17 protein-coding genes (1 of these 17 running past the window's edge) are annotated in these 57,671 nt (G+C 40.4%); 6 read left to right on the top strand and 11 right to left on the bottom strand.

Annotated features, from left to right (window positions below):
• Positions 1-111 precede the first annotated feature (111 nt).
• The gene (locus IM456_RS13130; protein WP_287692341.1) at positions 112-609 is read right to left on the bottom strand and encodes a DUF3122 domain-containing protein; all 498 of its coding nucleotides are present in this window, start codon (positions 607-609) and stop codon (positions 112-114) included.
• 164 nt (positions 610-773) lie between these two features.
• Here IM456_RS13130 and IM456_RS13135 point away from each other — a divergent pair, with 164 nt between their 5' ends.
• Both IM456_RS13135 and IM456_RS13140 read left to right on the top strand, forming a co-directional pair.
• On the top strand, positions 774-1,886 hold the full coding sequence (locus IM456_RS13135; RefSeq protein WP_287692343.1) for a DUF262 domain-containing protein: 1,113 nt from the start codon (positions 774-776) through the stop codon (positions 1,884-1,886).
• 2 nt (positions 1,887-1,888) lie between these two features.
• Positions 1,889-2,584, top strand: a complete 696-nt coding sequence (locus IM456_RS13140; RefSeq protein WP_149985549.1) for an MAE_28990/MAE_18760 family HEPN-like nuclease — start codon at positions 1,889-1,891, stop codon at positions 2,582-2,584.
• Here the strand turns inward: IM456_RS13140 and IM456_RS13145 are convergent.
• Positions 2,571-3,623, bottom strand: a complete 1,053-nt coding sequence (locus tag IM456_RS13145; RefSeq protein WP_216645578.1) for a DNA cytosine methyltransferase — start codon at positions 3,621-3,623, stop codon at positions 2,571-2,573. The two genes, IM456_RS13140 and IM456_RS13145, sit on opposite strands and share 14 nt — an antisense overlap.
• Positions 3,624-3,815: 192 nt before the next feature.
• On the opposite strand from IM456_RS13145, the gene IM456_RS13150 reads away from it, so the two are divergent.
• Complete coding sequence (locus IM456_RS13150; RefSeq protein ID WP_287692347.1) at positions 3,816-6,443, top strand: chloride channel protein; 2,628 nt, start codon at positions 3,816-3,818, stop codon at positions 6,441-6,443.
• Between the two features lie 8 nt (positions 6,444-6,451).
• Here the strand turns inward: IM456_RS13150 and IM456_RS13155 are convergent, their stop codons facing one another.
• Both IM456_RS13155 and hemL read right to left on the bottom strand, forming a co-directional pair.
• A complete protein-coding gene (locus IM456_RS13155; RefSeq protein WP_149985547.1) occupies positions 6,452-6,832 on the bottom strand; it encodes a DUF1830 domain-containing protein in 381 nt (126 codons plus the stop codon).
• 744 nt (positions 6,833-7,576) lie between these two features.
• A complete protein-coding gene (gene hemL, locus IM456_RS13160) occupies positions 7,577-8,878 on the bottom strand; it encodes a glutamate-1-semialdehyde 2,1-aminomutase (protein ID WP_149985546.1) in 1,302 nt (433 codons plus the stop codon).
• 522 nt (positions 8,879-9,400) lie between these two features.
• On the opposite strand from hemL, the gene dnaN reads away from it, so the two are divergent.
• On the top strand, positions 9,401-10,549 hold the full coding sequence (gene dnaN, locus IM456_RS13165; protein WP_002739977.1) for a DNA polymerase III subunit beta: 1,149 nt from the start codon (positions 9,401-9,403) through the stop codon (positions 10,547-10,549).
• A 598-nt stretch (positions 10,550-11,147) separates the two neighbouring features.
• Here dnaN and IM456_RS13170 read toward each other — a convergent pair.
• From IM456_RS13170 to IM456_RS13200, 7 genes are all read right to left on the bottom strand, one after another.
• Complete coding sequence (locus tag IM456_RS13170; RefSeq protein WP_287692350.1) at positions 11,148-12,083, bottom strand: class I SAM-dependent methyltransferase; 936 nt, start codon at positions 12,081-12,083, stop codon at positions 11,148-11,150.
• A gap of 76 nt (positions 12,084-12,159) precedes the next feature.
• On the bottom strand, positions 12,160-13,173 hold the full coding sequence (locus IM456_RS13175) for a hydroxyacid dehydrogenase (RefSeq protein ID WP_287692351.1): 1,014 nt from the start codon (positions 13,171-13,173) through the stop codon (positions 12,160-12,162).
• A 38-nt stretch (positions 13,174-13,211) separates the two neighbouring features.
• A complete protein-coding gene (locus IM456_RS13180) occupies positions 13,212-14,969 on the bottom strand; it encodes an ABC transporter ATP-binding protein/permease (protein ID WP_287692352.1) in 1,758 nt (585 codons plus the stop codon).
• Between the two features lie 82 nt (positions 14,970-15,051).
• Positions 15,052-22,947, bottom strand: coding sequence for a type I polyketide synthase (locus IM456_RS13185; RefSeq protein WP_287692353.1), 7,896 nt, complete (start codon positions 22,945-22,947; stop codon positions 15,052-15,054).
• A gap of 131 nt (positions 22,948-23,078) precedes the next feature.
• Entirely contained in the window at positions 23,079-23,834 is a 756-nt protein-coding gene (locus IM456_RS13190; protein ID WP_287692355.1) for an aspartate/glutamate racemase family protein, read from the bottom strand.
• Between the two features lie 31 nt (positions 23,835-23,865).
• Positions 23,866-34,299: a non-ribosomal peptide synthetase/type I polyketide synthase gene (locus IM456_RS13195; protein ID WP_287705195.1), complete on the bottom strand. Its 10,434-nt coding sequence runs from the start codon at positions 34,297-34,299 to the stop codon at positions 23,866-23,868.
• 194 nt (positions 34,300-34,493) lie between these two features.
• Positions 34,494-46,199, bottom strand: a complete 11,706-nt coding sequence (locus tag IM456_RS13200; protein ID WP_287692360.1) for a type I polyketide synthase — start codon at positions 46,197-46,199, stop codon at positions 34,494-34,496.
• Between the two features lie 918 nt (positions 46,200-47,117).
• On the opposite strand from IM456_RS13200, the gene IM456_RS13205 reads away from it, so the two are divergent.
• Both IM456_RS13205 and IM456_RS13210 read left to right on the top strand, forming a co-directional pair.
• Positions 47,118-55,481, top strand: a complete 8,364-nt coding sequence (locus IM456_RS13205) for a non-ribosomal peptide synthetase (RefSeq protein WP_287692361.1) — start codon at positions 47,118-47,120, stop codon at positions 55,479-55,481.
• 15 nt (positions 55,482-55,496) lie between these two features.
• Positions 55,497-57,671 carry the 5' portion of a non-ribosomal peptide synthetase gene (locus IM456_RS13210; protein WP_287692363.1) on the top strand. Its footprint extends 4,230 nt past the window's final position, so 2,175 of the gene's 6,405 nt are visible here — the first part of the coding sequence; it begins with the start codon at positions 55,497-55,499; the stop codon falls past the right edge of the window.

A 57,671-nucleotide genomic window follows, 5' to 3' on the forward strand; every position in this document is an offset into this window, starting at 1 on the left:
AAACTCTTATAGAGAAAGACATTTGGCGATTTTTGTTAATTGTTTTCTATCTAGAGCGAACTAATCAATTAAATCTCTTGCCAGATAAGGATTTAGTCGATTTATGCCACCCTATCGAACCATACTAAGTAACGAAGAACCTAAAAGTACAGGAATCGGGATACTGAGAGAGCGGGGATTGTCTAGGGGTAGGGAAAGCTCGATCGCTTCGGTAACGGGTAGCTGTGCTAAGATATACCGCATCTTGTATTGACCAACGTTAGCTGCGGGTGATTCTTGGGCAAAAGCATCCTCAGCCGCTAAAATTTGGCCTTTAGCAGTGGTTATCGTTAATCTTTCTGGGTGAAGAAACTCAATCCCCTCTGGAAATCCCACCAAGCGCAAACTAATTTCTACCGTTTCCCCATCTTTAACTCGTTTGAATAACACCACCTGCCAAGGACTGCCGGTATCATCGCGCAAACTATGACGGGATTGATATAACAGCTGCCCCGGACCTTCTAGCTGTTGTCGAGTTAGAGCTAGTGCGGACAAGGAAAAATCGATTTGAAGGCTGATAAATAGCAAAAAACTCACGAGAACACAAAATAATAATAGAAATCGTTTCATAATTTTATTGACATTAGCTAAAAAATGTGATAAGAGCTTCGGCACTTGAGCTAAATTAACATAACTATATCACTATACAGTTAATTATTCAAAAAAAGCTGCTGTCAAGGGAAGTGGAGCGGCTTTTTTCCGCAAAGACATTGTATGATTGATTAGATAAATTGATGGTTGCAAGTAACTTCGAGATGGCTAACAAACCCGATGAATTTGCCAGAACAGAAATCAGCGATAGTCTGAAAGAGGAAGCAGAGCAAGAAATCCGCGAAAAACAGAAAATAGTTGATTACGACACAAAGGAATATCCTGTGGAAGTTTTAGTTCAAAAATATAAAGATGGTTTAGAGGACGACATCAATGAACTTTATATACCAGATTACCAAAGAGAGATGATCTGGCCAGAAGCTCACCAGTCGAAGTTCATTGAATCAATTTTTTTAGGCCTACCCATACCCTATATTTTTGTAGCAGATTTACGCAAGGACGAGGAAGAAGATTTAGGGAGGTTGGAAGTTATTGACGGAACTCAACGCATTCGGACTTTAAGTAGATTTCTCAATGATGAGCTAGAATTATGTGAATTAAAAAAGTTAAAAACATTAAATGGGTTTAGGTTTAGTGATTTACCATTGGGGAGACAAAGGCGCTTCAATCGTTCTACTATTCGCATGATAGTGCTTACAGAAAAAGCCGACGAAGAAGTACGCAGAGACCTGTTTGAACGTATCAATACAGGTAGTATCCCCTTAAATGATATGGAAAAACGGAGAGGTATATCTCCTGGTCCCCTAGTTAATTTATTAGCAGAACTTGCTCAAGAAGAAAAATTTATCAAACTTTGTCCCTTATCGGAAGCGTCTCGTCGCCAAAGAGAACCAGAAGAATTTGTCTTACGTTTCTTTGCCTATTTAGATAATTATAAAAATTTTGCTAAAAGGGTCAATGAATTTTTAGATGAATATCTGGAGAAACAGAATACAAATAATCTTGATCAAGAGAAGTTTCGTGAGCAATTTCTAATCATGTTAGATTTTGTGGAGAAATATTTTCCCAATGGATTTTCTAAAGCAAAAGGCCATGTTAGGACTCCCAGAATTCGCTTTGAAGCCATTTCCGTGGGGGTTGCCTTAGCCTTAAAAGAAAATCCCCAATTGGTTCCCAAGTCGATCGATTGGTTAGACTCAGAAGAATTTAAGGAATATACTACTTCTGATGCCAGTAATTCTCGACCTAAAGTAATTCGTCGTATAGAATACGTTCGTGATCATCTTTTGAATTAACTATGCAAACAGTTTTGATCGATTTTCAGGAACGGGTAGAAGAAATTAATAGATATTTCGCATTTTTAGAAAAATTAGAACAGGAAACCCTACAATTATCGGTATTAAAAGATGATGGACAAAGGGAAAATATACCCCTAGACTCCCAATTAATTAAAACCCTTAAAGCCAATAGTTTTTTACTACTCTATAATCTGGTTGAATCAAGTATGAGAAATGCAGTTACCGCAATTTTTGATGAACTCAAAAATAAAAAAGTTTCCTATAATTCGGTAAGGATTGAAATTAAAAAAATTGTTATTCAAAATTTTAAAAAACGCTCCCCAGACAAGATTCACTCTAAAATCAAAGATATTTCTACTGATATTATTGCAGCTGGATTTAAAAGTCAGGAATTATTCTCTGGTAATATCGATCGAGATGAAATTAGCAAAACTGCGAAAAATTTTGGATTCTCTTTTGATACTGAATATAACAAGACCAAACATGGGGAAAGCTTGTATATGATCATGAATAAACGTAATGATTTAGCTCATGGAAATAAATCGTTTGCTGAAATTGGTAAAGATATTACTGTGGAGGAGTTGCTAAAAATTAAGGAGGAAGTAACTGCTTATCTGGAACAAATATTAAACAACATTAACCAATATATTACTGGACAAGATTATTTAGATAAATCTCAGATTAATGATCGATAAATATCTGGATATGATTTAAGATACTCAAAGCAATAACTTCAGCTAACTTAACGGGGACAGCATTACCAATCAAGCGACCAATCCGGTCAAAAACTACCGGTTCATCAGGAGATAAAAATTGATAATTTTGAGGAAAAGTTTGTAATAAGGCCGCTTCCCGTAAAGAAATAGCTCGATCTTGCTCTGGATGTCCAAATCGACCATTACCATAGCCGAAAAATTGCGTTGTAATTGTTGGACTTGGTTGATCCCATTCCATACGACCATAGACACTAGGATAGGTTTTACCGCTATTTTTTAAATGACAACTGGCAATTAATTCTTCTGGCCAATCACTCCAAGTACCCCCCGGTTTGGAAACTCGAATACGACGTAAATTTAGTGCAGATAAATTACTGCATTGGTGCAGAGGATCAAAATCAGATTTTTGTCCTGCTTGCAATGGTTGAAGATGAGCGATAGTTGTGCGGACTGTTGCATACATTTCTGGGCTATGAGTGGCAGGAAGTAGATTAATCCTACCAAAGCGTGAAGCCAATAAAATCAAGCGTTTTCTGGTTTGAGGTATGCCATAATCCAGACAATTGACCCTAGAGGATTCAATAGTATAATTTAAGCTAATTAATTTCTGAATAAACTCCTCAAAAACTGAAGTATTCTGTAATTGTGGAACATTTTCCATAGAAACAATATCCGGTTGACAATCTTGCACCAAACGAGCAAAATCTTGGAGAAGTTTCCATTTCATATCACGCTGCAGGTAACGTCTTGAATAAGTAGAAAAAGGTTGACAAGGAGCGCAACCGGCTAAAATCTTCACTTTGCTGCCGTAAAAATGACTTGCTAAATCATCGCCGCTAACATCCTCGATATTTTTTAAAATAAACTGGGCTTTGTTATTATGTTCGTAGGGAAATTGACAAGCTGGGTCGATATCATAACCCGCTTTAACGATTAGTCCAGCTTTCTCAAAACCATGGGTTAGCCCCCCAGCCCCACAAAATAGATCCACTGTAGAGATATGGTCAATCAATGACAAGTTTTATATCCTCCGATCAAAGATAGGGACAACCTTTGATCCTAGCCCATCGATCGAAAAACTACTATTGGGTCCACTGGTAGAAACAAGGTGAACGGTTACAGAACTTAACGGCCTATGATTAAAGAGACGAGGAATCAGAACCCGAAATAAATCCTCGCTCCGCCATTGCCTTGATTCTCCCTGATAATTATGGGACTTTTTGCCCGTCACCAAAACCTCCGTCAGTGGTTCAAATCCCAACACTTCGGACGTAGCGCCACCGATAGTCGTTATGCTTTACTGGTCGCCTGTTTAATCGGAATTCTCTCCGCCCTTGCCGCTATTATCCTGAAATTGGGCATCGGTTGGTTAGGTGGTTGGCGGGTGCATCTAGTAGCCAATTCCTCTCCTTTCCTAGTTTTGCCCCTCGGCGGTTTTCTGCTTGGTTACAGTGCCGGTTGGATTGTCGAACACTTCTCCCCCGCGGCCGCCGGGGGTGGTATTCCCCAAGTAAAAGCGGCCCTAGCTAAATATCCTTTGCCCCTGTCTTGGCGGGTCGCCCTAGTAAAAATGATCGGGGCGATCCTGATCCTTGGCGGTGGTTTAACCCTTGGTCGTCGGGCCCCCACGGTACACATCGGGGCAGCCCTAGCAGCCCAGTTAAGCGTCTGGCTGCCCACCAGTCCCGATCACCGTCGTCAGATGATCGCGGCTGGGGCGGCCGCGGGGTTAGCGGCCGGTTTTACTACTCCCATCGCCGGCGTCCTCTTTGTGATCGAGGAATTAATGCGCGATGTCTCCAGTATGACCCTAGAAACGGCGATTGTGGCTTCCTTTACCGGGGCCGTGGTTTCGATGATGCTGCAGAATACCCCCTCAATGATCACTGAATATGCCAATATTAGCTTCTCTGCCCAAGAAATACCCATTTATTGCCTTTTGGGGGTTTTAGCGGGCTTATTGGGGGCTTTATTCAATCAAGGCATCCTTTTTTGTAGCCAGATGCAGCGGCGTTGGCGGTTATCTCTGGCTTGGCGCATCGGTCTGGTCAGCTGGTTATCGGGAACGGTAGTGGCCTTTTTACCCGACTTTTTTCGAGATAATACGGGTTTACGGGAATTTTTGCTGGCAGGGGAATTAAGTTGGCAGAATACCGCCCTCGCTTTCGTCGTCTATTTTTTCCTGACGATGATCTCCTATAGTTCTGGCGCTCCGGGAGGACTCCTCGCCCCCGCTTTGGTGTTGGGATCCTGCTTGGGGTTTCTGGTGGGGGGAATCGAGACGAAAATTATGGGTTTCGGCAACGAAGCTAGTTATACTTTAGCGGGTATGGGGGCTTTTTTTACGGGAGTAGTCAGGGTTCCGGTAACGGCGATCGTGATTGTCTTTGAACTGCATCGCAATTTTAATGTTGTGCTGCCCCTGATGTTGACCTGTGCCGTTTCTTATATCACTGCCGAAAGCATTCACCCCGGTTCCCTCTATCAGCATTTACTTTCCGCTAGTGGTATTATTCTCAACGAAGAAACCCCTTCTAATGATGTGTTGGCCCATCTGTCGGCTATGGATGTGATGCAATCGCAGGTGGAAATTCTGCCGGCAGATTTACCCCTGGGGGAAGTGGTGAAAATTATGTCCCGTTCCCATCATCGCGGTTTTCCCGTGGTGGAACAGGGGCGACTATTGGGGATTTTTACCCAAAGTGATCTGGATAAATGGCGATCGAAAAACAGTCAAACCGTCCTACGGGAGATCATGACTCCCAATCCGATTACGGTGGCTCCCCAGGCAGCTTTAAGCGATGTTTTATTTCTCTTAAATCGCTATCAGCTTTCCCGTTTACCCGTTACCGATGGTCAAAAACTGGTGGGGATCATCACCCGCACCGATATTATCCGGGTGGAAGCTGATCAATTGGGGGGGGTTTGTCAACTGCCCCAACGCAGTACCCCTTCCTATGTGGTTTATCAAACTCGTTCCCCGGCTGTGGGAATAGGTCGGATTTTGTTACCTATTGCCAATCCCGACACCGCTACCGCTTTGTTTAAAATTGCTGCTGCCATCGCCCGTGAACGCAATTATGAAATAGATTGTCTCTATGTGATTACTGTGCCTCGTCTTAGTTCTCCGGCGGAAGTCAGGGTAGATACGCGGGAAGGACGCAAATTACTTCATCGTCTGGAAAGATTAGCCCGACAGCAGAATATATCTGTTCATACACAAATTTCCGTGGCTCAGGATATCGCCGACGGGATTTTGGCCACGATTCGCGAACGACACAGCAATTTATTAATTATGGGTTGGACGGGGGAAAAATCCACCACCGGGGCGATTTTCGGGTTTTTAGTCGATACTTTGATTGCTCAAGCTCCCTGTGAAACCATCTTGGTAAAATTGGGGACAAAGGATTGTTTTCCCAATGATCTTAATCGGGAAAGGATTTGGCTGATTCCCACCGCCGGCGGTCCTAATGCCCAACGCGCTTTAGCATTATTGCCTAGTTTGCTGTCTTTGTCCGAGTCTTCCGATCATCCCGAACTTTGGTTGTGTAAAATCTATTCCCCGACGGATTTACTGCCAGATCTGTCCACTTTGGAGGTTTTACAAGCATCTTTACAGAAAGCGATCGCACGGCCGATTGTACCTTTACCGATTCGTTCGGCCTCTCCGGCCGAGGCGGTCATTGATCTGGTAGAATCGGAGGATTGTTCCTTGGTGCTTTTGGGTGCATCTAGGGAAAGTTTGCTCAATCAGTTCTTAAATGGCAATATCCCCTCGACGATTGCCCGTGCCGTTAATTGCACTGTGATTCTCGTGCGAGAGGAATTATCAGATTAGGTTATTAGCTAGGCGGAAGCTAAAGTTAAACTGAAGGGTACGGTATTGTCAATTTTCGCCCCTTGACTTTCCTCTAGGGAATGGGGGTAGAATATTTCCCCCTCTAGTTGACCATCGGAGTCATCGTCATCCCCATCGCTGATATAAAGGCGTTCACAGGGGATGTTATCGGAAAGGATGGCACTGGCCATCATCCCCGTATGAATCTCTAAGAAAGCATCCGCTAGGGTCTCAAATACTAAACGCTGCCCGGGGAAAACCACCCTTTCAAAATACCAGTTAGCAATATTGGTGATGCGAACAATTTGAATATGACTGGTCGCATTGACATAGCAACAAAGAATACTATTTTTCTTGCCGTTGGGGAGGGGATCGAGAATCTGTGCCATAGCAATTGGGGTGATCTTAAAGTGTGTTTCTCATCGCTCCTTCACCCTAACATCCTTTGATCCCCGATAGTTGTAAAGATGATTACATTACTCTGATAAAAATCTACTGATCGCTTTTTCTGGTGATAGAAGGCGGTTTTTATTAAAAAATCATTAAATTTAACTAATGCCTAGTTTTGGCTATTTGTCAAGGGGGGAACTACGTTTTTTTGCTGTTTTTCTTGATTTTTTGCCCAGCTATTTAGGGTCTGCTGAATAAATCTAAAAACCTTGTTGGGTAAGACTTTTAGACTTTTTGGTTTCCAAAAAGTGCCAGATCCCGGAGTGATCGGGTGGAAAATTCCTGGACTTTTTCCCTGAAAATTAGGTAATTGACCCCCTCAAAATCGCTAAAACCCTACACCCTACACCCTACACCCCACACCCTGCCCCCAGGAAAAACTTTTTGCCGCAAACCCTATTTATCACTCACTTTTGTTAACGGTTTCAGGATTATCGAAACCGAGGTAATTTTTGTCAAGTTAGATACCTCTTGCTCTTGATCTTATCGATCTGGTTGACTAAAAAGGGGCGGCCTGTGCTGGGACTGATAAGTTTTACAGTGCTGGGGATAATAATCCCTCGATTGTTCGGGGTTTCTAGCCAAATTTCCCCTGAGAATCCCCGTCTTTTGCAAGCGGGGAAATGTCAACTCATCAATCTTGGGACTCTATCAATCAATTTTCCTGGCCGAAGCAGCATTAACTATAAACTTTCTAAAACCTCTTGAGCGGCGGCCAAAGTCCGTTCGATATCGGCCTCTGTGTGAGCTAAAGAAGTAAAACCTGCTTCAAACTGGGAAGGAGCTAGATAAACGCCTCTTTCCAACATTCCCCGGTGAAAACGACCGAATTTAGCCACATCGGCCTTTTTGGCATCTTCATAGTTATGCACGGGGGTGCCAGTGAAAAACATTCCGAACATGGCACTGATATGACCCCCAGAAACGCTATGACCAGCATCTCTGGCCACTTTCAGCAGCCCTTCAGTTAAGGATTTGGTCACTTTATCGAGATATTCGTAGGTGCCGGGGCGCTGGAGTAACTCGAGGGTTTTAATTCCTGCTGTCATGGCCAAAGGGTTGCCGGATAAGGTTCCCGCTTGGTACATCGGGCCGGCCGGAGCCACCATCGCCATAATATCAGCCCGACCGCCGTAGGCCCCCACCGGCAGCCCACCGCCGATAACTTTGCCGAGGGTGGTTAAATCGGGGGTGATGCCGAATTTTTCCTGAGCGCCACCGTAGGCGATGCGGAATCCGGTCATTACCTCATCAAACATTAATAGGGACCCGTATTCCTTGGTTAATTCCCGCAATCCTTCTAAAAAGCCAGCATCCGGCACGATAAAGCCGGCATTACCCACCACTGGCTCTAAAATCACCCCGGCGATCGAGTCGGGATTTTCGACAAAGAGGGCTTTTACCGCTTCCAAGTCATTGTAGGGGGCGGTTAAAGTGTTGTTAGTGGTGGTTTTGGGAACCCCCGGCGAGTCGGGCAAGCCCAGGGTCGCTACACCAGAGCCGGCTTTAACGAGGAACATATCGGCGTGACCGTGGTAACAGCCCTCGAATTTGATGATTTTATCCCGGCCGGTAAAAGCCCGCATTAAGCGCAGGACGGACATACAGGCTTCGGTGCCAGAATTGACAAAACGCACCATTTCAATGCTGGGAACGGCATCAATCACCATTTCAGCGAGAATATTTTCTTGAACACAGGGAGCGCCGAAACTGGTCCCTTTGTCTAGGGACTCGTGCAGGGCGGCAATCACTTCGGGATGGGCATGACCACAGATAGCCGGTCCCCAAGTTCCCACATAGTCGATGTATTCGTTACCGTCCACGTCGCGAATATAGGCCCCTTTGACGCTTTCAAAAACGATGGGTTGACCACCGACGGATTTAAAGGCCCGCACGGGGGAACTTACACCCCCCGGCATTAATTTTTGAGCGGCTGTAAAGATTTCTTTCGATTTTGTTGTTTGATACGAAGATGTGCTAACCAATCCTGTCTCCTTGTCTACTTGAGTCTATCGGTTTCGGGGAATGCCCGGAGCTTTGTTTTGTTAACTTCCTGCTGCTTGTTCCATTTTAAAGATCACTGGCCTACATTTGACGCAATTTTTCCCTAGGAAGAGCGCTGGTCGGATCAAGTCTCGCTCTTCTTGACTTATAGCTTGATCCTTAACAACTTATGTAGCTGGTTATAATTAAATTAAAAATGGATTTTAGGTTTGATCCCCCCTGCCCCCCTTGATAAGGGGGGTGCCGATAGGCGGGGGGATCTGACAACTTTTAACGCCTACCTACTTATGTAATTGGCTGAGAAAGGGCGAAAATTTCACTTTTGACCATTTTTCCACAATCTTTTCAGAATTGCTCCAAACACCCTCGCAATGGGCGAAGTTATTGCTATTGATAGATTTTAGCCCGGAAAGAGCGATCGAAAAAAGCTCCGGTTTTCCACAGATTTTCCACAGGGGAATTCTTGCTATTATTTCTTAGCGTACAAAAAAACTATTCCTGCTATGAAATTTACCAGTAGTCAAAGCGAACTCAACAGCAATTTATCCCTAGTTAGTCGGGCCGTTGCCAGTCGTCCTACCCATCCGGTGTTGGGAAATGTTCTCTTTTGTGCCGATGAGGAAAAGGGCGAAATTAGCCTGACTGCTTTTGATTTGAGTTTAGGGATTCGCACCAGTTTTCGGGCCGAGGTGGTGGAAGGGGGCAAAATTACCCTGCCGGCAAAATTGCTTAACGATATTGTCTCTCGTTTGGGAGAGGGGGAAATCACTATCTCTGTGGAAGAAAACGAGAATGATGAGGAGCATAGTCTCGCTTTCCTGAAAACCGCCTCGGCACAGTTCCAAATTCGCGGCATGAAAGCCGATGAGTTCCCAGAATTGCCCACGGTGGCCGATGGAGAAATTGTTAATTTACCTATAGTTGCCTTGACAGAGGGACTAAAAGGTGCATTGTTTGCCGCTAGTGGCGATGAAACTAAACAGGTGTTGACGGGGGTACATTTAACTAAAACCGTCGATTGTCTAGAATTTGCCGCTACAGACGGTCATCGTTTAGCGGTGGTACAAACTCCCCTAGAGGAGGTGGAAAGTGCCTCTGGTGGCTTTAATGTCACCATTCCGGCCCGGGCCCTGCGAGAATTGGAAAGAATGATGGCAACAAAACAAAATATCGAGACTATTACTCTGCATGTGGATGATTCTCAAGTCATCTTTGAAATGGGGGAACAGAGGTTAACCAGTCGTAAGTTAGAAGGGGCCTATCCCACTTATAATCAGTTAATTCCTAAATCCTTCGAGCGTTCTTTGGTTTTAGACCGCAAACAATTAATCCGTTGTTTGGAATTAGTGGCGGTTTTATCGGACCAAAAGAATAATTTAGTCAAGTTTAGCCTCGATAGCGAAAATGACCGTTTATCCCTAGCGGTGGAATCTCCCGATTTAGGTAGTGCCAAAGAGTCCATGGCGGCGGAAATTCAGGGAGAAAGTGGCGATATTGCCTTTAATGTTAAATACTTGATGGACGGTTTGAAGGCTTTACCCAATAATGATATCCAAATGCAGTTAAATGCTAGTACCCAACCGGTTATTTTTACCCCCTTGGGAGGTTTAAAGATGACCTATTTGGTGATGCCGGTACAAATTCGTCAGTAATTCTGACTTAATCGGAACCGTGGGATCTGTTTTTAACCTATCCCATTTTTGATTGTAAGTAGCTGGTTATAATTAAATTGAATATAGATTTTGGGTTCGATCCCCCCTTAATCCCCCCTTGATAAGGGGGGTGTCGATCCCCCCTTAATCCTAGGGCTAATTCATTCTCCGAATCTAATTCTTTTTTTTGCTACCTTTAATCGCTTACGAGGTAAGCTAGGAAGCAGGGGAGTACAGGTTTTTGCTCTCATAGTAGGTTGATTCATGAATCAAATCTCATAGTAGGTTGATTCATGAATCAACCTACAAAGCACGACGTTTTGACAAATTTTCAGCTATGTATTTCCGAGAAATCGACTAAAAACGTTACCAGATAAGGAGTTGAGAGAATGACATAAGAGAGAATGAATCAGCCCTACATCTGGGGGGTGACTAGCGATTTCTAGCTTAACCTGCGTTCGGGATAACGCTATAGAAGGGACTGTTAGAAAACCTTGGCCAATTCTAGATTCTCAACTCCTTGATTAATAGCCAATCGCTAACAAGAAGTCCCCCCTATCTATGGACTGGGTTTTACATCAATCTGCTTAAACCGAACTCAGTTTAATTTAGGCTTTTCTGCCGAAAACAAAAGATAATCATCAAACGCCATAAACCAACCCCGATTGCTTGACCAAGCTTCAAGTCCAGGGTTATCTTTCTGGAGATCGATAACTAAATCATGCTTACTAATCCCTTGGCTAATCTGGGCAAAATAATGAACCATTGCCGGCCAAACATATTCACTAATAGATAAAGCTTGGATATTAACAAATCCATGCTTTTTGAGTTTTTCTACATAAGTATGTCGGTCGTATTGATTAGGAAAGGGAATACACATTTTCTTACTATTAACCCGCAGCCAGAAGTTAATTTCTCGACCCACTCTAGGCAAACAATCCGCTATAGCCAACCTTCCACCGGGCTGCAAAACTCGAAAAGCTTCTGCGAAAAAATCCTCACGAGTGTCAAAATGAAAAGCACATTCTAAAGCGGTCAACTTATCAAAAGAATTCTCAGGAAAAGGGATTTGAGTAGCCGAGCCGACTTGAAGTTTTATCCTGTCCGATAACCCTGCTTTAGCTACTCTTTCTTGAGCAATTTCTACTTGTAACTCGGTTGTATTTAGACCGATAATTGAGCCAACATTGTTTTCTCTTACCCAGAGTAAATCCTGTTCAGCAAAACCGAAACCCACATCCAAAAGGTGATCTCCGGCTTTAAGTTCGGCTACTTCGGCTAATTTACGCGCTAAAGCGGCACAAGCTCCGTTATAAGTTGTTTCTTCTTGCCAATAACCAAAATTAAGCCATTGGGGAAAATTAGGATCATGAAGATGAGGATCGCGTTTCGCTATATTAGTATACAGTTCAGAAACTTGAAACTGATCTTGCAAAAACGCCATTTCTCGAACCGGATTAAGGATAAATTGTTTGATGGTTGCCCAGCGATTACGCCATTCATCTTTGAGGGGAATTTTGCCGATGTTTTCCAAATTATTATCCTCCTAAGGATTTTGCAGAAATATTGCCATTTTTAATTAACCGAATCCCTGAGATTCTCTAGATGCTTTAAAAAAGATTCCACACCTCCGGATTAATCATATAAGGAGGCTTCTCTCCCTGAAGCACTTGTAATATTTGATTTGCCGCCGAAACAGCAGCCGCTAGACTCGCTTCAGGGGTTACTCCGGCTAAATGAGGTGAGAGAATGACATTCTCAAAATTATATAAAGGATTATCTAAAGCCGGCGGTTCTGGTTCAAAGACATCGAGGGCGCATCCAGCTATCAATTTTTGATTAAGGGCGATCCCTAAATCCTTTTCACAAACGACTTTTCCCCGGGAGGTATTAATTAAAAAAGCTGTTGGTTTCATCTTTTTAAAAACTGAGATATTAAACATTTCCCGCGTTTCACTTGTTAGTTCAGTATGCAAAGAAACAAAGTCCGATTCAGCCAGAAGAACATCTAAATCTTTGACCAAAGTTGCTCCTACTGTCTCCGCTTTGCTGGCTGGAACATAGGGATCATAAGCTAATACTCTCATCCCCAGTGCTAGGTTACATTTGTGAGCCACCAGAGTACCAATTCTTCCTAAACCTACAATACCAAGGGTCTTGTTTTCGAGTTGAATCGGTTGCATCTGATTGCGAATTAAATAGTTACCCTTTTTCACACAATGATCTAAAAAAGGGAGCTTTTTAGCAAGGGCTAAAATCATAGATAAGGTGTGTTCTGCTACAGCTGTAGTTGACATTCCGGGATTATTAACAACGATAACCCCCTGTTCTGTTGCTGCCATAATATCAATAGAATCTGTGCCAAATCCAGAGGTACTAATTACTTTTAAGTGTTTTGCTAATCGGATTGATGAAGCCTCTAACTTATTAGGATAACGCACAAATACGCCAGATACTTCTTGAATTGCCTCATTAATTTCCTCCGGTGTAGGGTTGGACAAAATCTCTATATTAGTAGATTCTTCAAGAAGTTTTTGCCCCGCTTCATCATACATTTTTCCGATTAAAAGAACCCTGTGTTTTTGAATATCCATAGTCAGAGTTTTTGGTGAAGTAGTAGTCATCGTAATTTTTCCTAAATTGAGTTTTAGCAATGAAACAGTTACAGAGATTTTGAGGCTCGATAATCATCTATGGAAACAAGTCGCCAACTAGAATCCTCTAAAAGTTCTAAGACCCATTGATGATACTTAAATAAACTTTCTCGATGACCTACGCTAATAAAAGTTGTCTGTGCTTTTTGTAACTGGTGATATAAGGTTTGTTCGTTGTTCAAGTCTAAAGCACTTGTGGCTTCATCTAAGATTACATAGCGGGGATGGGTTACTAACAATCGTGCAAAAGCAAGGCGTTGTTGTTCTCCTAAAGATAATATATTTTCCCAGGGAACTTCCGCATCAAAGCCATGAACTTTTGTGGCTATATTTTGAAGATTAACTTGTTGTAAAACGGATTCAAGTTCTCCATCGGTCATTTCACGGGTTGTTTTAGGATAAAGTAACTGTTCTCTTAGAGTTCCTAAAATAATATAAGGACGTTGAGGTAAAAAGAGAAATTCTTCTAAGGGAGGTCGTTTTAAACAACCAGTTCCTGCATTCCATAAGCCAGCAATAGCTCTTAATAGAGAACTTTTACCTCGTCCACTCGGTCCGACAATTAATAAACCTTCGCCTGGTTCGATAGATAGGGATAAATGTTGAACAATTACCTTTTCATAATCCGGTGTTTGTAAAGTAACATCCTCAAACTCGATCTCATTTTGTTCAAGGGTTTTAATGGTACTAGCATCCTTGGGTTGTCGGTCCATTTCTTCTAAGGCAGACGAAAATTCAGATAGACGCTCAACATAACTGGAAAATCTGCCCAAAGAACCAAATTCAAGGATTAACTCAGAAAAACCATTAGCAAACATACTGCAAGCAATGATAGCCTGATTAACTTGTCCGAAATCAATTTCCCCCCGAATATAGGCTGGAGCAAAGACGACAAAGGGAAATATTTGAATAACTGAGCGATAACTTCGACTAAAAATGTCTTGATTTCTCTCCCAATCAATCTTACTGAGAGAATTTCTGACGAGATTATTAAATCGACGTTGAATGATTTTCAACTCTTGATTTTCGCCTTGAAAAAAGGCAATAGATTCAGCATGATTCCGAACATGAGTTAAAGTGTAGGTGTAATTAGCTTTGGATTCCAATTCTTCTTGACTAATCTTATCTAATTCTCGACTTAAAGAAACAGCAATTAGGTTGCCGATAATTGTATAAGCCACTAGAATCAAGGCGGCTAGTCGGGAAATTGAGAAAAGAATTACTAAAAAAGTAGTCATTTCTAAGACTTTTTCTAATAAAATAGCTCCAAAATTAACAGCATTTCTAGCAATGGGTTCTATTTCTTGGGCTATCCTTTGATCCGGATTATCCACATCGGATCTAAAATTAATTTTGTAATAAGCGCGATGGCTCAAATATTGGGTAACAACCTGCTGATTTAGCCATTCATACCAATCCAGAATAATTCTTTTTTTAACAAATTTAGAAAATGCAGTAAACAGGGTAATTAAAAGTAATCCTAAGCCATAAAGTAATAAACTTGTCATAAACTTAGAGGCATTTTTATCTTGAATAATGACATCAACCAAATAGCGATTAACGAAGCTATTAACTGCATTAGAGGCCACCAGTCCAACAATTACTAAAACAAGGAGAAACAGCATTCCCCATGAACTTATTACCTCTGAAAATGTCCTTCCTTTAGGATCAGTTGGATACCAGTAAGGAGCGGCAATCAATTTCAGATTGTCAAAAAATTGATGAGAGCTTTTTACGGTTTCTTGTTGAAAAAATGGAGTTTGCATAGTTTGAATATAGGGTAACTTTTAGGAAATGCCTTGAATTTTTTTTAACTTCAAGCTTTCTAACTTCAAGGCTTAGGATTATTTAATCTCCTAAAAAAGCCTCCAAATCAGTAAGTTCTTGTAAGATTAAATCCTCACTAATCTCCTGCTGAACTTCAGTGAAGTTAATCATCTTCTCGGCTGTTTTTTGAACTTTTTCACCGAAAATACGGTCAAACAGATAATCAACTAAGCGTCTAATATTAGGAAAGTCAAAGACTAAAGAAGTGGGTAAGAGAACTTCTAATCCTTTCTCTAAACGATTTTTCAATTCAATAGAGGATAAGGAATCAATCCCCATTTCTATCAATCCTTGTTCTGAATCTGGCATAGATTTAATCCCTAAAATAATTCTGACTTGTTTGCTAACATATTCTAACAAATATTCCCGACGTTCTCCTAAAGGAATATCCTCTAAAAGATGCAGTACAGAGTCTGATTCTTGAACAGAATTAATGGGAATTTCTGAGAGTCCTAAATTTTTTAGGAGTGGTTTCTCGCCTTTAAATTGATAGATATTTTTGAAACGAACCCAATCCACATCAGCGATTAAAACTTGTGTTTGATTAGAAGCCATAATAGCATCCATCACCCTCAAGGCCATATCTGGAGCAATTTCCCTGATGCCAATCTGTTTGAGCCAGTCCTCATAGTCTTGAGACACTATACCATGACCCGCCAATAATGCCCAATTTAAAGTCGTTGCAGGAAGTTGTTGAAGATGACGGAAATGAGCCAAAGCATCCAGCCAATGACTAACAGTATCATATAAGCCTTGTTCCTTTGCCCCCCAAATTGCACCCGCCGAAGAAAACAGCACAAAATAGTCTAATTGAGTACCCAAAGATAGTTGATGTAAATTCCAAGAACCCTTAACTTTTGCCTGAAAAACTGCTTCTAGATCCTGCAAAGTACAGTCTTTTAATTGAGCTTGTCGGCCTGAGATTCCGGCAAGATGGAAAATGCCACGCAAGGGATAGGCGGTTTTTTCAATCTGGGTAAATATGGCCTGCATAGCCTCAAAATTGCCAACGTCTGCCGAAATAACTTCGATTGATGCTCCTTTTTCCTCTAATTTTCTGATTTTTTCTGATATTTGGGCTAATTCGGTTGCTGAATCCCACAGGAAGCGAGCCGGTAATGAGCGGCGTGTCGTTAAAATGAGATGTTTTGCTCCTAAATTGACTAAATGTTCCGCCAATTCTAAGCCTAGATGTCCTATTCCTCCCGTAATTAGGTAGGTAGCCTCAGGTTGAATCTTAACGGTTGTTGTCTCTAGAGACTTGAGAGGAAGCAGACGAGCAATATAGCCTTGACCTTTGCGGAAGACCAAATGATCCTCATCGTGAGCATGAGTTAATCCTAATAGTAATGCGGTAATATTTTGATTAATATCAACGTCGGGATCAAGATCCAGCATACCTCCCCATAATTGCGGATTTTCTAGGGCAATAACACGCCCCATTGCCCAAAGAGGAGACTGAAACCCTAAAGAAGGCTGTTCTAATTCAAAGGGTTGGGCTCCCTGAGTGACAAGGAATAATTGAGGTGGATTAGGGATTTTTTGAATAGCTTTGAGAAGATTTAAAAGATAGTTACAGCGATTCAATAAAATGGATTCTGGTTGCTCTTTGGGAGTACTATTCAAAAGATAAATAATTCGATCTGGAGATGGATTGGACGCAAACCATTCCTCTAATTGTTGTAGTTGATTAGCATTCAAACAAGACTCAGAAGATGATATTTGTGTATTTTTCTCCCCTTGATAAATTATCCGACAGGAATCACACTTTTTAAGTAGTTGCTCTTGAATCCCTAAGGCAAAAGTATTTTGTTGGGGTTCAATATCAGTAAAAATTAGCCAGTTTTTAGCGGTGTTAGGGGAGATTTCTGAACTTTGAGCCAGAATAATACTTTGCTGAAATAAAACACTACCTATTTTTTGATCAGGAGAAACAAATTCTACCTGAGAAAACCCCGATTTAAGCAGAATAGATTCCCAAGTCGATGCTGTAATTATAGGATGATTTGGGCGCAAATGATAATCGCTAAAACGCCACCAACCTTGAGTCACACCAAAGATTAAATCAATCCAGGGAGATTGCTGAGTTAATTCTAACAGTAATAAATGACCGCCTGGACGTAGTAAACTTTGAATATGAGGCAAGGTTTCCTCTTGTAAATTGGCGGTAGAGTGTAAGACATTAGCCGCGATAATCAAGTCATAAGAATGGCAGCAAAACCCTTGTAATTTCGGAGCTTTTTCAATATCGAGTACTTTGTATTCTAGTCCAGAAAATTCAGCCAAATTATCTCTAGCTTTCTCTAGAAAGAAGGGGGAAACATCAGTGAATGTGTAGGTAATTTGACGAGACTTACAAGCTTTAAGAACCTGTTGGGTTGTAGCTCCAGTTCCCGCGCCAATTTCGAGAATGCGGAGGGAGGCTGAGGGAGCATAACTTGAGAGGAGAAGTTCAACGGTTTTAGAGATACCCAGATTGAGAATTTTTGCCGAAGATGTATTTTTATAAAACTCGCTGGCTCCTCCTTGTCCATCTTGAGAAAATAGGATAGATAAAGGAGATATTTTTCCCGTAATAATGGCTGCTAAATTTGTGGCAACTTGTCGAAATAGATTGAGTTCTATTTGAGCATTAGGATAATGATTGATTAAATCCTCTACCGCTAAATCAGGATTAGAGTGTTCGGGTTCTTTAACAATTTTCCATAGGGTATTTTGCTTTTCTAAAATGCCGACTTTCGCTAATATTTCTAGAAGATGATTCCAGAAAGATTTATATTCTTGTTTGAGTTCAGCTTGAATAAAACTTTGATCGGGATCAAGAAAGGTATTCATTTGAAAGAGTTCTAAATCTTTCAGAGCTTTAACTACAAAGTCAGCTGCCAGTTTTTCCATTTCGGAAAAAGCGCAAGAAACTCCCATCAATTCTGAGGAGTGTAATTGGGGTTCTAAGTAACCCTCTAAATCACTTTTAAGGGGGGTCAAATTTTGTAGCTTACCGTCGGCTAAATCCCAGGGAAGCCAAGCTACTTGATAAAGTAATTTGGCAAAATTAAAGTCCTCTTTTTCTTGATAATAGAGTTTAATCAACTGTTGAACAATAGCGGATATTGTTGGTTTTTCATCTTCAGAATAATGACCTGTTTCTAAGAGGGTTTGCATCAAAGTATTTTTGTCCTTTTCAGATAACATTTTGACTAGATTAGATTCCTGTGGAACAGTTGCAGATGGGGTTTTTAAAGGAATCCAGTGTTGACGTTTTTGAAAGGGATAAGTAGGTAAAGCACATCGTCTAGGATGATAGTCTTGATCAAAACTAAACCAGTCTATCTTTGCACCGCGAACATAAAGTTTGCCCAGACTTTCTAATAAAACTTGCCAATCAGAAAATCCTGAGCGTAAACTGGGTAGAGTTAGAGGTTCAGATGAAGATAGGGATGATTGAACAATTCCTGAGAGAATAGGTTGAGGTCCAATTTCAATAAAGGTATCACATCCGAGAGATTGTAGGAATAAAGCCCCTTGATGAAATTGTACCGTATTTAGTAAATGTTGAAGCCAATACTGAGGAGTCATAATGCTGTCATCAGCAATTTCTCCTGTTAGGTTAGAGACCAGAGAAATTTGAGGTTGACTGAAAGAAATCTCTTGAAGAATCGTTTTAAATTCTGCAACCATTGGCTCTACTAAAGGGGAGTGAAAAGCATGGGAAACTTTGAGTTGACGAACTTTCACCCCGGCATTAGTGAAATGGTTACAGAGTTTTTGAATTACGCTTTTTTCTCCAGAAATAACGGTATGTTGTTCCGCGTTAATGGCAGCAATAGCGATTTTTATGCCTTGGCTTTGGCACTGCTCAATAACTGAGTTCTTATCGAGAAAAATAGCGGCCATTTCCCCTTGATTTTGGGGTAACTGCCCCATCAAATTGCCTCGATGGGTGACCAGTTTTAAGCCACTTTCAAGATCAAAAACGCCAGCAAAACAAGCAGCAGAATATTCTCCTAAACTATGCCCTAAAATGGCGGCTGGTTGAATTCCCCAAGAATGCCATAATTGAGCGAGAGCAACTTCAATCAGAAATAGTGCCGGTTGGGTATAAGCGGTTTGGTTTAAGGGGTCATCTGTATCAGCAAATACGACGTTTAGCAGGGATTTACTCGTTAGTTTTTGATAGTAGTTTTCCCCTGCGTCTAAAGTTTTTCTAAAGGTGGGTTGAGTCTGATAGAGTTGATGAGCCATCCCTGCATATTGAGACCCTTGTCCTGTAAATAAAAAGGCAATTTTAGGCGGTCTTTTTTCATCAGCTATACCATGAATAGTTGACTGATAATCTAGTTGCTTGAACTGACGTAATTGTTCAATAAAATCACTGTTTTTATAGCCAGTTAAGGCTAAACGATTTGAGAAATGAACTCGGCCTGTATTTGCCGTAAATACTACATCAGACATATCCTTTTCAGGTTGACTTTCTAAAAAGTCTATGTAGCGACTTACTAACTCTTTCAAAGCCGGTTCGGTTCGAGCGGAAAGGGTGAGCAAATGATAGGGACGTTTGCTCTGATTGTCTTGAGGAATAATGGGAGGAGCTTCTTCTAGAATAACATGAGCATTAACCCCGCCAATACCTAAAGAGTTTACCCCTGCCCGTCGGGGTAATTTTTCGTCCTTGTCTTGCTTAGTAGTCCAAGAAATAGCTTCATTATTAATATAAAAAGGAGTCTGAGAAAAATTAATTTGAGGGTTAGGATTTTGGAAATGTAATGTAGGCGGAATAACTCTATATTTGAGGGCTAAAGTCGCTTTAATTAAACCGGCAATACCGGAAGCAATCTGCATATGTCCGATATTGGTTTTTACTGAACCTAAAGCACATTCTCCCTCATTTGCACCCTGATAAACTTTAGCTAAAGCATCAACTTCAATGGGATCTCCAAGGGGGGTTCCTGTGCCATGAGCTTCCACAAAACTAATTGTATTAGCATCAACACTGGCAAAGGCTAGGGCTTCCGTAGCGGCAGCAATTTGACCCTCTCCACCAGGCGCAGTAAATCCTAATTTTTGGCCACCATCATTATTAATAGCAGAGCCTCTAATAACTGCATAAATATGGTCATGATCGGCTAAAGCATCTGACAATCTTTTGAGCAGAATTACTCCTACTCCACTGCCAAAAATAGTCCCTTTTGCTTCCGCATCAAAGGCGCGACAATGACCATCAGGAGACATGATCAGTCCTTCTTGATATAAGTAACCAATTTTTTGAGGAGAATTAATTGAAGCAGCTCCAGCTAGAGCCATGTCACTTTCTCCACTAATTAGACTCTGACAGGCGAGATGAACTACAACTAATCCAGTAGAGCAAGCAGTTTGAACATTAACGCTTGGGCCGTGTAAGTTTAGTTTATAAGAAATTCGCGTTGTTAAATAGTCTTTGTCATTAGCTACCATTGTTTGAAACCCTCCCGTTGAATCTAGTGTGAAGGGTTGTAACTCGTCATTACTATCTAATTGACCCCGATTAGGATAACAATTATTGATCAAATAGGTGTTCATACTTGCGCCAGCAAATATACCAATTGATCCTTGATAATTACTGGGATTATAACCGGCGTTTTCTAAACATTCCCAACTACATTCAAGAAGTAAACGTTGCTGAGGGTCTAGTAATTCTGCCTCTCTATCTGTATAGCCAAAAAATTCGCTGTCAAAGTATTCAACTTGCTCGAGAATTGGTCTAGCTCTAACATAATTAGGCTGATTAAATAGTTCCGAAGACACTCCCGATTCTTGTAATTCTTCTTCCGAAAAGAAAGAGATAGTTTCGATTCCATTTTTTAAATTTTCCCAGAAGGTTGTTAAATTTTTAGCCCCTGGGAATTGCCCCGCCATACCAATAATTGCAATGTCATGGGTTTCATTATGGCGACGGGTCCGGTTTTCGGCACGTTGACGGCTTTTTTGTGCTATAACTTGAGTGGTATTTGATTCTTCGCTTAAGAAACGGGCTAGGGTGGCAACGGTAGGATTTTTAAACATTTCAGCAAGGGATAGCTGACGGTTAAAAAGTTTTTCAAGTTCATTTTGAACTCGGATTAAGTGTATAGAATGTCCCCCTAGTTCAAAGAAGTTATCCTCTAAACCAACTGAGGTTAACTGTAAAACTTCACTCCAAACTGCTGCTATTTGACGTTCATTTTCTGATTGAGGTAAGGTTTGATTTTTCTGACGCTCTTTTGCTAAATATTGATCTATTTCTTGGATACGGCTGCTAAATAATCCCTGTTCAAAATCCTTTTTTAATTTAGATTTTTGAACTTTGCCAATAGAGGTTTTAGGAACTAAATTTCTTTCTAAGGGAATGACATAAGCTGGAGCAATTCCGAATTTTTGGGTCAAATGACTGCGAATTTTTCTAACAACTTTTATCCAGTGTTCAAATTGATCAGATTCTGGGCTAAAAGTAATAATTAATAAGTCAGTTTCTCGACTTTGATCAAAGACGGCAAAGGCGGCTGTATAAGATACTTTAACCCCTTCTAACTCTTCGATTGTTGTTTCAAGTTCATGGGCAAAGTAATTAACACCATTAATGATAATTTCTTGTTTTTCTCGCCCAGTAATAAAGAGTTCCCCCTTAAATAAATACCCCAAATCTCCCGTAGTAAACCACCCTTCTTGAAAAACTTCCCGGTTGAGTTCAGTATTATTGTAATATCCTTTAGTAACAGAATTACCTTGAATTTGAAGCTTTCCAATTTCTCTTTCAGGTAAAGGATTATTTTCCTGATCGACTATCCGGATAGTTGCTCCAGGAATCGGCTTTCCTAGAGAGACAAAACTATTTTCTTCGGTGAGTTCATTTTTACTTAAACCGGCTGACCAAGTAATCCCAGAACAGGATTCAGTCATGCCAAAAGCTGGTTTAATCGCTCTCTCCCGTAGTTGATGTTTTTCAAGAATTTCTAAGAATAGGCGAATCGTTTTTACTGAAACTTGCTCGCCAGCATTCACTAAAAATTTCATTGAGGAGAGGTTATAAGAGGCGTGCTTAAGTTCTTCAGCCTGTTGATTAATTAAGGAAAATGCAAAGTTAGGGGACCAAGAAATGCTTACTTGATGCTTTTGAATGAGTTCTAACCATTGGAGGGGTTGGCGTAGGACTAATTCCATCGGAACGTGAATTTGATGACAAGCCAAATCTACCGCCATAATTCCTAAAAATACGATAGCTCCTACATGATCTAAGGGCATCCAATTAAGGGTAACTTCTTGTTGGGTAAAGTGGTTCATTGCCACTGTACCAGCAGTCATGGACAGAATATTATGATGAGTTAATATTACTCCCTTGGGCATACCTGTACTACCCGAAGTAAAGAGTAATAAGGCTGGATCTTGTGGATCAAGAATCGGCAATTGATGGACTTTAGAGGGGGCTTTTCTGAGTTCATTAACTGAGATAACTTGCCACCCTTCTAGATGAGAGGAAGTTCCTAATTTTTCAATTTCAGTAATTAGTTCACTATCGGATAATATCAAAGGATTGTCTAAAATTTTCCAAACATTCTCTAGTTTTTTGACGGCAGAATTTTCCAGATCATAGCTAGGAGCAACGGTCAAAGGAACTGGAATAATTCCCCCTAAAAAACAAGCCCAGAGTGCGGGAATAAAGTCTTGATTTTTGGCAATTTGTAGGATAACTTTATGCCCTAATTTTATCCCCTTTTGTTCCAGTCCATTTAAAATAACTAGAGCATCTTGATATAAGTCTTGATAACTCTGAAAATATTCAGCTGCGTCATTTTTAATATAAGTAATTCCATGATTATTATGTTTAGTGGCAGTTTCTAAGACTTCTGACAGAGTCCGCCAATTATCTTCCAATTGTCCTCCAAAACTGATTGAATGCTTAGACACTTTTTTTACACCTCTTGATCAAAAATAGAACCAATCTCGAAAACCCTATGAATCAGTATATCGCTACGCGCAAGTTAAAAGTCAGAAGTGGCCAATTCAAGTTTGAATTGTACCTCCTAGGGGTGCGATGGTCAAGGGCTTTTTGGGGTTGAAGGTTGATGGCAGTCGGTCACGCGGTCTACCTGAGCTTGTTTGATGATTAACTGAGAAAAGTTTTGAGCGATGGTACTTAAAGGATCGATCGCTTTAATGGAGTCAATTCCTTTGAGTTTGAGAGATTTTGTTAAGAGATGAAATTCGGTACACCCAGAAATATAGGAGCGAGTGTTATATTTCTCTAATAATGCTTCTATATCCCTAAGAATACTTAACGGATCCTGTCCTCTTTTTAGCACTTTATAGATCATTTCATGAATCAACTTTTGATCGCTTTCTGAGAGAGAAATAATCAGATCTGCGGTGGTGCAGCCTTCCTGAAATAATTTTTTCTGGTAAGTCCCTGTACTAGCAAGTAAAAGGGTAGGTTCATTATATTCTTGGAGTTCTTGATCCGCTATTTTAATTAAGGAAATAAGTTTATCCGTCAGATTTTCGGGGATCTGAGGTAGAGCATAATGAGCCGTACAACAGCCAATGACTATGCAATCAGCCAGTTTATTGAGATGTTCCAGATTGACTTCAATAAAATCAATAAATTCTCTTTCTTTTCCACTATCAATAGAACCTGTGCGATCAGGTGCAGAGGGAAGAGAAAAAACGATGACATTAGGGGCTTCTTGTTCTTTATCAATAAAAGGATTATACTCATAAATTGACTTAAGAAATTCGGCGGTAACCACTGGTCCCATACCCCCTAAAACGCCAAGAATCGGTAGTTTTGTCTTCATTAAAATCTCCTGCTCGTATAATTGCTGTTGACTAAAAATTAAAATCTTCTGTGAACAGATCTTGCCCCTCTTGAATAAGATTTTCTGAGGAAGCTAAGGATAAGTTTATCAAAGGTTCATGGGCAAATTTTAAAACTTGCTCTAGCCAGTTTTTGAACAAATCTATGAGCAATAAAATTCGCTCATGGATAAATATATCTGTGTTGTAGATTAGCTTGAGATAAAGTTCTTCTTCCTCAACAAAGATAAATTCTAAATCAAATTTAGCGGTAATCATTTTTGGGTCAATGGAGTTAACTGTAATTCCGTCCAAGGCCAGATCTACATTTTGATTATTTTGCAGGACAATTGCCACATCAAAGAGAGCATTCCGGCTAGGATCTCGTTGTAAATTCAAATCAGATACGATCTGATCAAAGGGATAGTCTTGATTATCATAAGCCTCTAAAGTGGTTGTTTTTACTTTGCTAAGGACATCCGTAAAACTGTCGTGATCTGCTATCTGATCCCGCAGGACGAGAGTGTTAACATAAAATCCGATTTGATCTTCTAAATCAGGATGATTTCTGCCGGCGATAGCAGAGCCGATTGTAATTTCATTTTGCTCAGTATAACGGAATAGAAAACTCTTAACCAAACTAACTAAACCCATAAATAAACTGGCTTCTTGTGCTTTAATTAACTTCTCAAAAGTATCGATCAATTCGGGTTCAGGTTGCCATGTAATTGTATTTCCTTGAAAACTTTTAACAGGTGGGCGCGGATAATCAACAGGTAAGTTAAGACGCACAGGGACAGGAGTTAATTTAGCTAACCAGTAATCCCGTTGATCTTGAAGTTTCGAGGTTTCTAATTGACTTTCTTGCCAAGAAGTATAGTCTTTATAATGAATTCTGAGAGGGGGCATTAATTGGGAATTTTCTTGTCCATAGGCGTGATAATGGCTGAGGAAATCTTTAATTAAAACCCCTGCTGACCAACCATCAGAAATGATATGGTGCATATTAAACAAGACGATGTAATTCTCTTGGCTTAGTTTAAGTAAGTTAACTTTAAGTAACGGTCCGACTTCTAAATCAAAAGTCGTTTTGGCATTATGGCTGATCGCTTCTTCGATCAAGTTTTCTTGTTCTGTGCTAACATAAGCTGTCAGGTCTATTTGTTTAATGACAAAGTTCATTTGATTATGGACAACTTGACGGGGTTGATTATTGATTAAAGTAAAGGTTGTCCGCAAAATTTCATGGCGTTGAATTAACTGTTGAAAGGCATTTTCAAAAGCATCAATATTGAGATTGCCCTTGAATTGATAAGCACTGGGCATTCCGTAAGCATTATGATTTTGATCTAGAAATTCTAAAGCCCAAAGACGACGCTGACCATGAGACATCGGATAGGATTTTTGGGGGGGAATTGCCGAAATGGGTTCTTGATAATTGTATTGAGTCTGGGAGATTAAAGTCGCCAATCCAGCAATGGTTGGAACTTTAAAGAAGTCAGCCAATTTTACGGATACATTTAGTTCTTTATGAACCCGGGTTACAACCCTTGATAAGAGTAGAGAATGACCGCCAATTTCAAAGAAGTTATCAAAAATACCGATAGGATGTTTAGAGAGAATTTTTTCCCAGATACTAACGAGATTGGATTCTAAATAATTCCGGGGTGCAACATAATTAGAATTCACCAGAGATTTACCAGTTTCTCTGAGTTCTCTCAGGGAGTGCAGGTCAAGTTTCCCATGTCGAGTTAAGGGGAATTGCTTTAAAAAAATAAAGTAACTCGGAATTATATAAACTGGTAAAAATTTGGCAAGAAATTCTCGAATCTCAGCAATTTCTAGAGTTTTGTCTGTTTGACAGTAAGCAGATAATTGAGTTTGATTATTAACTTGAACGGGTAAAACAATCGCTCTTTCAATGGGAGCATAACGAGTCAATTGATATTCAATTTCTCCGGGGTCAATTCGATAACCATTGACCTTAACTTGATTATCTTTTCGTCCCATAAACTCAATGATACCGGGAGCAGTTTGCTTGCCTAAATCGCCGGTTCTAAAGAGAGTTTTTGTCTCATCAAGAAAGCTAGGTTTAAATTTTTCTTGAGTCATTTCGGGTTGGTTATGATAACCCGATGCTAGGGCGGCACCTTCTACACAAATTTCGCCGATTACATGGAGGGGAACGGGATTATTAAATTCATCAAGAACCCCTAAGCGATTGTTATGGAAAACTTGACCGAGGGGGATTTCGCTGTCTAAGTTTTCCTTGATTTCATACTGGGATACTCCCACACAAGTTTCTGTAGATCCGTAGACATTGCTAATAATTTCTGCTGGAAAACGTTTCCGCAAAGCTAAGGCAGTTTCCCGATCTAATTTTTCCCCTCCTACCGAGATATATTTTAAGCTGGAAATGGTTTCTCCTGGTTCAAGTAGCCCCAAGATTTCTCGATAGATAGATGGGGTGGTGTGTAGGGCATTAATTTGATTTTCCTGTAGGAAAGAAACCAAATGTCCTATATATTTTATTTCGTACATATATAGGGATGCACCTATGGTTAAGGGGAGAAAAATATTACGAATAGATGGATCATGAGTAACAGCAGCTGTGAAAATATAGCGCCATTCAGGATGTTTATCTAAATCAAAGGTAAGTCGTAAGCTTTGAATAACATTCAAAATTGAGATGTGACGGCCCATGACTCCTTTAGGATTACCAGTTGATCCTGAAGTGTAAAAAATATAAGCAGTTTGGCTAGAATTGCGAAATATTTTAGGCTCATCTTTGTCATATTTTTCAACAATAGGATCAATTTTATCTAAGCAAATTTTCTCCATTTTTTCAGGTAACTTAGAGATAAAATTACTCTCCGTTAGGCAAACATGACAGCCACTATCTTTTAAAATAAACTCAATGCGACTGTGAGGATATTGAGAGTCTATAGGAACGTAAGTCGCTCCAGTTTTAAAGGTAGCCAGAATCCCGATGATTAAGTGGTGATTACGCTGGAGCATGACCCCAATCACTTTTCCTACACCTAGCTGATATTCCTGCTGTAAATAATGAGTAAGACGATTGACTTTTTCATTTAATTCTTGATAGCTAAGGCTAATTTTTCCCGCAATTAAGGCGGGAGCATTAGGGGTTAATTTAACTTGAGCTACAAAGTCATCAATGATGGTGGCTTTTTCTGGGAGTTTGCGAGTTTTTCCCGTTAATTGTCTGAGTAACTTCTCTTGTTGGACTGGGGTTAATAAAGGTAACTGATAAAGGAGATGATTAGCATCGTCAATGATTCCCCTCAGCAAAATTTCAAAGCTTTCAATAAATTGTTTAATTGTCTCTTGTTTAAATAGTTCTGTATTGTAATTGCAGTAAATAATGAGGTTATCATTAAGTTCAATTAAGTTAAATCCTAGATCAAAAGGGGTGTAACTAATTGGTGACGGTGGCAAGGATACTTTTAAGTCTTTAAACTCAGGCAGAGTTAAACTAGGATCCATGTTAAAAGATACAGAAATGAGAGGAGAACGAGAAAAATCTCTAGGTAATTGTAAAGCTGCTAATAAATCCTCTAAAGTATAACTCTGATGGCGAAAAGCGTCGATCAGGGTTTGTTTAGTATGTTGTAAATGTTCAATAAAAGAGGTGGTAGCATCGACTTGTATCCGCAGGGGTAAAAATTGAGAACAAAAGCCTACTAAGTTGTCACTGCCTTCTATTTGTCGCCCAGAAATAGGAATACCAATGACTAAATCCTTATGGCCAGAAATTCGACGCAAAAAAGCAGTATAAGCGGCGAACATCGTCATAAATAATGTAGCTTTATTTTTGCGTCCTACTTTCTGCAAATTTTGCCCAACTTCAGAGGGAATGACTTGAATTTCTTGTCCGCCAGTGTAGGTTTTAACGGCGGGACGGGGAAAGTCGGTGGGAAGCTCAAAGGTTGGGATATCTTCCTGATAGGTTTTCAACCAAAAATCCCGATGCTCTAACATTTGTGGACTTTGCGTCTCTTGCGCTCGCAAAGTTAAATATTGCCGAAACTGCATCGGTGGTGTGAGAACCTCTTTAGTTGTGTTATTTTGGGATGAATAAAGTTGACCAATTTCCTGCAAAATTAATCCTAGTGACCAACCATCTGCCACAATATGATGAGTTTTTAAAGATAGCAGATAATGGTCAGGTTTTAAGCGCATTAAAATCACAGCAAATAAGGGAGCAATCGACAAGTCAAAGGGTTTTTGGGAAAACTGAGATCGTAACGCTAAGGCCGTCGCTTCGGGATTATCTTCATCCTTCAAATTAATTAGTTTTAATTTAATGTTAACTTCATTGACAACTTCCTGTAATTCTCCTTGTTCTATAATTTGGGTTCGCAAAGCTTCATGGCGATTAATAACTTGATTAATCGTTTTTTCTAAAATGTAAACATCTAAAGAACCTCGTAATTCTAGAGATGTTGTGACGTTATAGGATGCTGAAGCATTACGGTCTAATTCAGCTAATAACCAAAGCTGACGTTGAGCTTCACTGGTGGGAAAGGATTGATTTAAAGATGGTAAATGTTCCCTACCATCTTCATCTTCAGAAAGCGGCTTTTTTTCTTCTTTCTTGACTTGGGGGCGTTTAGCATTAGCAAAAAAACCGGCTTGCTGCAATTCCGTAATCGCTTCTTTGACGGCTACTATAACTTTGTCTATATCTTCATTAGTATGGCAGGTGGAGAGAAAACAAACTCGTTTTTCCCATGTGTAGATTCCTTTAAGATTTAATAGGTAATAAAAGAGGGGTAATTCGATGGGTTGTAAGAAAATACTATAAGCTCCAAAGGGTTCAAAGCGGAATAAAGACCCAAAATTAACAACCCGAATCGGAATGCCTATTTCTTGAAAGAATTGATTGACTTCGGTGGCTAATCGATGAGTTAATTGATTCACTTTTTCTTGAATCGTTGGGCTGTTTTCCCGAAGATGTAACAGCACAGCACGACAAGCAGCAAGGGCTAAAGGATGACGACAAAAAGTTCCCCCAAAAGCGGTTAACTCGGTTTGCGGATGAGAGTCATCTCCGTATTGCCAGAAACCGCCGTCAACGGTATCCAAGAAATCTGCTTTACCGCAGATCATACTAATTGGTAAACCTCCTCCAATGGCCTTACCATAAATGACTATATCAGCTTCAACATTAAACCATTCTTGCGCTCCTCCCGGAGCAATCCGAAAGCCGGTAATAATTTCATCAAAAATGAGTGTGATTCCTTTTTTATGGGTTATTTGTCGTAGTTTTTGCAGAAATTCTTGAGGCTGTAAATCGGGTTTGCGACTTTGAACTGGTTCGACTAATACGGCGGCTAAATCATCAGCATGAGTAGCAATAATATCGAGGCTTTCTTCAACTCCATAACTCAAGACTATTACGTCTTCAACCATTCCTAAAGGGGTGCCTAGACTTAAGGGTTGAGCCATGGTTTGATCTTTTCCTACTCGTGCTAAGATGCCGTCAAAAGTTCCATGATAGGAGCCGGCAAACATAACGATTTTTTGACGTTTTGTCCGGGAGCGAGCAATGCGAACAGCCGCCATAATCGCCTCGGTTCCCGTATTACTAAAAGCGACTCTTTCGACTCGGCCCATTTCACTAATTAAAGCGGCGGTTTCGGCGGCCAGATTTGACTGCATTCCTAAGCCTATTCCTCGATTCATTTGTTCTTGAACTGCTTCAATGACAAAATCAGGACTATGCCCAAAAAAGTTAACCCCAAACCCCATAGCTAAGTCAATGTAATTATTGCCATCAATGTCCTTAAAATAAGCCCCTTGAGCGGATTCTGAAACAATGGGATATTGAAATTCTTTTAAGGCCATGCGGAAGTCAATGGTCGGTTTAACATCTACCATTGTCTTACGGCTATTTTGTGAATAGGCTTTTGATTTGGCGGTTTTCTGGTTATAAATACTCTGTAAATTTTGAATAAAGGCTTGTTGTTGTTCGGTTAAGGATTTGTTCTCAGTGAGCTTTAAGGCTAAGGGGTTTAAATTGGGAGAACTAGGTTTCTCAGGAGATTTGGGCTTCTCTTGAGAAACCGGCGGGTAAGTTTCTATTTTAGAGCTTTGGGCAGGAATGATTTGAGTCTGATTCGTTAATATTTCGGGGACTATACCTGGAAAAACGGGGGCAGCTTGAAGAACTTCTAATTGCTTGATAATGGTTTTCTCATGGAGTTCTTTTAGGTCTTTTAAAGATTGTAATTGAGCCATCATTAAGGCTTCTTTACCGGAGCTTTCACCGGAGACAGTAAGCTTAGTCCTTGCAGGAATTGAGAGGGGTTCATCTGGCACACAAGCAAGAATTAATTCTTGTCCATTGTTAATGGGAATATTGTTTTGTTTAGAGAAACTATTCGCCGTAGCAAACCCACAACTTTTTAAAACGGAACACCAATTTTCACCCCTTAATAAGGGTGTATCTGAGCGTAATTGTTGATCCTGAAAGCGCCACCATCCGGGGGTTAATCCAAAGGTTAAATTCAGCCATGAGTTATTTTCTACGGTTTCGAGGAGAACTAAGTAACCGCCGGGGCGCAGAAGTTCCCGAATATGGGTTAGAGTTTCTGTAATATTTCGGGTCGCATGAAGGACGTTAGCGGCGACAACAATATGATAATTATGGGCAGGTATCCCCTGAGAAATGGGGGACTTTTCAATGTCTATTTGATGAAAGTTTAGGTTATATTTTTTCTGAAATTTTTGCCTAGCTTGATGCAGTAAGAAGGGAGAAACTTCGCTAAAAGAATAAGTGACATGATCGAGGTTTAAGTGGTTAAGAATTGCTTCTGAAGTGGCACCAGTTCCTCCTCCTATTTCGAGAATTTGATAGGGGCGATCACTATTAGAAAAGTTCGTTAAAATCTGGTTAATAGCTTGGGCAACTCGTTGATTCATCAATCGAGATACGGGAGAGTTGCCATAGATACTTTCTGCATGAGCAACGGAACCTTCTGGGAAAATTAATGTCAAGGGGTCTATATTTCCCTTGAGAACTTCTGCTAAATTTTCGCCGCAGCGTTGCAACATTTCTAATTCAGGTTTTGCAGATGGACAAGTTTTTTCTAGCTTTTGTAGGGCTTGGGCTAAGGAAAAATACTCAGGCAAGTTTTTGACAGTCCAAACATTCCCTTGATTTTGAAGAATATTAGCTTGCTCTAAATCCTGCAAATAACGATTGAGCAAAATGTGATATTTGGGGGCAACAGGTAAGGTTTGTCTTAGGGTTTCTATTGTCCATTGTTCCCCTTGATTAAGTTTTTTCCCTAAGGACTCTAAAGCCTTGATGATATAGGCTGTAGCGATGGGTTGCAATTGATCAATGACTTGCAGATAATTGCTTAATTCTGTCTCGTCATCGATAACTTTAGCTGTTATTTCTGAAGCATTTTCTAAGGGTTTTTCTTTGACAAATTGGCAGAGGTATTCGGCGATATCAACAAGAGTTTGTAAATCGGTAAAGAGTTGATCTATTTTCACTTTGACTTGAAATTTTTCTTCAATTTTGCGAGAAAAGTCAGTCAAGATAATTGAGTCTGCTCCTAAGTTTAGTAATGTCTCATCCTCCGGCAGATCGTTCTCATCTTCTTTCAGAAGTAAAGCCAAAATTGATTTTAATTGATTACGGATTTCCTGTTGATGTTTTTGCATATTGAAAACTGTGGTTTCGGTATCGGTAAGGTTAGAGGTTTGTGAGTCTAGGAATATTTTGTCAATGCTCTGATTTTCTGTTCGAGGATTAGGCTGAAATTGGAAAGGTTTCCTTTGAAAGGGATAGTTCGGCAATCTGACTTTTTTATAGCCATAATTCTGATTGAATTGTTCTGGGTTGAAAGGCAGGCCATTGAGGTAGAGTTGTGCCAAGGCTGAAAGAATTGTCTGCCAGTTATCTAAGCCACGATTGAGAGAACTTAACCAGATGACCTCATCTTTATAACGACGACCTTGTTCTGCCAGTATTGGTCTTGGTCCCACTTCTAAAAATAGGTTATATCCCTTGTTGAAAGCGGTTATTAAACTCGACAAAAATCTTACTGGTTCTCGGCATTGTTTGCTCCAGTAAGTGGCATCTGGTGCATTTTCTAAAACCTCTCCATCAAGTCCTGAAAGTAAGAGAATTTGGGGGCGTTGATAAGAAATTTGACGAGCCTCTTTTTCAAATTCTTTTAAAATTGGCTCCATTAAAGGGGAATGAAAAGCCTGAGTAACGGGGAGATATTGAGCGGGAATTTTTTGCTTTTTGCAGGTGCTAATAACTTCCTCAAGGCTGGCACTTTCTCCAGCAATAACAATCTGTTGAGGGTGATTAATGGCAGCTATTGAAACCGTTTCATGATAATTTTTAATTAGGGAACTTACTGTCTCTTCATCAGCAAAAATTGAAGCCATTTTCCCGGAGGTTGTGGTTTGCATTAATTGCCCCCGTTTGACAATTAAGGCGAGTCCAGCTTCTAAGCTAAATACTCCTGCGATACAAGCTGCTACATATTCTCCCACACTATGGCCAATCAGTAAACTGGGGGTAATTCCCCAAGATTTCCATAGCATTGTTAGGGAATATTCTAGGGCGAATATAGCCGGTTGAGCGTAAGCGGTTTGATTGAGTAAATCGGTCTGTTCACCAAATAATATTTCAGTTAAAGGATGGTCTAAATACTTCGCTAATATTTCGGCACATTGATCAATATATTGACGAAATGTCGGCTGAGTTTGATAAAGTTGATGCCCCATGCCAGGATAACAAGCGCCTTGCCCTGTAAAAAGAAAAACAATTTTAGGGGATTTTTCCGATGTAAAACGTTGATAAAAAGTCAAATCATCAAGTGGGTTTTCTTCAGCAAAAGCGGCTAATCTTTGTTGTAATTCTGGACAAGTATCGCCAACAATGGCTAAACGTTCAGGTAAACCTATCCTTCCGACAGCTGCACTATAACAAATATCTCCAATTTCAGGATGAGATTCTAGGAGGGTATGAAAACGTTTAGCTAATTCTTTTAAAGCGGTTTTGTTGTGGGCTGAAAGGGTTAAGAGATGACTAGGAATTTGTTGTTGAATTTCTGAGATTTTGCTGACGGGTGCCTGTTGAACAATGACATGGGCATTTGTGCCGGAAAACCCGAAAGAACTTACCCCAGCTATGGGGACTTTATTGTTATTCGGCCAAGGTATATTTTGAGTAGGAATTTTAATAGGATGGTCTTCCCAATTAATCAGAGGATTAGGGCTTTGGAAATGAAGATGGGGCGGGATTTCACCCTGTTGAAGAATCAGAATCGTTTTGATTATTCCAGCCATGCCAGCGGCGGCTTCAAGATGACCGATATTGGTTTTCACTGAGGCGACATAAAGAGGGTCGGAGCGCTTTCCATAAACTGAGGCAATGGCATTCAATTCGATGGGATCTCCTAAAGAAGTACCTGTGCCATGAGCTTCTATGTAGCTGACATCTTCAGGGAGTATTCTGGCATCAGCTAGAGCTTGACGGAGCAATTCTTGCTGGGCGGGTCCACTGGGTACGGTTAAACCGGCAGCAGCACCATTATGATTCACCGCCGAACCTCGCAACAGGGCAAGAATTTGATCCCCGTTTTTCTGGGCTTCTGATAAAGTTTTTAAAATCAAAACCCCACAGCCTTCCCCTCGCACATATCCATTGGCAGAGGCATCGAAGGTTTTACAACGCCCATCGGGGGACATCATTCCCGACTGAGAAAGACTAATCGTAATTGCGGGTTCTAAAATGAGGTTTACCCCACCCACTAAAGCGAGTTCACATTCACGATTTCTCAGGCTACGAATCCCCTGATGGACGGCTACTAATGAGGATGCACAGGCTGCATCAATGGAGAGACAAGGACCGTGAAGATTGAGAAAATAAGATAGCCTTCCGGCGGCTGCGCTTAGAGCATTGCCGGTGCCAAAAAAAGAGTCAATTTGATCATAGTTTGTGCCGTAAACCTTCAGAGCATGATCAATGCTAGTAATCCCCACAAATACCCCTACCTTATTATCGGCTAAATTTTTCAGAGGTAAATTGGCATTTTCTAACGCTTCCCAAGCAACTTCTAAGAGTAACCTTTGTTGAGGATCCATGGAGGATGCTTCTCTTGCTGAGATCGAAAAGAAACGGGCATCAAATTCTGTGATATTCTCTTGAAGAAATCCACCATAAGCGGTGTTCATTTTTCCTAAAGTTGGTTCTTGAGAATACAGTTTTGAGATATCCCAACGGCTTTTAGGAACTTCTACTATAGCATCAAGTCCGGCTTGACAAAAACTCCAATACTTTTCTGGGGAATTAATACCTCCAGGAAAACGACAAGCCATTCCGACCACCGCAATGGATTCACTTTGTCTCGTCTCTAATTCATGGATACGAGCTTGCATTACCTCCATTTTGCTTAAGGTCGTTGCCATTAATTTTTTGTAATCTATACTCTCAACCATGCCCCATTCTCGATAATTTCTAAGTTTATACGCCGTTAAACATAAATTAGGATGCTACTATCAGTGAATATAAACAAAAGTTTAACCCCACAGAGTTAAGCTTACTCATGTTCACCTACTTAGCCTACCACATCTTATGGCTTTTGAAACATTATTTTTAAAATTTAACCTCCATATTGATCAAGCTCCGTTAATTTTTGATTAAGTAATCTTGCCAGTTCGTCTTCACTGAGGCTGTCATAGGGATTATGATTGTCAGTAATTGGATTTATTTTAATCTCAAAATCGAGATGATTGGCTAGAATTTGTTCCCTTAAGTAGGTACTTAAGCTGAGAAGATTAGGATAATCGAAAATGATCGAAGATGGCAATTTACACCCTAAATCTCTTTCTAAGCGATTTTTAAATTCTATGACCATTAGAGAGTTTAACCCTAGGTCTAAGAATGATGTTTGTTGAGGAATAACTTTGTTCCCATTTAACCCTGTCACTTCTCTTAATATTTTCTCCAGTCCTTCTACTAAAGCGTTTATTCGTTCGTCTATAGAGACAGATTTTAATCGTTCTAATAGTTTTGCTGGACTTGTTTGTTTTTGATTTTTTAGGGTTAATACCTCGCTAAAGAAGGGTTGATTAATATTGAAAGTTTGATTAAAAATCGACCAATTAATATCGAGAACTATCCCTTGCGTAATATCATCTAAAATTATCTGGTTGAGATATTGAAACGCTTGCTCAGAAGGCATCATCTGCAAACCCCAATTAGCGAAACGTTGTTGATCAATTTGGTTGCTCGTCTCCCAAGCTCCCCAATTAATACTAATACCAGGTAATCCTAAACTTTGCCGTTGCTGCATTAGAGCATCCATGAAAGCATTAGCCGCCGCATAATTACTTTGACCCGGTGAACCAAGGATGACAGCCGCAGAAGAAAAGCTTACGAAAAAGTCTAAAGATAGAGAGCGAGTATAACGATCTAATAATAAAGTTCCTGCTACTTTTGGACTCATTACCTTTTGATATTTTTGCCAACTTTGATTACTGATAAGCCCATCTTCTAAGACCGCTGCTGCATGAATTATTCCTCGTAAGACGGGTAAGTCTTCCCCAAAACGAGAGAATAAATTTTTCATATCTGTGGGGGAAGTAATATCAGCTTCAATCAAGGTTACTTTTGTTCCTTTCTCTACTAATGGGGCTATCAATTCTGTTGAAGATTTAACATGGCGACTACACAAAACTAGGTGACTTGCTCCCATTTCTGATAACCATTGAGCCACTAATCCGCCGAGTTTTCCTCCCCCTCCCGTAATTAAATAAGCCCCTGACTGATTAATAAACTGTCGTTTTTCTGAGGTAGGAAGAGATGCAGAAACTAACCTGGCTGCGTAGCGGTTTCCTTGACGTAAAGCCAAACGGAATTCATGGGGGAAACACTTTAATTCATTGAATAAAAGTGCAGCTTCATTAGCTTCTTTATGGATTGGTAAATCTAAACAAACACAACCCATTTTAGGATACTCTTGATTAATGACTGCTCCTAATCCCCATAAATGGGACTGTTGAGGAGATAAAGCCGTATCATTGATAATCTTATTAGCCCCGCGAGTAATCAGCCATAAATGGGGTAATTTCTCCCAGTTATTAGTGAGGGTTTGCACTAAATTTAAGACGGCATGAGAACTCTGATATACTGTATCTAGCACGTCTTCAGCTTCTGAAGATTCCCAACAAAAAACAACGCCAGTCGGAAATTCTCCAGATGGATAAGCTTCTTGATAGAGACGCTGAAAATCAGATTTCTGAGCCGGATTGATCACAAAATAATCTTGAGAATAACATTGATAATTTTGCCCCATTTCTACAGTAATTACTTTTTCTCCTGCCTTTTTGTATAAATTAATTAGGGAATTTAAGTCTGTTTCTGGACGAACCAAGACTAACCAAGAATTTTGAGGATCGACGGCAACAGTTGGCATTGAAGAAAGTTTTTTCCATTCCACTTTATAAAAGCAATTATTTGACTTTTCTTGCCATAAACTCTGTAAAATAGCTGGATTTATGCGCCGTGCTGTTAAGTCAGTAAAGCGAGCGCAAAGCTGTCCTTGTTCATCATAAATATTAACATTTACTCTCATTTCACCATTAGTATCTGAGATGACCTGAACTTCCGTCCAAACTTGCGAAGTTGGATTTAGGAATATTTCCAAGGAAGAGAATCCATAAGGTAGATGCAATTCTTGACCATGAATTTCGGGGAAAGCTGCCCCAATACTCTGTAAGCAAGCATCCAAAAGAACTGGATGAAAATAATAACGCCGATCCGCTAAACTAGGGTTAATACTAATTTTAGCTTGAGAGCCTTTTTTGAAAGAATATAACTCTTGAATCGCTTGGAACTGCTCCCCATACCTGATACCCATCTGCTGATAAAGCTCATAGAATTCACGAATAGAAATCGATGCATTAGGGTTTTCTCTTTCTAATTTAGTTGGGTTTAATTCTGAGGCAGCCAAGCTTTGTATATCCTTAGGTTTGACTTCACCTGTAACATGAAGAAGCCATTGTTCTTGTGCAGAATCACTGCTAAATATCTCAAAAGTATAAATCAGTTGAGATGATTTTTTAGGTTTAAAAATTATTTGGATTATTGAGGGAGTTGGAGATAAGAGTAATCCCTGATGGATAGAGACATTTTCAAGGGTGACAAAATGCCCATTAAATATTTTCTGACTTGCGGCTAAAATAGCTTCAATAAAACCGGTAGCTGGAAATACAATGTTCTCAAATACCTTGTGTTCTTCTAAATAACTAGGGTTAAGAGAACTCACCTCACCTTCAAAGATCATGTCTCCCGTTGCTAACTTTTTAAAATCTCTAATGAAAGGATGTAACTGAGTCTTGATTGACCCTAGAGAAAATTCCGAATTAGATAACCAATACCGTTCTCTTTGAAAGGGATAAGTCGGTAAAATAATCCGCTTACCTTGTTTAAATACTTTAGTCCAGTCTAGGGAATAACCATTAACAAAAAGTGTCGCTAAACTTCTATACATTTGTGCCTGTTCATCCTGCCCAGGTACAATACTAGGCAACCATAATAGGTCTTGGTTGGCAGAAATAAGGCGAGCCATACTCAGTAATACAGGCTTAGAACCGACTTCTAGAAAACAACGATAACCCTGATCAATTAAAGACTGAAATCCTTGACTAAACTGTACAGTATTACGCAGATGATCTACCCAATAATCAGGAGTTGTAATTTCTGAACCTACAGGTTTCCCTGTCAGATTACTAATAATCGTTAAGCTAGGTTCATGAAAAGAAATTGTTTTTAAGACCTGGGAAAAATCATCAAGAATGGGCTGCATTAAAGGAGAATGAAAAGCATGAGATACCGCTAAACGTTTAGTTTTATGCCCTTGATCAATAAATTCTTTTTCGAGTTGCTCAACAATCTCTTTAAATCCAGAAATGACGGTAATTGAGCCATTGGCTGAAGCAATATTAACTTGATTTTCATAAGAAGTTAGAGCGTTTGCTACCGTCTCATAATCAGCATAAATAGCGGACATACTGCCATTGTGGGGCAATTTTCCCATTAATTTACCCCGTTGAGTCACTAATTTTAAGGCATCTTCTAATGAAAAGACTCCTGCCCAACAAGCCGCCACATATTCCCCGATACTATGTCCTAAAAGGGCTGAAGGTTGTATTCCCCAAGATTGCCATAATTTGGCGAGGGCATATTCAAGGGAAAAAATCACCGGCTGAGTGATTTGGGTTTCCTCTAATAACTCACTATTTTGCTCTTGAAAGATTAAATCTAAGAGAGATTTTTCTAAAAGGGGTTCTAGAATTTGATCACAAAGATCTAATGTTTCCTTGAAAACAACTTCTCGGTTATAAAGGGTTTCTCCCATGCCGGAATATTGAGAGCCTTGTCCAGAAAAGAGGAAAGCTATCTTTTGTGGAGTCTCTGATAAAATCGGTCGGATTAATGAGTCAGAATTTTCACCATCTTGGTAATCAATTAATGCTCGTTGTGCCGTTGTTATTGAGTCTGCTAAAATACAGATTCGTTGCGGAAAAATCCCCCGCCCTGTACTGGCGGTAAAACAAACATCAGCTAAATTGATAGACTCAGTCAAAATATCTTGATAATTTCTCGCTAACTCTTGCAGCGATTTTTCAGAACGAGCCGAAAGGGGTAATAGATAAAAATTATTCTCCGAAGGTTGAGGTAAATCAGCGTCAATTTCCCCAACAATGATATGAGCATTCGTTCCACTAAATCCAAAGGAACTTACTCCAGCAATCCTTGAACGTTCGCTGATATCCCAAGGTTTTCCTTGTACAGGAACTTCAAAAATATGAGAACTCCAATCAAAGCGGGGATTAGGATTTTTAAAGTGAAGATGAGGAGGTATTTTATGGTGTTGTAACGCTAGAACGGTTTTAATTAATCCGGCAATTCCAGCAGCACCTTCTAAATGGCCTAAATTCGTTTTTACTGAACCAATAATTAAAGGCCGATTAGGGGAGCGTTGACCAAAAACGGCGGACATACTTTCTAATTCAATGGGATCACCAAGGGCTGTTCCAGTGCCGTGAGCTTCAATATAATCGATTTGTTCAGGCTTGAGATTAGCACGTTTAAGGGCTTGATGTAATAATTGTTCTTGAGCTTGACCATTAGGAACAGTTAGCCCACTACTTGGACCATCATGATTGACGGCTGTGCCATAAATTTTCGCTAAAATTTGGTCTCCATTCTTAACCGCTTGGCTCAATCTTTTCAGAACAACTATTCCACAGCCTTCTCCTCGCACCATGCCATTCGCGCTCTCATCAAAGGTTTTGCAATGTCCATCAGGGGCAAGCATATGGGCGCGACTTTCGATTAAAGAAATAATGGGAGTTAAAATAATATTAACCCCTCCGGCTAAAGCCAGATCGCACTCACCATTAAGTAAGGCATTATAAGCTAAATGAATCGCTACTAATGAGGAGGAACAAGCGGTGTCAATAGTCATTGATGGACCCTGTAAACCAAGGACATAAGAAAGACGACCCGCCGCCATACTAACAGAAGTTCCTGAACCAGTATAAGCATTAATGGCTTGAGGAGAATAACTTAATTGGGCATAATCTTGAGTCATGCAACCGATAAAAACTCCCGTCTGACTGTTGCGTAATTTTTGGGGATTTTGTCCAGCAGATTCTAAAGCTTGCCAAGTAGTTTCCAAGAGTAAACGCTGCTGAGGATCCATGGCGACAGATTCTCTAGGAATAATGCCAAAAAATTCTCCATCAAATTCCTCAATTTGTTCTAGAAATGCACCGTAAGGAGCGTATATTTTGCCGGGGACATCGGGATTAGGATCATACCATGTTTCCTGATCCCAGCGCTCTTGAGGAATTTCTGTTATAGCATCTTTTCCCTGTTCTAAAAGTTCCCAGAAAGATTGTAAATTCTTAGCACCGCCGGGGAATCGACAAGCCATGCCGACAATAACAATAGGATCATCATCGAGTTGTGATTTTTCTGGCTGTTTTTGAGAAATTTCTGATTTTATTTGAGGGGTAAATACCGGTTGACAATTATCTAGAACTTCTCGCTGTAAATAATTAGCTAAGACTTCAACATTCGGAAAACGAAAAGTAATTGTCGAAGGGAGAGAACAATTAAAGTCAGTTTGTAACAGATTTCGTAACTCTGTAGAAGTGAGAGAGTCCATCCCCAAATCAAAAAAGCCTTGTTGAGGGGAAAAAGTTTCATCATTTGAGCGTCCTAAGACAGTAGAAACACGCATAATGATATGATTAGTTAGCCAATTAGTACGCTCTTTTAAGGTTAAATTTTGCCATTGTTTTAAAAACTCAGATGAGGGGGCAGCTTGGGGTTTTCCTTGAGGCAGAAAGTTTTTATAAAAGCTTTGATGAATATAAGGAAATTGTTGCCAGTCAATCTTAATTACACCAGCGCGAATAATCTGATTTAGGAGAATTTTTTCGAGAGCATTAAGGGCTAAATCGGGTTTCATAGCCCCATATCCTTTAGCGGCTAATCTCTCCAAAACATTGCGATCTACTGCTGCACCTATTTCGCTCCAAGGACCCCAATTTATGACCGTTCCGGGTAAATGATGCGCCTGACGATAATAGATAAAAGCATCTTCAAAGGCATTAGCTGCCGCGGCATTGGCTTGTCCAGCTGAGCCAATTAAAGATACAGCAGAAGTATAACAGACAAAGAATTCTAATGGGTCATTTAGGGTGAGTTGATGAAGCAACCAAGTTCCTTTAACTTTGGGAGCTAAAACATAATTAAAGCGCTCTGGTGTTAGTCTTAATAAGGTTGTATCGTCTAAGGTTCCGGCAATGTGAAAAACGCCTCGTACAGGATATTTAGAACGGCATTCTTCTAAGACAGTGTGCAGTTTTTCAGCATCGGTAATATCAAGTTTTTTGAGGGTAATTTCTGCCCCACTAGAGGAGAGATTGGCTAATATTTCAGGGCTAATTCCTTCTGCCCCTCGACGACTACACAAAACTAGATTCCGCGCCCCTTTTTCAATCATCCATCGGGTTGTTGCTAATCCTAACCCCCCTGTGCCTCCTGTGATTAAATAATAGCCATCAGGACTAAAATTGATATTTCCATCTTCAAGTTTTCTCTGCACTAAACGGGGATAAAAACGCTGTTCCCCCCGCAAAGCAACCCGGTTTTCTTGGGGATTACTGTAGATTTCTTGCAGCAGTTTGTCGGCTGAGTTTACTTCATCTGGATCTAGGTCAATCGCCTTAAAATTAAGTTCAGGATGTTCTAAGACTAGGCTGAAGGCTATTCCTAATAAGGATGCTTGAGAGGGAGAGGTCAGGGTTTTAATGGCTTTTGCTGGTACTGCTCCTTGAGTCACTAAAATCAGAGCCGGCGGATTTTCTTGCTGCAATAAGGCTTGTAAGAAAAAGAGAAATCTTTGACAATGAATCTCGACTTGTTGATCAATTTCTCCAGGGATTTTTTCTAAGCCCCAGAAGTACAGTATTTGACGAGTTTCTGAAGTTATCGAGTTTCTCAATATTGATAGGTAATCTTCAGCCATCTCTGGGTTAATATCTTGGGAAAAGACGCAAGAACAACTTATTCCTCTCTGTTGGAATAGAGGGATTAAACCGTTAGCAATTCCTTGACTATCTGCCCAGATTATTTGATGATAGTAAGATTTTGCCGGAAGAGAAGGTAATTGCTCACTGCTTCGACTAATGATGACACTTTGTTTTAATAAATTTCGGGTTTTTGCTTGGCTTGGTTCGATAATATTAATGTCTTCAAATTGATTCTCAATCAGTAAATTTTGCCAATCTTTTGTGCTGATTAACGGATAACCATTCCGCCGCAGATCTTGACTACATAACCACCATCCTTCTGTCAAGCCAAAGGTTAAATCTACCCAACGTCTTGCCCCTGTACTTTCTAAGAGGATTAGTAGTCCCTTAGGAGCGATGAGAGAGCGCACATTTTCCAGGGTTTTTTGAAGGTTGGCTGTGGCATGAAGAACATTAGCGGCGATGATTATGTCAAAACTGCCGGGGAGAAAATCTTGAGTAAAGGGATTTTTTTCAATGTCTAAAGTTTGATATTTAATAAAGGGGTAGTTTCTAAAATTTTCCTTAGCTCTTGTTAAGAAACTAGAGGAAATATCGGTGAATACATATTCGATATGTTCTGTGGGTAAGTGAGGTAAAATGCCAGCAGTAACGGCTCCTGTTCCTCCTCCAATTTCGAGAATTCTTAGGGGATAATGGGGGGGGAAATTCTCAATAGCACGGCTGATTGTGGTGGCGACTAACTGATTCATCAATTTAGCTCCGGCAGCTTCCGAATAAATTGATGCGATCGCTTCTAAATCCCCTTGAGGAAAGAGTAATTCTAATGGCTCAACTTGACGACTCATGACTGCTGCCAAAGCAGAGCCACAACGCTCCATGAGACTAATTTCTGCTGGATAATCGGCAAATTCTTGGCGGAGAATTTTAATTTGCGATGGCGATGAAGGTGCTTCTAATTCTTTGACGAATAACCAGCCATCTTTTGTCTGATTAACGATTTTTTCTTCAGCTAAAATGCTTAAACATCGAGATAATAAAGGTCGGTAAAAATCGACAATTTGACCTTGATTTGCTATCTGTGCTTCGGAATAAGTTTGACCTGATTTTGGCTGTCCATTAAGTTTTGTTAAGGCTTCCCAAATATAGGTTACGCTTAACTTTTCTAAGGCCTCCATTAAGCGCTCATATTGCGCCAATTTTTCCCCTAGTTGTTGTTCTAACTGTGCGGGGTGAATTTGATTTTTAATCACCTGGGGAGCTACTAAAGTGTCTCTGCCATTCCCTAATAATTCCTCGCAAGGCATCCATTCTTCTAGATAGATTTGAGGGGGGATTTCTTGGGGGATAATCTCTTGAGATTGAACGGCTTTTAGTTCTAAGTTGGTGAGGGATGCTAAGGGTTGACCTTGGGGGGAATAGATATCAATATCAGCGATGATAATGTTAGGGTTAGGGGAGGAGTTTTTCAGTCGAACCGCGCTGATTACCTGCTCATCAGGAGGGTGGAAAAATGCCAATTGCCCAAGGCGAACAGGAACATAAGTTACTGAGGATTCTTCTTGAAATAAAATGGCAGCAATCCCTTGAAAACAAGCGTCTAACATAGCCGGATGAAAATGATATTTTTCCTGCTCTAACCTATCGGTTAATTTGATTTGAGCAAAAGCTGTATTTTCCCCCCGCTTCAGTTGATGAATGAGCCGAAAGTTATTCCCGTAATTTATCCCTGATTTTTGATAAGTTTCATAAAAGGAGTTGATATCGACTTCTTCGGAACAATTTTTGGCGATTTCTTCTAGATGACAATGGGTTAAATTAGTTGATTTCAATTCCTCAATTTTTCCAGTAACTAATATTTCCCAATTTGGCTCAAGTTCATGGTAAATTTTAAAGCTTTTTTGCTCAATGATTAACTGTAATGTGTCTTCCGTATCTTTTAAAATTAATGCCTTCTTAAATTCAACATTTTCTAAAATAACTTTTTGATTCTCCCCGGCAGCTAAAGCCATTTCTATCAAGGCAGATGCTGGCAATATGGCCTGATCAAAAACCTGATGTTCTCCTAAAAATGCAGGTTTATGTTTACTAATGCTCCCTCGATATTGAAGGAGAGCTAAGGGAGAAGGAAAACGATCGCCTATTAAGGGATGTCCAGAGTAATAATTAGGGTTTTTATAGCTAGAAGACTCTAATTTATTGCCAGAATTTATCCAGTAGCGTTTGCGGATAAAAGGCGAATTAGGTAAACTAATTTTTTGCCCGGGATGTGAGCGATGAAAGGCTTCCCAGTTAATATTAAATCCTCGTACATAGAGTTGACCTAGCACCCTTTGCTCATGCTGATCACTGTGACAATCTTCCCCTAAACTAGATAACCATAGAATTGAATTTACCCCTAACTTTTGACGACCTATATTAATGAGATTGGCACTGATTCCCATTTCTAGGAAGATTTGATATCCCATTTGATGCAAAGTAGAAATTCCCTGGGCGATTTCGTCGGATTTTTGCCTAATCCTTTCCCCTCTATTCACGGAATTTTTGAGAGATTTTTTCACCACTTCACCCTGATAAATTAGGGTAATATCGGGAGAGTTAGAATCGACTTCTGGGGTGCTTTTGAGCAAGGATAAAAGGTCTTCTGAGTTGGGGTTTTGTGGGCTAATTTGAGCGCGTTTCACCACCAGCTTGACGGTATCTTCAAGGGAAAAAACGCCCGCTTGTTGAGCGGCGAGATATTCCCCTAATCCAGAACCTAAAATCGCAGAAGGAGAAATTCCCCACGATTTCCAGAGTTCACAAAGAGCATATTGATAGGCAAATAATACCGGTTGTACAGACAAAGGAATCTGAGGCTCTAAGGCTTTTTTAGATGACAATAATTCCTGAAGAGAAAATTCTAAATATTTTTTAAACAGATGATCACAGTGCCTAAAAGCATCATAAAATACTGGCTCATTATTGAGCAGGTTTTCAATTATTTCTAGACTAATTTCTTGCTCGTCATGGCAGAGAAAAGCAATTTTAGGATGGCTTTGCGCTTCTCCATAAATGATGTCGAAGCTATTATTTTGAATATTTTGAAATTGCTTTTCATCCCCATCGCTCTTGAGAAAAGCCTGAATGCCTTGGCGCAGATTCTCTTGATTAGAAACTAAAAGAGCGAGACGATGTTTATGGGGAAAACGACCGGTATTTAAAGATAGGGCAATGTCCTTGACGTTGAGAGATGTTTTCTGCTCAAGATAATCCACAAATTGAGTCGTAAAAAGACGTAAACGTTCGGGTTCTTTAGCCGAAAAAGTAACGAGAATGGGGGATATTTTGGGGTTTTGGGGTTGCGGTTGAGGCGGTTCGCTTAAAATAACATGAGCGTTGGTTCCCGATGCTCCAAAAGAACTGACTCCAGCCGCTTTGAGCTTGCCATTATTAACATTCCAAGGACAATTTTGCGTGACGATACTAATCGGTAAGGCATCCCAATTAATATGAGGATTGGGTTTTTTGAGATTTAGATGAGCCGGAATTTCACGGTAGTGCAGCGATAATGCGGTTTTAATTAATCCTGAAATTCCCGCCGCCGCCGCCAGATGACCTAAATTAGTTTTGAGAGAACCGACTAATAACGGGTTGGATTTCCGACGATTGAGGCATAATGCCTCGGCTATGGCTTTAATTTCGATGGGATCTCCCAAAGATGTTCCTGTACCGTGAGCTTCAACATAATCGATCGCCTCGGCATCTAAACGAGCATCAGCTAGAGCTTCTCTGATTAATTCTCTCTGCACAGGCCCATTAGGAACGGTAAAGCCGCCACTGGCTCCATCGTTGTTGACTGCGGTCCCTCGAATCACTGCCCAAATGTGATCACCATCTTGAAGAGCGTCACTGAGTCTTTTTAAGACGATGACTCCGCAACCTTCGCCGATTCCAAACCCATCGGCACTTTCGTCAAAGGTTTTGCATTGGCCATCTGGGGCCAACATCTGATTGCGGCACAAGGCGATGACGACTTCTGGAGTTAAAACTAAGTTCACTCCTCCGACTAAAGCTTGTCTGCATTCTTGGGAACGTAAGGAACGGCAAGCGAGATGAACAGCGACTAAGGAAGAAGAACAAGCGGTATCTACTGCCAAACTCGGACCATTAAGATTTAAAAGGTAAGAAATACGCCCAGCTGCCGCATTAGTATGATTACCCGAAATATGATAGGCTCCGATGGCATTATAGTCCTCATTTGAGGTAAGAATACGGGCATAGTCATTGTTGGTAATCCCGATAAAAACCCCTGTTTTTCCCCTTCTAGCCGTCGTTGTTGCCATTCCTGCATTTTCCAAAGCTTCATAGGCTACCTCTAAAAGCAACCTTTGCTGAGGATCCATAGCGACGGCTTCCTTGGGAGCAATTCCGAAAAAATGGGCATCAAACTGGGAGACATCATCAAGAAACCCCCCCTGAGAAACATAGATTTTACCCACTTTATTCCGATCTGAATCATAAAAATCCTGCTGGTTCCAGCGCTCTTTAGGTATTTCTCTGAGGTTATTTTTACCCGCTTTGAGGAAAGACCAGAAGGATTCAGGTGTCGCAATATTATGACCGAAACGACAACCTAAACCGACGATAGCTAAGGGTTCGCTTTGTTGAGACTCGAAAGCTTTTAATTTTTCTTTAGCTTCACTAAGAGCTTTAAAAACTCTAGCTTGGATTGATTGGTCGTTTTCGGATAAGTTCTTTTTATCTTGAAAGTCCATAGTGTTAGAATCGACTTGGAAAAGAATAATTATTGCGACTGACGGGGTGACAAGCAGATGGAAAGTGAAACAGGGTGTAGAGTGTCGGGGTTAGGGTGTAGGGAAAAAGCTTGAGACTTTCGCCGAAAGATAACGAGGGGATTTGGTTTTTACCTGGTGAGTCGATTAATTTGATGGCTTACAGTATGGCTTACAGTGAGGAAATTTTCCCCGCACCTCACTTAAATTTCCACCTCGTTGTCACTTCTTCAGCTATTACGACCAGACAGCTAATCATACCTGATCGAGGTAGTAATTGTCAACAGACATCTCCAATAACCCGGTGTGGGGTTTGGCATCCTCAGATCTGATAGTCTTGCGCTAATCTATCTTTAAATGTCACACTTTCCGCACTTCTTAATATTCAATTAATAATTTTTACTAATTTATTGCTCCCACAGTAGTTTCTACAATGAAGATTTTTCGTCAAAACAGCTTGGGGAATGTAAAAATATGTAAAAGTATATGAAGATGTGCGGAATGTCGGTTAATATGCTATGATGTCGAGGCTCAGAACAATTTTGAACAAGCGACAGAAACCTCGACCTTAGCCCTAGGCGGGTTTCCTGTAGTTCGTATAGCAATAATCCCACTCGTCAGAGACGGGAATTATCGCTTTAAGGGAACTGGGAACGGGGAAAAAAGCATTGTACCCCATGACTCTGATACCGCCATAAACTACTATTTAGGGAAAAAGTTAAGTAGTCGGACATAAATTCTGTTGTCTATCTTAAGAAATGTAAATTGCCGCAATTCTTACTGACTCCTGACTTGAAAGTGGCAAGTGGGGAGAATACACAAAAGCTGTCTCCTGTCTCCTGTCTCCTGACTCCTTACCCTACAGTTAACTTTACTTTTGTCCAACTACTTAGAACAGCAATGGAAGCACATCTGGTTTCAATAGATTACCAAATTCGGCAACTTCAAGAAATAGATCCAGTAACTACTCTATTTGGTAATGTAAGTCAGAATAAAACCGGGGAGCAAGATAGCGTTATTGAAGTTATCTCTACAGATTTACAGGAAAAAATCAACAGTTTAACGGCAAACAATTCCGTTAATAAATTAGCATTTTATCTGGCTGTTGTCCAAGTTTTAATGTTTAAATATACTGCTCAAGTCGAGTTTGCCACGGCTACAGGAGCTTTGAATACAGAAAAATTAGATAGCCTGATATTTTGCCGATTCAATCAACAGAATTTTAGTTCATTTAAAGATTTACTAAGAATCATTCGTAAAGATTTACAAGAAGGATATCGCCATCAAAACTATGCTCTGGATAGTTTGGTCAAAACCTTGGCAGCAAGAGGAGGAAATCTAGAGAATATTTTTGACGTTGCTGTGATCAAAGAAGGACTGTGCGCCGACATTTCTTCGTTAAATCGGTTTCAATTAGTTTTTGCCATAGAAGCGGATGATAGTGGTGTTTCTGTCACTTTTATTAAAGATAAATTTCCCAGAGATTTTGTCGAGAGAATGCTAGGACATTACCGGAAAATCTTAGAAACAGTGACGAGTAATCCCGATATATATTTGTCAGAAATTGATATATTAACGACAAAAGAACGAGAACAATTGCTGAGAGATTGGAATGATACGGCCATTCAATATCCTGAAAAGCAATGGATTCATCAGCTATTTGAAGAGCAAGCCAAACTTTACCCTGAGAGAGTGGCGGTCATTTTTGAAAATCAAGAATTAACTTATCAAAAATTAAATGAAAAAGCCAATCAACTTGGTCATTACCTACAAAAATTAGGAGTAAAACCAGAGGAATTAGTAGGAATTTATCTAGAGCGTTCCTTAGAAATGGTAGTAGGATTATTGGCTGTTTTGAAAGCTGGAGGAGCTTACGTCCCCTTAGATCCTAATTATCCTCAAGAACGCCTAAGTTATCTATTAGAAGATACTGGGGTAAAAGTGATCATTACTGCGGAATCGCTGCGGGGATTGTTGGGGGAATACCGGGGAATTGTTGTTGCTTTGGATACAGATTGGCCAGCAATTTCTCAAGAAAGTCAGAACAATTGTGACAGTGGCGTAACGGGGGAAAATTTAGCCTATGTTATTTATACTTCGGGATCCACAGGTAAGCCTAAAGGCGTAATGAATAATCATAAGGGGATTAGGAATCGTTTGTTGTGGATGCAGGATACTTATCAGTTAACTAAGAGTGATGGCATTTTACAAAAAACCCCTTTTAGTTTTGATGTTTCAGTCTGGGAATTCTTTTGTCCCTTATTAGCCGGTGCAACCCTAGTGGTAGCTAAACCAGAAGGTCATAAAGATAGTACCTATTTAATACAATTGATCCAAAAGCAGCAAATCACTACCCTTCATTTTGTCCCCTCAATGTTGCGAGTGTTTCTGCAAGAACCAGAGCTAAAAGAATGTAGTTCTCTCAAGCGGGTTTTCTGTAGTGGGGAAGCTTTGTCATTAGAGTTAACACAACGCTTTTTTGAGCATTTTGACTGTGAACTTCACAACCTCTATGGTCCGACTGAGGCGGCGATTGATGTGACTTACTGGCCCTGTTTGCCGGAGAATCAAAAAGCTCTAGTGAGTATTGGTCAACCAATTGCCAATACTCAGATTTATATTCTTAATCCGGATTTACAACCAGTTCCTATAGGGATTGTGGGAGAATTACATATTGGTGGCATAGGTTTAGCTCGTGGATACCTCAATCGTCCCGAATTGACGGCCGAGAAATTTATCCCTAATCCTTTTGCTAAGGTCGAAGGAGAAATAGGGGGAGAAATTAGGGCAAAATTATATAAAACGGGAGATTTAGCCCGGTATTTACCCGATGGAAATATTGAATTTTTGGGGCGTATTGACCATCAAGTTAAGATTCGAGGTTTCCGGATTGAGCTTGGGGAAATTGAAACTATACTCAGTCAACATCCAGCAGTTGAGCAAGCGGTAGTCATTGCATCGGAGACAGAAACAGGGAGTAAAACACTAATTGCTTATGTTGTGGGTCAGTCTCAAGAGGGGGAACTCTTGGCGACTTCAGAAAAAGGGCAATTATTCGATGAGCAAATCGAGCAATGGCAAAGCCTCTATAACCAAATTTACAGCCAAACATCGGCAGATTCTCAAGGGATATTTAATATTGTTGGCTGGAATAGTAGTTACACGGGGGAACCTATCCCGGTTGCTCAGATGCGAGAATGGCTAGATGATAAAGTTAAGGTTATTCTCGCTCAAAAACCGAAAAAAGTTCTGGAAATAGGTTGTGGAACCGGGTTAATATTATTCCAAGTTGCTCCCCATTGTCAGCATTATTGGGGAACCGATATTTCATCAGTAGCCTTGGACTATATTCAGCGAATTAATCAAGAAGGGCCTCAGCTAGAGCAAGTCAGGCTATTGCATAGCACAGCCGATAATTTTGAGGGTTTGGAGTCAGAAGGATTCGATACAATTATCCTTAACTCGGTTGTGCAGTATTTCCCCCATATAGATTACTTATTGCGGGTTTTAGAGGGAGCTATCAAGGTACTAACTCCGGGGGGGTGTATTTTCCTTGGAGATGTGCGAAACTTGCAACTCATGGAAGCTTTTCACGCTGATGTAGAACTTTATAAGGCTAACCCTGAAGATTCGATTAGGGATTTTAAACAGCGTGTACAGAGAAAAATTGAGCAAGAAAATGAATTATTTATTGACCCAGATTTTTTTAGAGCAATTCAGTCCTATTTTCCTCAGATTACTGAAGTCGAGATTCATCTAGAGAGAGGTCAACACCACAACGAATTAACTCAATTCCGTTATAATGTTGTTCTGCGGATTGAAACGATTCTGGATTTTAGCACCGACTTTCCAGAATTAAACTGGACTGAACAGCAGCTGACTTTATCTGAGGTAAGAAATCAACTGGGGAAATCTGAGGGGTTAAGGGTGATAGGTGTCCCTAATTCTCGCTTGTTTCGACCTTTAAAAAGTGCGGAATTGTTGAGGAATTCTCAAGACTTTGGGACGACCGAGGAATTTAAAGCTATTAAATCGGACATTATACCAGAAAATGCCGTAGAACCTGAAGATTTTTCGGCTTTAGCTGAGGATTTATCCCTTTCGGTTTGGGTAACTTGGTCGGATACTCCGGACCGTTACGATGTGATTTTTGCCCCGCTGGAAAATTCCCGTAGAAATTACATCGCTTTTACCCCCACCCACACCGCAAAACCTGAATGGCAACTTTATGCAAATCACCCTTTAAGGTCTAAGTTAAACAGTAAACTGATTCCCCAACTGCGGAGTTATCTGCAAAAGCAACTCCCAGAATACATGATACCTCATGCCTTTGTGCAATTGGATGCTATTCCTCTGACAAATAGTGGAAAAATTGACCGTCGCGCCCTACCCTCTCCAAGCTATAACAGTTTAAGGAATTCGGAGAATTTTGTAGCACCTTGTACCCCTCTTGAGGAAATTTTAGCACTGATTTGGGCTGAAGTTTTGGGCATCGAAGAGGTTGGTATTCACGATAATTTTTTTGAACTTGGGGGGGATTCGATTCGGGGCATACAAGTGATCGCTAAGGCGCGACAAATGGGTTTTCATTTTTCCTTACCCCAATTATTGCAACATCAAACCATTCAAGAATTGGCCAATTGCGTTAGCTATGAAATTGATACTTTAGGGACTGAAAAAACGGAAGTTTTTAGTTTAATTTCTCAAGAAGTTCGCCTCAATTTACCGGAGGAAGTGGAGGATGCTTATCCTCTAACTGCTCTACAATTGGGGATGATATTTCATAGTGAATATCAGGGGAATCTATCGGTGTACCATGATGTGTTTACCTATCATATTCGTGCTGATTTTAGTTTTCCCGCTTTACATAGTGCTATTCAGGAGATTGTCCAGCGGCATCCAGTATTACGAACCAGTTTCGCACTCTTTGAATATCAGGAACCCCTACAATTAGTTCATCGACAAATCGATGTTCCTTTAGGATTAGATGACCTAACCCATCTATCTACTTCTGAACAAGACACGGCTATTGATGATTGGATTGAGCGGGAAAAAATCCGCACTTTTGACTGGAATATTCCTCCTTTATTTCGCTTTCATCTCCATCGCCGCAGTCAGGATAAATTTAACCTAACTTTCAGTTTTCATCACTCTATTTTAGATGGTTGGAGTGTGGCTTCGTTGCTCACAGAATTGTTACAACAGTATCTCTATCTTCTCGACAAAAAAGTTTTACCTCTTTCTCCCCCTCCGGCTCTCAGTTTTAGGGATTTTGTCGCCTTAGAAAAGAAAACTGTCCAATCGCCAGAATGCCAGAATTATTGGCAAGAAAAACTCAGAGATGTGACGCTGACTAAACTTCCTCAGTGGTCGAAATCTAATCGAGTTAATCAAGATTGGGATTGGTTAGTTCCTATATCTAGTCAGGTATCTCAGGGATTAAAACAACTCGGTAAACAAGTGGGAGTACCCCTAAAAAGTGTTTTATTGGCGGCTCATTTTCGGGTATTAAGTTTACTGAATAATCAGAGGGATATTGTTACGGGTTTAGTCTCTAATGGACGGTTAGAAGCAGCCGATGGGGAAAAGATATTAGGTTTATTTTTGAATACTTTGCCCCTACGTTTAGAGTTATCTGGAAGCACTTGGAGCGATTTAGTTAAGCAAGCTTTTGATGTTGAAAGAGAATGCTTATCTTGGCGAAGATATCCCCTCGCTGAGTTACAAAAATCAGGTCAACCTTTGTTTGATACGGCTTTTAATTTTATTCATTTCCATGTTTATCAAGGTATCATCGGGGTGAAAGATTTAGAGGTCTTAGGAGGGAAGTTTTTTAATCAAACTAATTTTACATTGTTAGCTAATTTTAGTCTTCATCCCCTTTCATCTCAAATAGAACTTACCCTTAAATATGATGGGAATTATCTAGGGGAAAAGCAGATGGAGTTAATCGGAGGATACTACGAGAAAACTCTCATCGCTATGGCAACGGAAGGGTTAGAACGTTATGAAACTTGTTGTTTACTTTCTGAGCAAGAACAACATCAATTATTAAAAGAATGGAATGATACTGAGGTTCACTATCCGGATGGGTGTATTCATCAATTGTTTGAGGAGCAAGTTAAGCGCAGTCCTGATGCGATCGCTATTATTACAGAAAATGAACAATTAACCTACCGTCAATTAAACGAAAAAGCGAATCAATTAGGGCATTATTTAGGCAAAAAAGGGGTAAAAACGGAGTCTTTGGTGGGAATTTGCCTAGAACGGACCCCTGAGATGGTTATAGGGTTATTAGCCATTCTCAAAGCAGGGGGAGCTTATGTACCTTTAGATCCAGCTTATCCAACTGAACGCCTCAATGTTATCTTAGAAGATGCTCAAGTTTCCTTGTTGCTAACACAAGCAAAATTAGTAGAGAAATTAGGGAATTATCCAGGGAATCTGGTGATATTAGAGGCAGAAGCCAGAAATATAGCCCTAGAAAGTCCCGAAAACCTCTCTTTACCCGTAAGTTCCAGTAATACCGCTTATGTGATTTATACCTCCGGTTCAACGGGGAAACCAAAAGGGGTTGTCATTGAGCATCACAGCACCACAACCTTACTCAATTGGTCAAAGGAAGTCTTTAGCAGTGAGGAATTAGCGGGGGTTTTGGGAGCTACTTCTATTTGTTTTGATTTGTCAGTATTTGAACTATTTTTGCCCTTGGCTGTGGGGGGTAAGATTATTCTGGCCCAGAATGTTCTAGATTTGCCTAGTTTAAGTGCAGCCAAAGAGGTAACATTAATTAATACCGTACCTACAGCGATCGCTCAACTGCTGGAAATTGAGGCGATACCTGAGACTGTGCAAACGGTAAACCTCGCCGGAGAAGCTTTGTCTAATCAATTGGTACAGAAGCTTTACCAGCAGGAAAACATTAAGAATGTTTATAATCTCTACGGTCCTTCAGAAGATACCACTTATTCCACTTTTAGCTTAGTGCCGAAAGGACACCATGGACAACCGAGTATCGGCCGGCCTATTGCCAATACTCAAGTTTATATTCTGGACTCTTTTAAGCAACCGGTTCCTCTAGGCACTATTGGTGATTTATATATCGGGGGTAAAGGGTTAGCTCGATGTTATCTGAATCAACCTGAATTAACCGCCGAGAAATTTATCTCCAATCCGTTTAGTAATGAACCCAATGCCAAACTCTATAAAACAGGAGATTTAGCCCGATATTTACCCGATGGAAATATTGATTTTTTGGGGCGGGGTGATAATCAGGTAAAATTGCGGGGTTTCCGCATTGAATTAGGAGAAATTGAGGCAACTCTAGGGACTTATCCCCAAGTTAAGCAAAAGGTGGTGAAGGTTTGGGAAGACTCCTATCGGAATAAGAGGTTAGTCGCTTATCTAGTAGGAGAAAATGGCCCGATAAATACTGAGGATTTGCGTCGTTTCTTGGGACAGAAATTGCCAGAGTATATGATTCCGGCTCTTTTTGTCTCCTTAGAAGCTCTCCCTCTGACTCCCAATGGAAAAATTGACCGTTCCAGTTTACCCCTCCCTGAGATACCTTGGACATCTGAGCAGGATTTTGTCCCCCCGCATACTCAGAAAGAAAAGATTTTGGCCAGTATTTGGCAAGATGTTCTCAGAATTAAACAAGTGAGTCGTTATGACCGCTTTTTTGAAGTTGGGGGCGATTCTATTCTCAGTATTCAGGTTGTCGCTCGCGCTCGTCAAGCCGGGTTGAAGATTACCCCTAAACAGATATTTGAATATCCTACTCTTGCGGAACTAGCTACAGTTGCCGATTATTCCACAGCCGAATTAGCTAAACAGGGTTTAGTGACGGGTATTGTGCCTCTCACTCCCATTCAACTGTGGTTTTTTGAGCAAAATCGCGCTGAAATGCACCACTTTAATCAGTCTGTCCTCTTAGAAGTTCCCCATCACCTGAAAGCTGATTTGTTAGCTCAATCTCTGAGAAAATTAATTGAACATCATGACGCTTTGCGGTTACGGTTTACTGTGGAGGAAGGACAATGGCAACAAGTTAATGAAGGAATGCCGGAGGAAGTACCTTTTGAAGTGATTGATTTGTCTTCTATTCCTCAATCTCAGCAAAGGGAAACTCTCTTAGCAATGGCAACAACTCAACAGGCAAGTTTAAACCTCTCTACTGGACTATTAATCAAGGCGGTACTATTGGAATTGGCACCCTATCAACCCAGTCGGTTACTGATTATTATTCATCACTTGGGGGTTGATGGTGTATCTTGGCGAATTTTGTTAGAAGATTTATTGATGACTTATCAACAGCTAGAAAGGGGGGAGAATGTAGAACTTCCACCTAAAACCATAGCCTTTCAGGATTGGGCGCTTCTCTTGAGGGATTATGGACAAGGGGAAAAAGCGAAAGAGCCATTAGACTATTGGTTAACTCAACCTTGGTTAGAGGCGAGAAATTTACCTGTAGATGACGAGGCTGGAAAACAATACAATACAGTAGCGACGGCAAATGATGTCACGGTGACTCTAGATGAAGAACAAACCCGCACCCTCTTGCAAAAAGTCCCCGCTGCCTATAACACTCAAATTAATGAGGTTTTGTTAACCGCTTTAGCAGAAACTTTGACACAATGGACAGAAAATTTGACCATATCTCTTGATTTAGAAGGACACGGACGAGAAGATTTGTTCAGTGAGGTTGACTTATCGAGGACGGTAGGTTGGTTTACCAGTCTTTTTCCGGTTATTTTGCGACTCCCCCCCGAAAATCACCCGGGTGAGCGGCTCAAATCTATTAAAGAACAGTTACGAGCTATTCCTCACAGGGGAATTGGCTATGGAATTTCGCGATATTTGAGTGATGATGCTGATATTAAGTCTCAATTAGCTGAAATTCCTGCCAGAGAAGTTTTGTTTAATTATTTAGGTCAATTTGAGCAAGGACAATTGCAAAAAGGGGATTGGAAATTAGCGGATGAGTCTAAGGGGCCTAATCACAGTCTTAAGGGACATCGTAGTCATTTATTAGAGATTACGGCCAGAGTTATCGAGGGACAGTTACAAGTAAACTGGACTTATAGCGATCTCATCTATGAACGTTCGACGGTAGAATATTTAGGGCGCAGCTATAAAGAAGCTTTGCTGAAATTGATTGAGCATTGTTTATCTCCTGATGCTGGGGGTTACACTCCCTCAGATTTTCCAGTAGCGCACTTGAATCAACAGGAATTAGACGATATTCTGGCAGAAATTGACTAATAAGGAGAATCTTTCATGGCAGACACAAAAAATCAACCCGCCAAAAATGTGGAGTCTATTTATCCTCTTTCCCCCATGCAGGAAGGGATGCTCTTTCATAGTCTTTATACTCCTGATTCAGGGATTTATTGTAGTCAAACTCTAATTACTCTGGAGGGAGAAATTAACCTTACAGTTTTTAGGCAAGCGTGGGAAAAAGTTGTAGAGCGTCACTCGGTATTAAGGACTCTATTTCTTTGGGAAAAACGGGAAAAACCTCTGCAAATTGTGCGAAAAAAGGTTGATTTGCCTTGGGATTATCAAGATTGGCGCAATCTTTACCCCACAGAACAACAACAACGTTTAGATTTATTGTTAGAAACAGAGCGTCAACAAGGGTTTGAACTCAAAGTTGCTCCTTTAATGCGCTGCTTGATGATTCAACTATCGGACCAAACTTATAAATTCCTCTGCAATCATCATCATATTATTCTGGATGGTTGGAGTATGCCTATTATTTATCAAGAAGTTTTAGGGTTTTACGAGGCAGGTATTCAAGGGAAAAGTTATCATCTTCCTTTGCCGCGTCCTTATCAAGATTATATTGTTTGGTTACAGCAGCAAAACCCATCTATTGCTGAGAGTTTTTGGCAGCGAACTCTTGAAGGGTTTATGACTCCCACCCCCCTGAAGGTGGACAGGCTCCAGTTAATGAAATCTGAAGGTAAGCCGACTTATAAAGAGTATAACTGTCATTTATCGGCTTCTCACTCCAAAGACCTGCAATCTTTGGCGCAAAAGCATAATCTGACCTTATCTACTCTAGTACAGGCCGCTTGGGCGATTCTTCTCAGTCGCTATAGTGGGGAGTCAGAAGTTTTATTTGGGGTTACGGTTTCTGGTCGCCCCCATGATTTATCAGGGGTGGAACATAGGGTAGGATTATTTATTAATACATTGCCGCTGCGAGTCTCCATCAGAGAATCAGATTTATTGCTATCTTGGTTACAGGAATTACAGCAAAAACAAGCAGAAATTCAGGATTATGCTTATGTTTCTCTGGCTGAAATACAGAGATTGAGTGATATTCCACCGGGGGTTCCCCTGTTTGAGAGTTTGGTCGTTTTTGAGAATTATCCCAGAGAAGCGTTATCGAGAGATTCTCGTCAATCCTTAAGGGTTAAGGATGTGGAGAATTTTGAGGAAACTAATTATCCTTTGACGGTGGTTGCTATTCCTAGACAAGAGTTACTGATTCAGTTAGTCTATGATACTAGCCGTTTTACTCAGGATACGATTGAACGGATGGCAGGACATTTACAGACTATTTTAACAGGGATTGTTACTGATACTCGGCAACGGGTAACACAATTACCTATATTGACAACACAAGAGCAACATCAGTTATTAGTAGAGTGGAACAATACCGAGGCAGATTATCCTTTAGATAAGTCTTTACATCAATTATTTGAAGAACAAGCTGCACAGAATCCGCAGGGAATAGCGGTTATTTTTGAAGGACAAAAATTAACCTATCAACAGTTAAATAACCGGGGCAATCAGTTAGCTCACTGTTTACGAGATAAGGGTGTAAGTCCAGAAAGTTTGGTCGGGATTTTTATGGAGCGTTCCCTAGAGATGGTCATCGGTTTATTAGGGATATTAAAAGCCGGGGGAGCTTATGTACCTTTAGAGCCGGATTATCCTACCGAGCGCTTGGGGGATATCCTCTCAGATTCGGGGGTTTCTTTGGTGTTAACTCAGGAATCTTTAGGGGATTTTCTTCCCCAAACTGGGCCCGAGTTACTGTGTTTAGATAGGGATTGGGAAAAGATAGCTACCTATAGTCCAGAAAATCCCTTCAATCTAACGACTCCTGAGAATTTAGCCTATGTTATTTATACATCAGGTTCAACGGGAAAACCCAAAGGCGTGATGAATATTCATAGAGGAATTTGTAATACTCTGACATATACTATTGGTCATTATAATATTACCTCTGAAGACCGCATTCTCCAAATTATTTCCTTGAGTTTTGATGGTTCAGTCTGGGAAATTTTTTCGTCTTTAATATCTGGTGCTTCTCTAGTCGTGGCTAAACCTGACGGGTATAAAGATATAGATTATTTAATAGATTTAATTGTGCAAGAACAAGTAACTTATTTCACTTGTGTTCCCTCAATATTGCGAGTTTTTCTGCAACATCCCAAG

This window comes from Microcystis sp. M079S1 (genome assembly GCF_020246425.1).
Lineage (GTDB): Bacteria > Cyanobacteriota > Cyanobacteriia > Cyanobacteriales > Microcystaceae > Microcystis > Microcystis aeruginosa.

Coding starts and splice junctions, on each gene's coding strand:
- IM456_RS13130 (WP_287692341.1), bottom strand. CDS start 609: ATGAAACGATTTCTATTATTATTTTGTGTTCTCGTGAGTTTTTTGCTA.
- IM456_RS13135 (WP_287692343.1), top strand. CDS start 774: ATGGTTGCAAGTAACTTCGAGATGGCTAACAAACCCGATGAATTTGCC.
- IM456_RS13140 (WP_149985549.1), top strand. CDS start 1,889: ATGCAAACAGTTTTGATCGATTTTCAGGAACGGGTAGAAGAAATTAAT.
- IM456_RS13150 (WP_287692347.1), top strand. CDS start 3,816: ATGGGACTTTTTGCCCGTCACCAAAACCTCCGTCAGTGGTTCAAATCC.
- IM456_RS13155 (WP_149985547.1), bottom strand. CDS start 6,832: ATGGCACAGATTCTCGATCCCCTCCCCAACGGCAAGAAAAATAGTATT.
- dnaN (WP_002739977.1), top strand. CDS start 9,401: ATGAAATTTACCAGTAGTCAAAGCGAACTCAACAGCAATTTATCCCTA.
- IM456_RS13175 (WP_287692351.1), bottom strand. CDS start 13,173: ATGACTACTACTTCACCAAAAACTCTGACTATGGATATTCAAAAACAC.
- IM456_RS13180 (WP_287692352.1), bottom strand. CDS start 14,969: ATGCAAACTCCATTTTTTCAACAAGAAACCGTAAAAAGCTCTCATCAA.
- IM456_RS13190 (WP_287692355.1), bottom strand. CDS start 23,834: ATGAAGACAAAACTACCGATTCTTGGCGTTTTAGGGGGTATGGGACCA.
- IM456_RS13195 (WP_287705195.1), bottom strand. CDS start 34,299: ATGGCAACGACCTTAAGCAAAATGGAGGTAATGCAAGCTCGTATCCAT.
- IM456_RS13200 (WP_287692360.1), bottom strand. CDS start 46,199: ATGGACTTTCAAGATAAAAAGAACTTATCCGAAAACGACCAATCAATC.
- IM456_RS13205 (WP_287692361.1), top strand. CDS start 47,118: ATGGAAGCACATCTGGTTTCAATAGATTACCAAATTCGGCAACTTCAA.